The sequence below is a fragment of the Streptomyces piniterrae genome (assembly GCF_005048155.1).
Classification (GTDB): Bacteria; Actinomycetota; Actinomycetes; order Streptomycetales; family Streptomycetaceae; genus Streptomyces; species Streptomyces piniterrae.
Window position 1 is genome coordinate 283442 of sequence record NZ_SUMB01000006.1, and the last position, 57671, is coordinate 341112.

Genomic DNA, 57671 nt, shown 5'->3' on the forward strand with positions numbered 1-57671 from the left:
AGCTGGTCGCCAGCGAGCGGGCGCGGAAGGCCGGCGGCCGGATCGTGGCGCTGACCATGCCGATCCTCACCCCCATGAACATGTCGCTGGGCACCTTCTGCGCACTGAACCTCATCCCCGGCTGGGGCGAGATCCTCGGCCTGCCGGTGTCCGAGCGGATCGCCGCACTGAGGGACGCCGACGTACGGGCCGAGATGCTGCGACGCGCGAACAGCAAGGAGGCCGGGGTCTTCCGGCGGCTGACGAACTTCGCGCGGTATGTGATCGGGGATACCTACTCCGCGGCGAACGCGGGGCTTTCGGGCCGGGTGGTCCGGGACATCGCCGCCGAGCGCGGGCAGGACGCCTTCCACTGCCTGGTCGAGATCTGCGCCAACGACGAGCTGCGTACGGTGCTGTGGCCGATGCCCACCGACAACGACCCGGACAGCTGGGCACTGCGCCAGGAGACCTGGCAGCACGAGGACGTCCTGTTGGGCGGCTCGGACGCCGGCGCGCATCTGGACCGGATGTGCGGCGCGCCGTACACCACCCGCTTCATCGGGGACTGTCTGCGCGGGCGCCGGCTCGTCGGCCTGGAGCGGGCCGTACAGATGCTGACGGACGACCCGGCCCGGCTGTTCGGGCTGCGCGGGCGCGGCCGGATCGCCGAGGGCTACCACGCCGACCTGGTGCTCTTCGATCCGGAGCGGATCGACGCCGGGCCCGCGAAGCTGGTGCACGACCTGCCGGGGGACAGCCCACGGCTGGATTCGAAGGCGATCGGGATCGTGAGCGTACGGGTCAACGGGGTGGAGACGATCCGGGAGGACGCGGTGACCGGCGCGGTGCCGGGGACGGTGCTGCGGTCGGGGCGGGATACGGAGACGGTGAGCACGAGGTGAGGGCGAGTACGAGGTGAGGGGAAGTACGGGGTGAGAGGGCGTACAAGGTGAGAGGGAGCCGGGGGTGGGCGGTGTGAAGGTGGCCGGTGGCCAGGCGGGCGGTGGTCAAGTGGTGGGTGACGAGCGGCTGTTCATCGGTGGCGAGTGGGTGGAGCCGGACGGCGGACACTACGACGTCATCAACCCGGCGACCGAGGAGGTCGTCGGGCGGGCCCCGGAGGCGAGCCGGGCACAGGTGGAGTCGGCGGTGGACGCGGCACGCGAGGCGTTCGAGAGCTGGTCGCGCACTGCACCCGAGGAACGGGCCGGCATCCTGGACCGCGCGGCCGGGGTGATGCGCAGGGAGTTCGTCCGGTACGCGGAGCTGGCGCAGGCGGAGAGTGGCGCGACGACCGGTACCGCGCGCGGTATGCAGGTCGGGGTGTCCGTCGCCCGCTTCAAGCGGTACGCGCGCGGCGCGCTGGAGCCGGTGGAGACCGGGCTGCCGCCGCAGATCAACGAGGCGGGGCCGATAGGGAAGGCGGGCGTCCTCGGGGCGCTCGCGGTTCGCCGCCCGGTGGGCGTCGTCACCTGCATCACCTCGTACAACAACCCCTGGGCGAACCCGGCGGGCAAGATCGCGCCGGCGTTGGCGATGGGCAATACGGTCGTCGTCAAGCCGGCGCCGCAGGACCCGCTGTCGGTGTACCGGATGGCCGAGGCGCTGGCCGAGGCCGGGGTGCCGCCGGGCGTGGTCAATGTGGTCAGCGGCGCGCGGCCCGACGTCGGTGCGGCCGCGGTGGCGGCGGACGGCGTGGACATGGTCAGCTTCACCGGTTCCACGGCGGTCGGGCAGAAGATCGCCGAGGAGTGCGGCCGCGGGATGAAGCGGCAGCTGATGGAGCTGGGCGGCAAGGGCGCTGCGCTGGTCTTCGACGACGCGGATCCGGCGGCGGCGGTGGCCGGTATCGGCACCACCTTCTCCTTCTACAGCGGACAGATCTGCACCGCGCCGACCCGCGTACTGGCGCAGCGTGGCATCTACGAGCGGCTGGTGGAGGGCCTCGCCCGGTACGCGGCGCGGCTGACGGTCGGTGACCCGAGGGAGCCGGGCACGGTCGTCGGCCCGGTGATCTCCGCGGCGCACCGGGACCGTATCGAGTCGTATGTCGAGCTGGCGGCTAAGGAGGGCGCGCGGCTGGTCGCCGGGGGCGAGCGGCCGGAGACGGCGCGCGGCTTCTATGTGGCGCCGACGCTGTTCGCGGACTGCACGAACGAGATGCGGGCGGTGCGCGAGGAGATCTTCGGACCGGTGGTCGTGGTCGTTCCCTTCGACGACGAGGAGGAGGGCATCGCGCTGGCCAACGACAGCGACTACGGGCTGCTGGACTACGTCTGGTCCGGCGATGTGGCCCGCGCGTTCCGGGTCGCGGGACGGCTGCGGGCCGGCGGGGTCGGCGTCAACACGGTCGGCCGGAACATGGAGGCCCCGTTCGGCGGCTTCAAGCGCAGCGGGGTCGGGCGCGATGTGGGCTCGTACGCGCTGCATGCCTACAGCGAGTTGCAGGCGATCGTCTGGCCGGGGTGACGGGGTGACGGGGTGACGGGGCGGGGGAGTGCGGGGGCGAGGGGGCTCTGCGAAGCCCCTCGGCTCCCGTAGCCCGCCGCTCAGTCCCTCCCGTCCAGGAACACCGGATTCGTCAGCGCCGCCATCGGCCCCGGCAGTCCCGGCGTGGTCGCGGGGTGGCGGACCTCGGCGCGTATGTAGGCGGCGTGGTCGGGCGTCGTCTGCCAGCTGACGGTGCCCGTGCCGGACGGCGGCAGCGGCGTCGCATACACGGTGCCCTGGTCGGTGACGAAGGAGACCGCGCAGCCCGGGGCGCCGGAGACCGTCAGCCGGGCGGTGACCTGCGACGTACGCGCGACCGCGAGGCGCTCGCCGATGCCGGCGTGTTCGCCGCGTTCGCCGGTGACGGAGAAGGCGAGGTCGATCTTCGACGACTCGGCGATCCAGACCCGTCCTGCCCGGATGCCGTCCTGGATGGCGCGCCGGGAGAGGTCATCGGCCCATACGACGGTCTGCGGGTGGCCGACGACGTCCGGGTCGCGGTGGGCGTCGCTGTGGCCGACGGCCGGCAGCCAGGAGGCGCCGCCGCGGGCGTGCGCGACCAGGGTGTTGTCCCACTCGGCGAGGGTGACCTCGTCATCCGGGGTGTACGGCCCGTTCCAGACCTCCACCGCGTCGGCGTCGTTCAGCCCGAACTTCCAGTTGCAGCCGATGCAGGTGGCGTGCGGATGCGCCGGGATGACCAGGCCGCCGGCCCGCCGGATGGCACGCGCGTACTTGCCGAAGGCGTTGTCGCGGGCTCGGTAGCGCCAGTCGATGAAGACCCCCGGGTCGGTGCCCATCGCCACCACATGGCCGTTGCGCGTGGTGACCTCCTCGCCGGTGAGGACGAGCAGGTCATCGCCCCACAGGCCGTCCCAGGCGCGATGCGCGGACGTCGTGTTGTGCTCGGAGGTGGTGATGAAGTCCAGCCCGGCGGCACGGGCCAGCGCCGCGATCTCGGCGGGTGTCCGCTTGCCGTCGGAGTAGACGGAGTGCAGATGGTTGTCGCCGCGGTACCAGGCGCGGCCGCGGCCCCGGGCGCGCTCGGGCGGGTAGACGGGCGCCGGGGTGTGCCCCGGAGGGCCGTGGCGGAGGGTGATGGTGACCTCGTAGGTCAGGCCCTGCGGCGCGACGGTGTACGGGCCGAGGGCGATATGCCAGGTGCCGGCGTTGACGGGGCCGGGGAGGTAGCCGGGGGTGGCGTCGTCGGCGCGCAGGAAGAACTCCGTGCGGGCCCCGCCCGACCAGCCGCGGAAGCCCGCGCCGCCGAGCTCGGTGCCGCGCTCGTCGAAGATGCCGATGTCGCAGGCGTTGCCGGGGGTGCCCTGGGGGACGGCCGGCTTGTCGTAGCTGTAGGCGACGGCGATCTCCCGTACGCCGTGCGGAACTTCGACCGGCAGATAGACGAAGTCCGGTGCGCCCGTCGTGAGATGGCCGGTGACCTTGCGGGTCTGCTCGCCCCCGCCGGAGCCGCTCGGCGGACCTCCGGCCGGCTCCGGGCCGGAGCCCCCGGCTGCCGGTGCCGCGTCGGCGAAGCTCACAGCTCCGAGCGTAAGCGCGCCCGACGCGCCCGCGACCGCCGAAAGTCTCAGAACGTCGCGCCGGTCCATTTCTGCCCCCCAAGCATCGGATGGATGGCCTCCCGCAGTGCCGCCCGCACCGCGGTCCGCACTGCCGTCGGCCTGCCGTCAGCGGCGGATGGTCGGGTCGCCGCGTCATCAGCCCATGTCGCCATGTCGCCGGCGTATGTCGCCGTGGCATCGGCTCATGTCGCCGTGTGAAAACTGTTGTACGCGGGTGTGACGCGGAGGGAAAGGCCTGTGGATAACCGTCGGACGGTAGGGCAACATGCGGTCACCCACACGCCTGACGCGGAGGTGCCCAGCATGCGGATCGCGACCACGATCTTCCTGACCGACGAGACGATCCGGCCGGTCCGGCTCGCCCGTGAGCTGGAACAACGCGGGTTCGACGGGCTCTATCTCCCCGAGCACACACATATCCCGGCCAGCCGCGACACCCCGGCCCCCATGGGCGAGCCGCTGCCCCGCGAATACGGCCGCACCCTCGATCCGTTCGTCGCACTCGGCCAGGCCGCCGCCGTCACCGAACGGCTCGGCCTCGGCACCGGCATCACCCTCGTCGCCCAGCACGACCCGATCGGCCTCGCCAAGCAGATCGCGACGCTCGACCACCTCTCCGGCGGCCGCCTCACCTTCGGTGTCGGCTTCGGCTGGAACGTCGAGGAAGCCGCCGACCACGGGGTGGAATGGTCGACACGACGCGAGCTGACGCGTGACCGGGTGGCGCTGATGCGGGCCCTGTGGGCCGCGGAACCCACCGCCTACAAAGGCGAGTTCGCATCCGTACGTGCCTCCTACGCGTTCCCGAAGCCGGTGCACGGCGCGCCGCGCACCCTGATCGGCGGTGCCGCCGGGCCCAGGCTCTTCGGGCAGATCGCCGAGTACGCGGACGGCTGGCTGCCGATCGGCGGGCGAGGGCTGGCCGAGACCCTTCCGGTGCTGCGCCGGGCGTGGGCGGACGCCGGGCGTGCGGGCGAGCCGCTGGTGGTGCCGTACGCGGTGCGCCCGTCGCCCGGGAAACTGGCGCACTACCGGGAGCTGGGCCTCCCGGAGGTGGTGCTGCAACTGCCGGCGGCCGGGGAAGCGGAGGTGCTGCGGACGTTGGACGACTTCGCGCAGTACCTGTGACGCGGCGCGGCGTAGGACGAACGCCTAGGACCACCGACGTACGGCCATCCGGAGGGTTCGGTACCGCAGACCGATACGGGCCTCTCCGACCGGACGTAGCGTCGTAAGGGAAGGCTCCGTGGTTCCGTGGCCCCGTGGCTCGGCGGTTGCGTAGTTCCGCAGGTCCGCGGGCCATGCGAGCACCATCCGCAGATCAACGGTCCAAGGAGAACCCCCATGCCCCGACTCGACCACACGATCGTGCACAGCACCGACCGTTTCGCCTCCGCACGCTTCCTGGCCGGCCTTCTGGACGCGCCCGAGCCCAAGGCGTACGGCCCGTTCGCCGCGCTCAAGTTGGACAACGGCGTCACGCTCGACTTCGCGGACTTTGTCGGGGACCGGCGGGAATTCGCCCCCACGCACTACGCGTTCCTGGTGACGGAGGAGGAGTTCGACGCGATCCTGGCCCGTATCCAGGCGCGTGAGCTGCCGTACTGGGCGGACCCCCGGCACACCCGGCCGCAGGTGATCAACACCCAGGACGGCGGCCGCGGCCTGTATGTCGACGACCCCGACGGCCACAACATGGAGTTTCTGACCCGGACGTACTCCGACGAGCTGCTGGCCAGTCTGTAGCGCCGTCTCCGTGCCGCCGTCTCCGTACTGCCGTCTCCCTAGGGCCGTCCCGATCGCCGGGAACAGCACTCGCCGCCTGCGGAGGGAACCTCCGTCTCGCGTGATCAGGCGCACACCGGTCGTCGGTTCTCCGGCGGCGGCGCTGTCGGCGGGCGCTCGTATGCTCGGGGGATGACTTCCAGCGCGCAGGCACCTGACCAGGGAACCGACCGAGGCGCCGCCCGGGGGACCGGTGCCGCCGCCGGCCGCCCGGCGGGGCCGACGGCGAACGCGATGCGCCGGGCGCTGCGCCGCGCCCGCGACGGCGTGGCACTGGACGTCACCGAGGCCGCGGTGCTGCTCCAGGCCCGCGGCGAGGACCTCGTCGACCTGTGCGCGTCCGCGGCCCGGGTGCGGGACGCGGGCCTGGAAGCCGCCGGCCGCCCCGGGGTCATCACCTACTCCAAGAGCGTCTTCATTCCGCTCACCCGCCTGTGCCGCGACAAGTGCCACTACTGCACCTTCGCCACCGTCCCGGGCAAGCTGCGCCGCGCCGGCCACGGCATGTTCATGTCCCCGGACGAGGTCCTGGCCATCGCCCGCCGCGGCGCCGAAATGGGCTGCAAGGAAGCGCTGATCACCCTGGGGGACCGCCCCGAGGACCGCTGGCCCGAGGCACGCGAGTGGCTGGAGGCCGAGGGGTACGACGACACCATCGCGTACGTACGGGCGATGGCGATCCGCATCCTGGAGGAGACCGGGCTGCTGCCGCACCTCAACCCCGGCGCCATGACCTGGACGGACTTCCAGCGACTCAAGCCGGTCGCGCCGTCCATGGGCATGATGCTGGAGACCACGGCGGAGCGGCTGTGGAGCGAGCCCGGCGGCCCGCACTACGGCTCACCGGACAAGGAGCCCGCCGTGCGACTGCGCGTCCTGGAGGACGCCGGCCGCAGCTCGGTCCCGTTCACCAGCGGCCTGCTGATCGGCATCGGGGAGACATACGAGGAGCGCGCGGAGTCCTTGTTCGCGCTCCGCCGCATCTCCCGCGCCTACCACGGCATCCAGGAACTGATCATGCAGAACTTCCGCGCCAAACCGGACACCGCGATGCGCGGGATGCCGGACGCGGAACTGGACGAACTGGTCGCCACGGTCGCCGTCGCCCGGCACATCATGGGCCCCGCCGGCTGCCTCCAGGCGCCACCCAACCTGGTGGACGACGAGTACGCGCGGCTCATCGGGGCCGGCATCGACGACTGGGGCGGCGTCTCACCACTCACCCCCGACCACGTCAACCCCGAGCGCCCCTGGCCGCACATCGAGGAACTCGCCGAGCGCTCCGCCGCCGCCGGCTTCCGGCTCGAGGAACGCCTCGCCGTCTACCCGGAGTTCGTCCAGCGCGGCGAGCCCTGGCTGGACCCGCGCCTGCTGCCGCACGTCCGGGCCCTGGCCGACCCGGAGACCGGCCTCGCCCGTGCCGACGCGGTGGTGGCGGGCCACCCCTGGCAGGAGCCCGACGAGGGCTTCTCCCTGGAGTCCTCCGGCTCCGGCCGCACCGACCTCCACCGCACCATCGACACCGAGGGGCGCACGAGCGACCGCCGCGACGACTTCGACGAGGTCTACGGCGACTGGGAGGCGCTGCGCGAGGCCGCCGCCCCCGGGATGGTGCCGTCCCGCCTCGACGCCGACGTACGCCAGGCGCTGTCGCAGGCCGCCGACGACCCCACGAAACTCACCGACGACGAGGCGCTGGCCCTGCTGCACGCCGACGGCCCGGCCCTGGACGCGCTCTGCCGGATCGCCGACGACCTGCGCCGCGCCACCGTGGGCGACGACATCACCTACATCGTCACCAGGAACATCAACTTCACCAACGTCTGCTACACGGGCTGCCGTTTCTGCGCCTTCGCACAGCGCCGCACCGACGCCGACGCCTACACCCTCTCCCTCTCCCAGGTCGCCGACCGCGCCCAACAGGCGTGGGACGTGGGCGCGGTGGAGGTCTGCATGCAGGGCGGCATCCACCCCGACCTGCCCGGCACGGCCTATTTCGACATCGCACGCGCCGTCAAGGAACGCGTCCCGGGGATGCATGTGCACGCCTTCTCCCCCATGGAGGTCGTCAACGGCGCGACGCGTACGGGGCTGTCCATCCGCGAGTGGCTCACCGAGGCCAAGGCCGCCGGCCTGGACTCCATCCCCGGCACGGCCGCCGAGATCCTCGATGACGAGGTCCGCTGGGTCCTCACCAAGGGCAAGCTGCCCGCCGCCACCTGGGTCGAGGTCATCAAGACCGCCCATGAGCTGGGCATTCGCTCGTCCTCGACGATGATGTACGGCCATGTCGATCAGCCGCGGCACTGGCTCGGCCATCTTCGCCTGCTGGCGGAGATCCAGCGGTCCGCGCTGTCCAAGAACGTTGGCGGCTTCACCGAGTTCGTCACCCTCCCCTTCATCCACACCAACGCCCCCGTCTACCTCGCCGGCATCGCCCGCCCCGGCCCCACCACCCGCGACAACCGCGCGGTGACGGCCATGGCCCGGCTGCTGCTCCACCCGCACATCACCAACATCCAGACCAGTTGGGTCAAGCTCGGCGCCGACGGCGCGGCCGAGATGCTGCGCTCGGGCGCCAACGACCTGGGCGGCACCCTGATGGAGGAGACCATCTCCCGTATGGCGGGCTCCAGTTACGGCTCCTACCGCTCCGTCAAGGACCTGACCGCCATCGCGGAGGCCGCCGGACGCAGGGCCCGCCCCCGCACGACGACATACGGGCAGGTCACGGAGGAACGACTGTCGGCGGCGCTGGCCTCGGACGGCCATCTGCCGGAGCTGCTGCCGGTGGTGGAGTAGCGGGCGGCGCGTTGATGACCGGCGCCTTCGGGGCGGCGGGGGCGAGGCCCTGAAGGCGTGCCTGCTCCGACGTGCCTCGCTGACATGTCTCCTCCGACGTGCCTGCTCTGACGTATGTCCTCTGACGTGCGCTGAAAGTGTGCCTCCTCCGACCTGCGGCTCCGCTTAACATGTCCCGGTCAACGGCGGGGGGAACGGGGGAGAGCAGATGGCTTTCTTCACCCTCGCGGCCGAGGTGCGCCGCAACAGGTCGGTGCGCCCGGCTCGGAGCCACATCTGCAAAGGGACGTCATGCGCTTCCATCGAACACTTGCCATCGTCGGAACCGTTTTCGCCTTGGCGTCGGTTTCCGCATGCGGCGGTCTGCCCTCCGCGGGTTCGCCCGAGGACGCCGGGCGATTCCTCGTGTCGGCGCTCGGTTGCGGGAATGTCGACATCGCCACGCCCCAAGAGGTCCAGCAGGTGCAGTCCATGGGCATGAAGGGCGTCAACGGGGGCGGCGAATGCGAGCACCCGGAGGGCGACGACGGTGACCCCGACTTCCTCACCATCGAGGACATGGAGGCGTTCCAGACCGCCGTCAAGGCCGACGAGGACGAACAGGACGACCTCATGGTCGGCGACGACTTCGCCATCGACCCGAGCAGCGACGACCAGCGGCGGGCGCTCCTCAAGGCCGGGCTGATGTTCCTCAACTGCACCCCGAACTTCAAGGCACCGGAGGGCAGCACGACCGAGGACGGCGAGGTCGAGGGTTGCTTCACGACCGACTATTCGGAGGACCTCGACTGACGCCCGTCGACGGATCCGCGCGCACGCCATCTGCGTGAACGCCACCCGCGTGGATCCGTCTGCTCGCCCAGCGCCGGGGCAGGTTATCCACAGGCCCAAGCCGCCAACTCCGCCGAAGGCTAATCTGCTTGAGCAGGCGGAACGCCCCGGCAGGGAGCCGTGAGGGCCGCCGAGAGGGGGTGGAAACGGTGGATCGCGGCAGGCTTTCCCGGCAGGAGCTGATCCGGCTCCGCCGACGTGCGGGATTCGTGGGGCGGCGGGCCGAGATCGCCGCGTTCCGCGACAACCTCTCGCGGGTCGTGGAGGACCCGGCACACCAGTTCCTGTTCCATGTGCACGGACAAGCGGGCGTCGGCAAAACCTCCCTGGTCCGGCAGTTCGCCGAGGCGGCGCGCGAGCACGGCGCGCCGACCGCGTACGTCGACGAAGCGGTGCACGGTGTGCCGGAGGCCATGGCTGTCATCAGCGGCCAACTGGCCGCCCAGGGCCGCCCCTTGAAGGCCTTCGACAAGCTGCTCGCCACCTACCGGGAGCGCCGGCACGAGGTCGAGGCGGCGGCCGCGGCGGATGGTCCGGGCGACCCCGCCGACCCCCGGGGCCCGGCCCCCTCGCCCGGCAGCATGATCGCCGCCCAGGCCGGGCTCGCGGGCCTCGGAGTGCTGCTCCCCGGCGCCGGCGCCGTCACCGGAGCGCTGGACCCCGCCCATGTGGCGCGCGGCGCCGACCGGCTGCGCGGGCTCCTCAGCGCCCGGCTGCGCAACCACGACGACGTTCAGCTGGTGATGTCCCCGCTCCAGGCCCTGACCCCGGTGTTCGTCCGTGAGGTGAATGCCGCCGCGGACGAAGTGCCCTGGCTGGCGCTCTTCTTCGACACCTACGAGCGGACCGGGCCGTTGCTGGACATCTGGCTGCGCGATGTCCTCGTCAGCGACCGTTACGGGCCGCTGGCACCCAATGTGGTGGTGACCCTGGCCGGCCAGACCGCGCTGGACCGCCGCTGCTGGGCCGACTACCTGGACTGTGTGGCGGATCTGCCGCTGGACGCCTTCACCGAGACCGAGGCGCGGCAGTTGCTGGCCACCAGGGGAATCACCGATGAGCGCGTCGTCGAGGTGATCATGCGGCTGTCCGGCGGCCTGCCGGTGCTGGTCTCCACCCTCGCCGAGAACCGCCCGCAGGCCGTCGAAGAGGTGGACGACCCCAGCGACACCGCCGTCGAACGGTTCCTGAAATGGGAGACCGATCCGGTACGCCGAGAGGCGGCGCTGGCGGCCGCCCTGCCGCGCCATCTGGACGAGGACGTCTTCCGCGCCGCGGTCGACGCGTCCGCCGCCGAACACTACGGCTGGCTGTGCGGACTGCCGTTCGTCGCCGACCGCGCGGGACGCCGGCAGTACCACGAGGTGGTGCGCACGGCGATGCTGCGGCTCCAGCGGCGCAGATCACCACACACCTGGTCGGCCCGGCACCGTGACCTCGCCGAGGCGGCCCGGCAACGGCTCGGGGAGGCGGCTGCCGCGGGCCCCGACGGCGCTCGTTCCGCCGACCTGTGGACCGACGAACGACGGCTGGAACACCGGCTCCAGGAGATCTACCACTCCCTCTGCGCGGACCCCCGCCCGTCACTGGCCGAGGCGTTGTCCGACGTCCTGGACGCGGCCGACCGCGCCAGGCCCGCCGTCCGCAGAGTGGCCGAGACCATCCGGCAGGCCGGTGCGGACGCCGACGCGCCGGAGGTCGGCGACTGGGGCGACCGGCTCTCGGCCGCGCTCACCGAGGACGGCGGCGGCCTGACCGAGGTCCTCACCGCACTGCTCGCCCAACCCGGCCTCGACACGGCCCGACAGGCGCGCATCCACCGCGTACGTGGCCGCGAACACCGCCAGGCCGAAGCCTGGCCCCAGGCCTTCGCCGACTTCGACCGCTGCCTGGAACTGGAGCCGCGCAACGCCCGCGCGCTGATCGGCCGCGGCCTGACCCACCGCTACCTGCGGTCTTTCGAGCGGGCGGCGGAGGATTACACCCGCGCCCTGGAGATCGCCCCGGACTCGGTGGATGCCGCCTCCCAACTCGGCGAGGCCCACCGCCTCATGGGCAACTACGAACAGGCGCTGCCCGAATTCGACCGGGCCCTGGACCTCGATCCCGGCCACGCCTTCAGCATCGCCAGCCGCGCCGTCTGCCTGCGCCGCCTCGGCCGCCACGGGGAAGCGCTCGCGGGCCTGGAGCGCGCCATCGAGATCAACCCGGAGTACGCCTGGGCGATGGCCGAACGAGGCGCCGCCTACCGCGATATGGGGCGGCACGAACTCGCCCTGGCGGAGTTCGACCGGGCCCTGGCGGTCAACCCCGCTTATGTCTGGGCGCACGCCCGCCGAGGCATCACCCTGCGCGTCCTGGGCCGGTACGAGGAAGCCCTCGCCGCCCTTGGCCGCGCGGCCGAACTCCAGCCGGACAGCCCCTGGGTGTGGATGGAGCGGTGCCGCACCGCCATGGAGATGCGGCGCTACGACCAGGCCCTGGCGGAGGCCGACCGGGCCATTGCCGCCGATCCCGAGTACGCCTTCGCCCATACCGCCCGTGGCGAGATCCTGATCTCCCTGGGGCGGCAGGAGGAGGCGCTGGCCGCACTGGACCGTTCGCTCGTCCTCGCTCCCGCGGACGGCCTGGCGCGCGAGCAGCGCGGCCGGCTCCTGACGATCAGGGGACGCACCACGGACGCCCGTACGGAACTTTCCGCCGCGATCCGTCTCCTCCCGGACTCCCACAGCGCCGTGGCCACACGGGGGGAGATCAACCTCCGCACGGGCCGGCTGACGGAAGCCCTCGCGGACTTCGACCGGGCCCTCGATCTCGGAGCGGACCCCGGCCGCATGCTGACCCGGCGCGGCAAGGCGCATCTCCTACGAGGTGACGGGGACCGCGCCCTGGCCGACTTCGACCGTGCCCTCGGGGACGATCCGGCGGATGCCTGCCTGTTGGCTCTCAAGGCGGGCTGCCTGCGACGTGCGAGCGACCTCGACGCGGCACGTGACGCGCTCGATCGCGCAGGTCGGCAGGGCTCCGGCGACGGGGCCGCGGTCGGGCGGATCGTTCGGTACGAGGCGGCGATGCTGGTCAGCGCCCGCGCGGGCGTGCACGCGGCAGCGAGCGATTGGCGGGCGCTCCGGGCGGAGGCGGCCCGTGACGGGGAGGCTGCGGCCCGCCCCGTAAACGACCCCGACGAGCCGCTCGGGCCGCTCGAGCCGATAGGCGCGGCCGCTGTCGCCGTCGTCAGCCGGTGCGCGCTGGGCGACTGGTCGGGCGCAGCGGCGATGGCGGCGGAGCTGCTGGACGACGGTCCGTGGGAGGCCGTCGCCGACTCCGAGCTGGGGGTACGCGACCTCGTCCGGCTGCCGGGCGCGGACACCGAACGGCTGGCCGCGATACGGGACGGGCTGATACGCAGGATGGCGGCCTCGGCCGCAGACGGCACCGGCTGACAACCGCCCATACGCGCCTGCCGACCGCCCGACCGCCCTACCGCCCGACCGCGGCTCACTCCCCGCCGTGCTCCGTCTCGTGCTGCAGGATGCACTGCTGCCACTGGGACAGGGCCTCCTCGCGGTCGCCTCCGGTGTCCTGGGCGGCGACGATCAGCGCGTCGGCGGCCATGGCGGCCAGCCGTACGGCGATATGGCAGACGTCGCGCTGGGGGAGCGGCCGGAGGAGTTCCACCGCGCCGTCGCTGTCGCCGGAGAGCGCGGAGGCGACAACGGCCATGGTGGTGCGATCCCACTCGTACTCGGACATGGGGAGAGCATGCCCAGCGGACGGCCTCGCCAGTATCGAACGGGTGAGTGCGCCGGTGAGCCAGGGGAGGCGCGACGCCGGTGCCCGACCAGGGCGAGGCCGGGGACGGGGAACGGGCGCGGGGAACGGGGGCGAGGCCAAGGACTCGGGCACGGGCAAGGTCAGGGACAGGGGTGGGGGCGGAGGGGGAGGGGGAGGGGGGAGGGGGCCCACCGAAAAAGGAGTGGCGCCCCCTCAGCCGAGTCGCCGCACCGGGCTGCCCGCCAGGTACGCGGTGATGTTCTCGACGGCCTGCTGGAAGTAGCCCTCGTAGTTGCGGCGGGTGACATAGCCGAGGTGGGGGACTGCGAGGACGTTGGGGAGGGTGCGCAGCGGGTCGTCGGCGGGGAGCGGCTCGTGGTCGAAGACGTCCAGGCCGGCGCCGGCGATCCAGTTCTCGCGCAGCGCCTGGAGCAGCGCGGACCGATCGACGATGGCGGCGCGGGAGGTGTTGACGAGGTAGCCGGTGGGTCGCATCCGGCGGAGTTCCCCGGCGCCGATCAGACCGCGGGTGCGGTCGCCCAGGACGAGGTGCACGGAGACGAAGTCGCTGCTCTCCAGCAGTTCCTCCTTGGTGGCTGTCGCGCGCACGCCGACCTCGGCGGCGCGTTCGGCGGTCAGGTTCCGGCTCCAGGCGACGACGTCCATGCCGAAGGCCAGGCCGACCCGGGCGACCCGGGAACCGATCTTGCCCAGGCCCAGCAGCCCGAGCCGCCGGCCGTGCAGATCGGCGCCGAGGGTGCTCTGCCAGGGCCCGTTGGTACGCATCGCGGTGCTCTCGGGGGCGATGTTGCGGGCCAGGCCGAGAATCAGCGCCCAGGTCAGCTCGACCGGCGGTTCGGTGTTGCTGGCCGTACCGCAGACGGTGACGCCCTGCCGTGCGGCGGCTTCGAGGTCGATGGACGCATTGCGCATTCCGGAGGTGATCAGGAGTCGGAGGCGGGGCAGCCGGGCGAGCAGCGAGGCGGGAAACGGGGTGCGCTCGCGCATCGCGACGACGATCTCGCAGTCTCCGATCGCTTCGACGACCTCGTCCTCGGAGCGGAACGGCCGGTGCAGCGTACGGACGTCCACGGCTCCGGCGAGGGCCGACCAGTCGGCCATGGAGAGGGCGACGTCCTGGTAGTCGTCGAGTACGGCACAGCGCGGGGTCATCGTTGGTTCTCCCGAAGAGGTGACGAAGAGGTGAGGCGAGACAGGGCGGTGGGCCGGGGCGACCCCTCCCACCCGAACGGGACCGTCCGGACCGTACCGTTCAAAAGCCGCCTCATGGATGACTGTTCACAATACGATCCTGGCCTCAAGTCGATCATTCCCGGTCGATTACAGTGCCGCCAGGGGAGGCCGCAAGGCCCCGCGACGTTGTGAGTTTCGGGAGGTCGCGCAGTGAGCGAGCGCAGCGAGCGAGCCATGGAAGGGTGCGCGCCGCGCGAATGCGGGGCCGAGCGCAGCGAGGTTTCGGCATGAACGCGGCGGCAGGCGGCGCTGCTATCTGGGGCCGCGCCGAACAGCAGGACTTCCGCAGCCGGGTGCGTGGTTGCCTGCTCGGCGGCGCCATCGGCGACGCGCTCGGCGCGGGCATCGAGTTCGACTCGCTCGACGCGATCCGCGAGGAGCACGGCCAGGAAGGCGTGACGGACTTCGTGCCGGCCTTCGGGCGGCGCGGCGCGGTCACCGACGACACCCAGATGACGCTGTTCACGGTCGACGGGCTGATACGCGCCCAGGTGCGCCGCGACACCGGCGCCTGGCATCCGCCCACCGACGTCCACCGCGCCTATCTGCGCTGGGCCGCCACCCAGCGCGACTGGGGCCCGGACGAGCGCAAGAAGGACGACGGCTGGCTCGCCCGCGAGGAGTGGCTCTACGCCAGGCGGGCACCCGCCCGTGCCTGCCTGACCGGCCTCGGCGACGAGGTGATGGGCACCCTCGAAAAGCCCAAGAACCCCGACTCGAAGGGCTGCGGCGCCGTGATGCGCTCCGCGCCGTTCGGCCTGCTCGTCGGCTGGGAGCCGCAGCTGGTCTTCCAGCTGGCCGTCGAGTGCGCGGCACAGACGCACGGCCATCCCACCGGCTATCTGGCCGCCGGCGCCTTCGCGATCATCAGCCATTCGCTGGCCCGCGGCGAGGACCTCGACGGGGGCGTCCAGAAGGCCCTGGCGCATCTGGCCACCCGCCCCGACCACGAGGAGACCACGGACGCCCTCAAGCGCGCGCTCGGCGCCGTACGGCAGGGCATGCCGACGCCCGCCCGGGTGGAGTCGCTGGGGGAGGGCTGGACGGCCGAGGAGGCGCTGTCGATCGGCGTGTACTGCGCGCTGGTCGCCGAGGACATCCGGCACGGGCTGCTGCTCGCCGTCAACCACGGCGGCGACAGCGACTCGACCGGCGCCATCTGCGGCAACCTGCTGGGCACGCAGCACGGCGAGACGGCGCTGCCGCCGGACTGGCTGGTCGAACTGGAGGGCCGGGACACGATCTTGCAGCTGGCCGACGACTTCGCCCTCGAAATGACGCAGGGGCCCGCGCTGCACGGCCCCGGGGGATCGGCGCCGGGCTGGCTCGCGCGCTATCCGAGGGCGTAAGGCCTTGTCGGAGGGCGTAGGGCCTGTCCGAGGGCGTAGGGCCGTTCCGAGGCGGCAGTGGAGCGGGCTGCGGCACGGTCACGCACCCGGCGTGCCGGCAGGCGTCTCGTCCACGATCACGCACCCGGCGGCCAGCACCCGGCTCGGCCGCAGCCCGAACGTGGCGTGAAACGCGCTGCTGAGATGGGACGGGCTGGAGAAGCCCGCCGCCGCGGCCGCGTCGGTCAGCGTGCCGTAGTCCAGGAACGCCCGCCCGGCGCGCAGCATCCGCGCCCACATCCGGAAGCGACGGAAGCTGGTACCGGTCTGCTCCCGGAAGAGATGCAGGAAACGGGACCTGGACAAACCCGCCACGGCAGCGAACTCGGCCGCCCCGTACGGGAGTTGAGGTTCCCGTAGAAGCTTCCGTACGGCGGCCCGGATGCGCGGATCGAGGTCCGGGCCCTCGGCTCTCTCCGGTGCCGTGCAGAGCCGTACGAGGTCCTTCTCCTCGGCGGCGGAGATCGTGACCGGCTCCTCGCCCGCCCCCAGGGCCTGCCCGCAGGCGCGTTCCGCGGCCGAGCCGGGCTCGAAGTAGCAGAAGGTCATCCAGCCGCCGTGCGCCTCGATCCGGTGCGGCACCCGGGCGCGTATCAGCGCACTGCGCGCCCTACGACGCGCACCGTCCGCCGTCTCCAGGGTGAACTCCTTGTCGTTGCCGACGGCGAGAACGGCGACCGAGCCGGAGTGCAGGTCGAGTTCGAGGGAGGGGCCGCTGTAGACGGCACGCCCCGGCCACAGACTGAGCCGGGCCGGCGGCCCCGGGTCACACACGGGTGAGTCCGGGCAGCACGTTGGTGAAAGCGCGTCGTCGGTCATGCCCGGCATCCTCCCCGACATGACAACCACGACGAGCGCGCTGAACTCAACAAGCGCGACGAACTCGACAAGCGCGCTGAACATGACGAGCGCGCTGAATCTGCCCAGCACCCTCACCACGGCCACCACAGCCACCACCGCCGCCCTGGCCCTCTTCTTCCTCGGCATGGGCCTGTACGGGCTGGCGGCGCCCACCGCCCTTGTCCGGCCGTTCGGCATCGGGCTGGGCGGCGCGGCGGCCCGTACCGAAGTGCGGGCCGTGTACGGCGGGTTCGGCGTCGCGATGGCCGCGCTGCTCGGCTGGGCCGCGGCCGGTCCGACGGACGCGCTGCGCCGTGGCGCGGTGCTCGCCGTCGCGGTCGCACTGCTCGGGATGGCCGGCGGCCGGCTCGCGGCGCGTCTCGTCGAGCCGCCGGGCTCCTGGTATCCCTCCTGGTTCTACTTCTGGGCGGAGCTGACCGGCGGCGGCCTGCTGCTGGCCACCACGGTGTGAACGCACCCCCCGCGTCCCTACCCCTACCCCTCCTTCGCCGCCCCCTCCTCCCCAGGAACCGCCACCGGGACCGCCACCGCCCCCGCCCCATCGCCGCCGGAGTTGATCCGCGCCAGCAGCGCATCCCGTTCCTCCGTGGCCTCCGGCTTGATCAGTCCGACCAGCACGAACAGCACCAGCGAGGTCGCGACCGGCGCCACGATCTGGACCTGCAACTGCAACCCGCCCCGCCCGGCGTCCGGCAGCCCGTAGTTGGTCAGCCAGAACGCGAACAGCCCGGCCGCCCAGGACGTCAGGGCCGCCGTCGGGCCGGACCTGCGGAACACCGGCAGCATCCCGAGCAGGAAGGGAATGGAGATCGGCCCGACGAGCCCGGCCACCCATTTGATGACGACGGTGATGATGTCCTTGAACGTGGGCGAGTCGACCTGCGTCGCGATCGCCATCGACAGCGCGAGGAACGCCACCGTCGACAGCCGAGCCGCCAACAGCCCCGCCCGATGGGACCAGTTGCGCGCCTTCTCGCCCAGCTTGGGCAGCGCGGGCGCGATGTCGCGGGTGAAGACCGCGGAGATGGCGTTGGCGTCCGACGAGCACATGGCCATCGTGTGCGAGAAGAAGCCGACGACGACCAACCCCAGCAGACCGTGCGGCAGCAGGCGTTCGGTCAGCAGCGCATACGCGTCGGAGGCATCCGGCTTCTCCGCTTCGACCAGCAGCGGAGCCACCCACATCGGGAAGAAGAGGACCAGCGGCCAGACGAACCACAGCGCCGCCGAGAGCCGTGCGGAGCGCCTGGCCTGCCGGGCGTCGCGGGTGGCCATGTACCGCTGGGCCTGGTTCCACATGCCGCCGCTGTACTCGAAGGTCTTGATGAAGAGATAGGCGAGCAGGAACGTGAGGGTGTACGGGCCGACGGTCGGCCGGGTGTGAGTGTCCGGCAGCTTGTCCCATACGGTCCACAGCGCGCTGACGCCGCCCAGTTCGCCCATGACGGTGACCAGCATCGCGACGCCGGCCAGCAGTTGGATGACGAACTGCCCCAGCTCGGTGAGCGCGTCCGCCCACAGGCCGCCGACCGTGCAGTAGATGCCGGTGATCACACCGGTGATGAGGATGCCCTGGTTGAGGGACATCCCGGTGAACACGGACAACAGGGTCGCGATCGCGGCCCATTTGGCACCCACGTCCACGATCTTGAGCAGTACGCCGGACCAGGCGAGCGCCTGCTGCGTCGGCAGGTTGTAGCGGCTCTTGAGGTACTCCAGCGGCGAGGCGACGCCGAGCCGCGACCGCAGTCGGTTGAGCCGGCCCGCGAACAGCCGGGCGCCGATGGCGATACCGATGGCGATGGGGAAGGACCAGGTGACGTAGGAGGTGATGCCGTACTGATAGGCGATGCCGGCGTAGCCGGTGAACATCACCGCGCTGTAGCCGGACATGTGGTGGGAGATGCCGGACAGCCACCACGGCATCTTGCCGCCCGCGGTGAAGAAGTCGCCGACGTCGTCCACGCGCTTGTGCGACCACACGCCGATCGCGACCATCACACCGAAGTAGCCGATGAGCACTGCCCAGTCGAGACTGTTCATGCCCCCTCCAGGGGTCCGCCTTGTGAACGTGGAGCACTTCGCCGTGACGTCCTGTGGGGCGGTGTCCCCATGCGGGAGTAAGGGGACTTCAGGGATTGAACCGTCCAACGAACAGGCCGGTCAAGGCCGTCGACGGTCAGGTATATGAACAGCAATCAGGAAAGCGAACATTTTTGCCGTCTCTTGACTCCGGTAAGCGTTGTCTCCGCCATGTCGCCGAACCCACGATGAGCGGACACTTCGCCGGGCGCCGGATGCCCGGACGTATACGTGCCAAGGCACCTGGAAAACGCGCCTGAACGCACGGCCGCACCGGAGCGGGGTCCGGTGCGGCCGGTCAAAGGAGGTGGAGAGCGAGGGCAGCGGCAGACGGGCGGACGGGCGTACGCGCCGACGACCACCCAATTCGCCGCCCAATTCGCCACCGGTCTCAGTGCGAGCCGAGCGCCGTCCCCAGCCGGGCCAGCCCCTCGCGGATCTCCGCGGGGGAGTGCGTCACGAACGACAGGCGGACGGCCGTGGCATCCGGCGGCCCGGCGAAGAACGGCGCCCCGGGAACGTACGCGACGTCATGCCGCACCACCTCGGGCAGCAGCGCCGTCGCGTCGTACCCCTCGGGCAGCGTCGCCCACACGAACATGCCGCCCGACGGACGGTTCCACCGCGAGCCCTCGGGGAGCGCCGTGGCCAGCCCGTCCACCAGCGCGTTCCGTCGCTCCCGGTACGCGCCGCGCACTCGATCGAGATGCGCGTTCAGATCCGCGACCGCCAAGTACCGTGCCGCCGCTGCCTGGTCGACGGTCGAGGTGTGCAGATCGGCGGCCTGCTTGGCGATGACACAGGCGCGCCGCAGCGCGGCCGGCGCGCGCAGCGAGCCCAGCCGCAGACCGGGCGCCATCACCTTGGAGAACGAACCGAGCAGTGCCGTACGGTCCTCGGCCCCGGGGAAGGAGGCGATCCACGGCACCGGCTCTCCCTCGAAGCGCAGTTCGCCGTACGGGTCGTCCTCGGCGATCCACAGCCCGCGCCGGGCGGCGATCTTGGCGACCGCGGCCCGGCGCTCCGCGGACAGCGTCCGCCCGGTGGGGTTCTGGAACGTCGGCACGACGTACAGCAGCTTGGGCCGCTCGCGTGCCGCGATCTCGTCCAACGCGGCCGGGTCCAGGCCCTCGTCGTCGGTCGGCACCGGCACCACCCGGGCACCGGCGAGCGAGAATATCTGGAGCGCCGCGAGGTAGCAGGGGTCCTCGACCAGCACCACATCACCGGGCTCCAGCAGCGCGGTGGCCAGCAGCGACAGGCCCTGCTGGGAGCCGGTGGTCACCAGCAGATCGTCGGCGGCGGTGGGCAGTCCACGCGCCGTGCTGCGTGCCGCGACGGCCGCGCGCAGCGCCGGATCGCCCTCACTGGTCGAGTACTGCAGTGCCCGCCGCGGCGCCTCCGTCAGCACATGCTGGAAGGCGGCGGCCATTCCCGCCGCGTCGAACAGCTCGGGCGCGGGGAGCCCGCCGGCGAACGAGATGACCTGCGGGCGGGCGGTGAGCGCCAGGATGTCGCGTACGGGCGAACTGCCGGTACGCGCCGCGCGGGCGGCGAGCGGGGGCACCGGGGCGGTGGTGTCGGCAAAGGTCGCGTGCGGCATGGCGGCTCCAATCGCTCAGAGTCTGCGTTAACTGTCGTTAGTTGCAGAGGGCATGGAGCGTAGGACGCCTGCGGTCATGTCCGCAGAGTTGCCCACATCGTGGCGCGCGTCGAGCGTCCGGTCCCCGGCGCAGCGCAAGGCCGAGCCCCCTCGGCCGGGACGGCGATCCAGTCGAGAGGGCTCGTATCTGCGGTGCGGTCACCCGGACCGCGGTGGGTTGCGGTTCTGGTCAGGCCAGGTCGTACGCACCCTCGGAGACATCCGACACGAAGCTGCTCCAGGAGGAGTTGTCGAACGTCAGGCGCGGACCGTCGGGGTCTTTGGAGTCGCGCACCGCGATGGCTGCGGTGGTGGGCACCGCGATCTCCACACAGGCGCCGTTGCCACCGGAGTACGAGGACTTGGTCCACGAGAATGCGGAATTGGGCTGAATGGCCATGTTCACTCCGACTCACTCTGAGTTGCTGCGGATTCGGTAATGCTGACGCTAGTCGCCAACATCACTGGCCACAGTGGTCGTTCACCCTTCCGAATGGCGTATTTCTTGATCCCTTTTCAAGGAGCCGGGGCCTGGTGTATCGTGCGGTCCCTTTCTCCGGAATCCCTGATTCCGCCCTCCGAAGCGCATTCTCCGGCCCATTACCGCGCCCATTTGGAAACTCCGGACTTCTCAGCCCATTGCGTCCGCGTGCCGCTTCGACGCGGCGGCGATGAACTCCCGGCTCTGGTCCGCATTCAGCGCCTGGGCGCGCAAATGCTCGTACATGATCGTGTACTTGTGCACATCGTTGGTTTTCTCCAGATACAGATCACTGGTGACGCCCTCGATGTAGACCACACTCGAATCGGAGGCGTCGTCGAATTCCAGGATGGAAAACGTCCCCGACATCCCCGCATGCGCCCCGGTGTCATACGGCAGCACCTGCACCGTCACATGCGGCAGATGACTCATCTCGACGAGATGGTCCAGCTGCTCGCGCATGATCAGATGGCTGCCGACCACCCGCCGCAGCGCGGCCTCGTCCATCACGACCCACAGCCGCAGCGGACGCTTGCTGTCGTTGACACGCTCCTGGCGGCGCATCCGCACCTGGATGCGCTTCTCCAGCGGCTCGGGCGCCAGCTCCGGAACGGTGCCGGGGATGACCGCCTCGGCATAGCTGGGCGTCTGCAGCAGACCGGGCACCAGCAGGGACTCGTACACCCGGAGCGAGGCCGCCTCGGTCTCCAGCCCGATGTAGACGCTGTACGGGATGTCGCCGAAGGCGTGCCACCAGCCTTGCTGGCGCGAATCCTTGGCCATCTGCATCAGTGAATCGACTATGCGGTGATCGTCGACCTCGTAGACGCCGCACAGATCGCGGACATCGCGCTGGCTGATGCTGCGGCGGCCGTTCTCCAGCCGGCTGATCTTCGACTGCGAGACGAGCAGTCGCTCGGCCACCTCTTCCGCCGTCATGCCTTTGAGCTCGCGGAGCCTGCGCAGCTCCTGGCCCAACCGGCGTCGCCTGACGGTGGGATTGACATTGGACGCCACGGGACGTGCACCTCCGGCTCCGTACTGCTGTCTTTTCCTGTCCAGCAGGGTGCCACCCCAGGTCGACGCCGCGCAGTCAAACGCACACAGAAGGCGAGCGAGCATACGCGCGGGGTGGCGGGCCGGCCGTCGTCCAGAACGGCCGGCCGACCACCCCGCGCTTTCCTGCTGCGGCTCCCGAACGGGAATGTGGGGTCGGTGGTGCGATCAAGCGGTATGCCCGAGCGGTCCGATTCAGGCAGCGTCCTGCCGCGGTCCGGTCGAATTCGTCCCGGTCCGCTCAGAGTCTGTCCAGGGCCCGCCCAAGGCCTGCCCTAAACGTGCGGTCAATGCGCACTCGCACACGCGCACGCACCGGTGTGCGTGTGCGAGTGCGACTGCTGACCCGCGGTGCGGCGCCATACGTCAGCGGGCTCCGACGCGGGCCATGCTGCCGTGGCCGTGCCGCGACTGGACCGGCACGCCGGCCGTGTCCGCCGTGGCCCGCGCCGCCGACTGCCGGACGCCCGGGCCGCTGCCCGGTCCACCCGCGGCCTGCGCCCGTCGGGGCTGCGCCGCGACACCGTTCTGCACATCCATGACGGCGTGCGCGACCAGCCCGCCCATCGGGTCGTGCCGGATCAGATCCCGGAGACGGGAGCGCGATGACCGCCCCTCGTTCCCTGGGTAGAGGTGCTTGCCGAGACCGACCGCATGGGCCAGCGCGGCGAGCGCCGCGGTCCGCGGGTCCGGCGGTACGCCGGTGCGGATCGCGTTGTCGAGCCGGGCCCTGATTTCCCGGCTGATGGCCGTCTCCGTCGCCTGGTAGCGCGTCGTCGGCAGCACCCCGCACATCTGACCCTCGACGGCATGGACCATGCCGCACCGTTCCAGATGCGTGAGATACGTCTGGCGCAGCCCCAGCCGGGGCCCGCCGATCCAGTGGACCGCGCGCACCGGACTGCCGCGTCGGCGCAGCAGTTCGAGCGCGGAGTCCAGAGTCGGATCTCCTGTCGGCCGTGCCATCACCACGGCGATACGATCCCCGTCTGGGGCTATCCGTCCTGCCAGAGCCAGCTCTACTAGCTGTGCCCCGGCCAGGCCGAGGTCGAGCGACTGCGGCTGCGCTGTGGTGCCCGTGGTCGGGTCCAAAGCGAGCAGCAGAAGCTCCTCCGGAATTGTTCTGCGGCTCCTGCCCATCCATGCCTCCCCGCGTGGATGAATGACAGGGTGACCCCTCTCACATTCATCTGTCGAGGGTGCGTGGGGGTTTCGATATGGAACCGGTAGGTATGTCGTTCTCGTCTTGGACGTCGGCGACACCTTCCGTGGGGCGTGGAGCGTCGGGGTTCGCGTGGCGGCGAGATGGCGTTACGCGTACACAGGACACTTGGGAACACTGGGCCAGGCAGCAGTGCGACGTATGAAGGAGACATCGGTGGCGGGCGAGTCCCCCGACAAGTCGGACAAGAAGCAGTCGTCGGGGGAGACGGCGGGGAGCGAACGTGATCCGCGCCTGACCGTCTTCCGTGAAAAGCCGGATCCGGCGGAGCCGGAGGGGGCGGAGAAGTCGGGGGAGCCCGGCGGGTCGGGGAAGCCCGAGAAGTCGGCGAAGTCGTCGAAGTCGGAGGGGGCGGCCGAGGAGGCCGTCTCGGACGGCGGGGGCGACGCCGAGGCCGAGGCCGCGGTCGACGCCGGGGCTGATGGCGCGGCCGAGAAGGAGCCTGAGGCGCCGCAGGAGGCCGCGGCGGACGGCGAGGGCGCCGGGAGTGACTCCGGGGGCGGTGACGACCGTCTGCGGGCCGCTGTGGCCGCGTGGGTGGAGCGTACGGACGAGGCGGAGGGTGCCGAGGGCGCGGATGCCGCTGCGGAGGCGGATGCGGAAGCTGAAGCGGAAGCTGAGCCGGACGTCGAGTCGGATGCGAAGGCGGCCGTGAAGGCGGCTGAGAAGCCGGGCGTGGAGGCCGAGGCCGAGGCCGAGGTCGTCGAGCCCGCGGACAAGATCGACGACGACAAGATCGACGACGCGGGCGACGAGGACGGCCAGGGCGACGGTGCGGCGGGCGCCGGCGATGAGCCGGAGGCCGAGCCCGAGCGTGAGCCTGCATCCGAGTCGGAGTCCGAGTCGGAGCGTGAGTCCAAGCCTGCGTCCGAGGCGAAGGCCGAGTCGAAGCCGGCGCTCGCGTCCCGGCCCGTCGATCAGCCGACCGCCGTGTTCAAGACGGCGGGTCCGAAGGGCGACGGCAAGGGCGACGGCAAGGGCGGCGACGACGCCAAGGCCGACGAGCCGCCGGTCGACAACGCGACCCGCGCCTTTGCCATCGCGAACCTGAAGGGGAAGCTCCCGGCTGAGCCGCCCGTCGACCAGCCCACCACCGCCTTCAAGATCACCCCGCCCGGCGAGGGCAAGGGCAAGGGCAAGGCGAAGGACAAGGACGACGCCGGCGAAAAGGCCGACGCGGGCAAGAGCGGCGACAAGGCCGCCAAGAGCGACCCCAAGAACAACGACGTCAAGAACAGCGACCCCCAGAACGACGCCGGCAAGGGTGCCGACGCCGGCAAGGGTGGCAAGGCCGCGCCCGAGCGGGACGCCGAGCGGACCAGTCAGTTCGTGGCGCTGAAGTCGGCCGACGACGGCGCGGCGGCGAAGTCGCTCGGCAAGACGGCGAGCAAGACGCCGCTGCCCGCCCCGACCCCCGTCCCCAGGCCCGACAAGGCACCCCGGACGCCGCTCCCGGCGGAGTCCGGCAAGCCCGCCGCACCCGCAAAGCCCGACACCCCGTCGGCCCGCACCGGGGCCACCGCGGCCGCCGGAACCACCGCACCGGACCGGCCCCAGGCACAGCCCCGGCCCGAGCCCGACGCGCTGCCCGAGTCCGAGCGGACCCGACAGGAGCCGCTGCCGCCGCTCGACCTGTTGGCGAAGCTCACCAACACCCCGCCGCCGCCCGAGACCCCGCTGCGGACCGTCGTACGCCGGTTCAAGATCTGGACGCCGCTGGCGGTGCTGCTGGCGATCATCTTCGTGATCGTCCAGGCGGTGCGCCCGCTGCCCGCCCCGGAGCTCGCCGTCGGCTCCTCGACCGCGTTCACCTTCGAGGGCGGCAAGCTCTCCGTGCCGTGGCCCGACCAGGGGCAGTCCGCGGCGGAGGTGGTCGGCGTCGGCAGCCTGGGCACGTCCGGCAAGGCGAAGCCGGTACCGACCGCGAGCGTCGCCAAGGTGATGACCGCGTATGTGATCCTGCGCGACCACCCGCTCAAGAAGGGCGAGAAGGGCGACACGATCACGATCGATGCGCAGGCGGAGGCGGACTCGAAGAAGAAGGACGAGTCGCGGGTCCCGCTCACCAAGGGGCAGAAGTTCACCCAGTACCAGATGCTCCAGATGCTGATGATCCCGTCCGGCAACAACGCCGCGCGTCAGCTGGCCCGTTGGGATACCGGTGGATCGGAGCCGGCGTTCGTGAAGAAGATGAACGCCGCGGCCAAGAAGCTGGGGATGACCAACACGAAGTACACGGGCGCCAGCGGCTTCGAGCCGACGACGGTGAGCACCGCCGTCGATCAGCTCAAGCTCGCCGAAGAGGTGATGAAGAACGACGCCTTCCGCGAGATCGTCACCACCGAGAACGTCCAGATCCAGGGCCTGCCGCAGAAGATCTACAACAACAACAGCCTGCTCACGAACATGCCGGGCGTGGTGCGCGGCATCAAGACCGGTTCGAGCACGCCGGCCGGCGGCGCGTTCATGTGGGCCGCCTACCGCACGGTCGGTGGCAAGGACCAGCTGCTGCTCGGCGTGACGATGGATCAGCACACCAGCAGCACGGACCCCAACGCCCATCTCGCGCTGGCCCTGGAGAACACCTCGAAGGTGATCACGGCGGCCAAGGACGCGCTGGCCTCCGCCACCGTGGTGAAGAAGGGCCAGGTCGTCGGCTACGTCGATGACGGGCTCGGCGGTCAGACGCCGGTCGTCGCGACCAAGAACCTGTCGGCGGTCGGCTGGCCCGGTATGAAGGCGGCCTTCTCCATCAGCGACGGCGGCAAGGCCGTGCCGCACGAGGCGAAGGCCGGTACCAAGGTCGGCGTGCTGACGGTCGGCGAGGGCGAGAGCGCACAGAAGGTGCCGGTCGCGCTTCAGAAGGACCTGGCGGAGCCGACGTTCGGCGCCAAGCTGACCCGCATCGGGTGAGCGACGGGCTCCGGGCCGGCCCGCTCACCGGCCCGGAGCCCCGTCCGTCCGTCCCGCCCAGCCAAACCCGCTGCTCCTACTCGTTCCGCCCCGCTAGCCCCGCTCCCGTTCGTCCCCCCCGTTGGTGTGTCCCTACGTGACCGCGACCGGAGTCCGTCATCGACGTAGCGCAAGCGCAGAAGACGACGACCGCACCCCCCGTAACCACCCGTGAGAGGTGGGTGGTGCGGAGCGCGGTGGTGCTGGTGCCCTCGACACTGATGCTGTTACTGGGGGCGTGGGGCATTCGCCGGCAGGGCGCCGTCTGGCGGGACGAGGCCGTCACGCTCGACATGGCGCACCGTGCCCTGGCGGACCTGTGGCCGACGCTGATGCATGTCGATGTCGTCCACGGCCTGTATTACGCGCTGATGCACTGCTGGTTCGTCGTCTACGACGCCTCGCCCTGCGGCGTACTCGGCGATGTGATCGGCCTGCGGCTGCCGTCGGTGGCCGCCATGACGGCCGCCGCGGCGGGGATCGCCCTCCTGGGGCAGCGGCTGGCAGGCCGGCGGGCGGGGCTGTTCGCGGGCGTCACCTTCGCGCTGATCCCTGTGGTGCAGCAGTACGCGCAGGAGGGGCGCTCCTACGCGATGGTCTGCGCGCTGGTCGTCTGGTCGACGTATCTGCTGGTGGTGGCCGCCGCCCGGCCGCGCAGGAAGCTGTGGGCCGGGTACACGGCGCTGATGCTGTCCGCCTGCCTGCTGCACGAGTTCGCCGCGCTGGCGCTGCCCGCACACGGCGCCGCGGTGATCCTGGCGCGACTGCCGCGCCCCGTCCGCCGCTCCTGGGCCCTGGCCTCCGTCGGTGTCCTCGCCGGGCTCGCCCCGCTTGCGGTGTTCAGCACCCGGCAGTCGGCGCAGATCGGCTGGCTCATGTGGCCGGACCCCATCCAACTGCTCACGTTCGCGGTGCTGGCGGTGCTGGGTGTCGTCTGCGCCCGCGTCCCGGTGCTCCCGCACGCCCTGAGCGCGGGCGAGGCTCCGCCGTCCGGCCCGATCGGCCTGCGCGCCCTCGGCGTCCCCCTGCTGCTTCTGCCCACCCTCCTCCTCTTCCTCCTCTCGTACGCCGAGCCCGCCTACGTCGACCGCTATGTGCTGTATTACGTCGCCGGATTCGCGCTGCTCGCGGGCGCGGCGCTGGGCCGCCTGCTGCGGCCGGTCGGCGAACGCGGCCAGACCCGTGGCCGGCGGCTGCGGCGGACGGCGGCGCTGGTGCTGGTCGTCGCGGCGCTGCTGCCCGTCAATGTGCATCTGCGCAGCCCGGACAGCCGTGTCGACGACGCCACCGCGGTCGCCCAGGCCGTGGGTGAGGTGGCCGAAGCCGGTGACGGACTGCTGTTCATGCCGTCCCGGCGCCGCATCTGGATGGCGGCGCATCCGCAGGAGTTCCGCGGCCTGGCCGATCTCGCGCTGGCCAGGAGTCCGCTGGAGTCGCACTCCCTGTACGGCACCGAGCGGTCCGGCGATGCGATCCGGGACCGGATGCTCACCGCCCGCCGGATCATCGTCGCCGGCGACCCGGAGGACCAGCCGACCGACGCCAACGACCAGGAAATCGCCAAACACGCCACCCTGTGGGACTCGTTCCAGCTCTGCACAGAACGAGAGGCCCGCGGCGCCCGGATCACGGTGTACGCACGGCCGGGGGAGTGCGGGGGCCCGATTCTGCCGTGAGTCACGGGGGTGTTCGATCCTGCTGTGGGGCGCGGGAGTGCTCGACCAGGCTCTGGGCCGCGGCAGCGCTCGACCCGGCTGTGGGGCGCGGCAGTGCTCGACCCGGCTGTGGGGCGGGGGAATGAGCGATCCCGCAGCGGGTCGCGGGAATATCGCACAGCGCACCCGCGTTGTGGACCCGCAGGGGGCCCTCGCGTCCCCTAGGGGAAGTGTTCGAACGACCCTTAAGGGTCCGGCCTATGGGAGGGCCGGACGGACGTACGAGTCGCGCCGGCCCTCGGCCTCGGGGCGCAGGAACCGGCGGTCGGCCTCCGGGACGCCGTCGTACGGGCCCGCCGCGCGCAGCACCACGTCCAGGACCGCGTCCGGGTCCGCCGCGTAACTATGCGCGAACCACGGCATGTTGGCCTCCACCACGGCCCAGCGGCCGTCGTCCAGCCGCCCCACATCGACCGCCGCCGCACGGGGCAGCGGCGCGAGCGCGAGCAGGCGGGCGGCGAAGGCGTGGACGTCCGGCGCGTGCGGGTCGTCGGCGAGCGGCATGGGGTCCAGACGTCCGTGGACGGCGTACCGGGTGGCGGTGGCGAGCGCGCCGTCGAGGAGGAACAGCCGGTACTCGGCGGCGAAGGAGACGACGTCCGAGACGAGTACGGGCGAGCCGTGGCTGTCGCGCGGCAGGTGCGCACCGCTCTCGTACACCCCCGGCGGGAAGGACTTGTCGCTCGGCGGCTTGGCGAAGAACGGCCCGGGACGCCGTATCGCCTCCGCGTGCGTCAGCAACTCGACGCTGCGGAGGGTGAGTTGGACGGGAAGCCGGGCAAGCCAGTCGTCCGGCGGCTCCAGCAGGCCCAGGCGCAGCGGCCCGGCGATCCGGTCGGCGGTGCGCGGCCCGCCGTACCAGTGGACCGCCCGTCCGGACAGCGCCCGTACGGTGTCAGGGCCGGTCAGCACCGCCGTCTCCAGGCCGCGCCGGGCGGCGGCCCCGGTCAGCAGCGTGGCGGTGCTGGTGCGCTGCGCCGAGATCAGCAGGACGGGGGCGGGGTGGCCGCCGTCCGGGTTCTGTGACGGCGTTACAGGGCCAGGTGGTGCCGTCACGGCTGCGGCGGATGGAAGCTGTGGACGAGCTCGATACGGCCGACGATATGCCGGTTGAACTCCTCCAACTCCTCGGCGGGCACCCAGAGTTCGAGGATCGTCCGGCCGCCTGCCTGGCGCACCGGGTAGCGGTCGAGGAAGTCCGCTTCGACCTCGAAGCGGGTGACATGGCCGATGCCGGAGGCCGGCACATTCCAGTCGCGGGCGATCCGTATCGCGTAGTCCTCGTTGAGTACCGGATAGAAGATCGGCTGGTCGGGCAGGCGCGGCGGCCAGGCGCGCCAGCCGGACGCCGCGACGAGCGCGAGCTCCTCGGGGCCGGTGGGGCGCCAGAGGGTACGGGATGAGGGGCTGCCCTGCTCCAGCGGAGTCGAGAGCTTGGGGGAGGGGGTGCTCTCGTCGCGCGGCGTCTCGATCATGACCGTACGGTACGGGGGCGCGCGGGGCGGGGGCACGGGGATATCTGGGGCGGGAACCAGGGGCTGCGCGGCCGGGGCCGGACGCACCGTGACCACACCTCGCCGGATGGGCGGACGATGCTGGCGCTTCGATCGGACACCCGGCGAGGGCCATGTCGACGCCTGCCGCTTTCAGCGAGGGGATATGAGACCGCAGGCATTTCGCTCAACCGGCCGGGGGCCTCGCTCGTCACGGATCCGTGTCACGGACCGAGTCACGAGCCCGATCGCTGACCACTCCGAAGACGCTCAGTGGGCCTTGTAGCGGGTGGCGAGTGCGTGGAACGCCTGCTTCGGTTCCCACGGCATGTCGGGGTAGGCGCGCTTGCCGGCGGGATAGCCGCTGTGCTCGTCCAGGACTTTGACGATGCCGTAGGAGGCGAGGTCCTCGTCCGGTCCGGATGTCCGGTGGGGTGTGCTGAAGCCGGCGAAGCTGAACCAGAAGACGGAATCTATGCCCTCCCCCTCGAAGACGGTCATGAGATCGTCGAGGTAGCAGACCTGCTCGCCCTCGTCGCGCACCAGGCCGGGTTTGAGGGTGACGCCGTCGGCCTCCCTCGCCATGTACCAGCCGGCGCCGCCGTGCTCTCCCGCTCCCCGGTAGGTGCAGCAGCCGGCCTCCATGATGGCGACGGGCTTGCCGTGGCCGCATTCCTTGCGCAGGTCGGTGCGGTAGGTGGCCGCATTGCGCAGGCTACGGAAGGCGTCCAGGCCGACGATGTCGAACGGGGCCCAGTCGACGCCGTCCAGAGGGCAGGAGGCGTAGCTCACGCGGCCGCCGAAGAGGGGCCGCACGGCGTCGACGGCCTCCCCCAGGAAGGTGTTGACCTTGTCTGGGATGCCCTGGAGCGCGGCTTCGCGGCCGGGGCCCGCCAGGACCGGAATGCGCTCGTTCAGTGTGTCCCCGGGCAGGTATCCGCGGGCGAACACGCTGAGTTCGCAGCCGGTGACGAGGACGACCTCGGCGCCGTCGCGCCGCAGTCGCTCCGCCCGCTCGGCGCAGTCGGTGAGCAGCGGCAGCATCTCGGCGTTCGACAGCTCGCAGGGAAACGGCGAGAACCAGATCTCCAGGCCTGCCTCCGCCGCGTACCGCGCCGTGGTCTCGATGCGGTCCGGATCGCCCCCGGTGATACGGACGGCGGTGCAGTGCAGGTCCTCCGCGACGACGCGCATGTCCCGTTCGACGTCCCGAACGTCGAAGACGGGGCGCGATGTGTCGCCGTTGGGAAGGGTGCCGGTGTCGTAATGGATGCCCTTGCCGCGCAACATGACGAATGCCTCCGGTGGGATGACTGTGTCTGCCGTACGGCGTCATCGTCCAAGTTGTCGTTGCGTCAACGTCAAGGCTGCACTGTGGCTGGCCTGTCGCCGAGCCGAGGAGCCGACTGAGGCGGTCGGGGCGGCTGAGCGCCTGTCGCTCCTAGTGGCCCTGGTGTCCCTGGCGCCGGCGGTGGACGGCCACGGCCGCACCCGCGGCGCCCAGCGCTCCGGCGCCGCCGATGAGCCCGGCCTTGGGCAGATGACCGGCCTTCTCGGCCAGGCCGGCCAGTCCGTTCTCCGGCAGCATGATCGACGTCCGACCACCCGTGGGGCCGGTCGAGTCGGCGGCGAAGGCGGCGCCCGCGGGAAGCAGCAGGACGGCCAGCACGCCGGTCGCGACGGTGGCGGTACGGATCACGGAGCGACGCTGGGCGCGCATGGGTTCTCCTCTGGCGGACTGTGCGGCGTACTGCCTGACGGTCTGTCGGCCGAACTCTTCGGTCGAACTTTTCGGGTCAACGTGTTGGGCGAACGTGTCGGACGAGCGGGTCGGGCGAACCGCCTGACGGGCCATCTGACGAAGAGAACGCTACGGAGCGTCCTTAACGGCGATCCATCCGTTGTGTAACAGTCGGCAAGATCTCTGCGGTCAGTCGTGTGACGAAACGGGGGCGCGCGGCACGCACTCCCACACCGGCCTTGAGTAACTTGATCCCGTTGTGTCCGAATATGTGCGCAACGTGTCGGCGCAGCGTGTGCACTACGTGTCGACGACTGTGTGCCCAGCGTGTCGGTGCAACCTGTCGGTGCAACGTCCGGGCGCAACGGGTTCCGGTGGCGACGGGAGGCGAGTATGCGGCGGTGGCGGGCCCGGGCGGCGCTGGCCTCCCTCGGTACGTCGGCCGCGCTCGTGCTCATGGCCGGGTGCGCCGGCCTGGAGGGGCTGGACAACGAGGGGCGGGCGCGGGATGTGAAGGCGCCGCTCCCGCTGTGGCCGGACTATTCGCCCGCCCCGCTCGGCCGCGACGAGAACCCGGCCGTCCTCGCACCCGTCCCGGGCGTCCCGCGTATCCCCAGCGGCGATATGGCGGATGCGGACGCGTCCGCCGTCCTCGATGCGAGCGTGGAGGCGGAGGGCCGCACCCCACCCGACCCGAAGGCCGTACGCCGCCCCGTCCTGCATGACCTCACCGACGACGGCAAGCCCGACCTGATCACCGTCGTCGACCTCGATCCCCGCAACAGCGAGCTGCGGGTGTTCAGCGTCCGGGACCAGGTGGTGACCCGGATTCTGGCGCTGCGCGGGGTGCTGGCCGGCGTCGAGCTGGCGGCCGGGCATCTCGCCATCCGCGAGCCCACCAAGGACCAGCGCTATGTGAGCGTCACCGACTACGTGTGGGACGGCGACTCGATGGGCCTGTGGGACCTCACCCTCGACGAGGCCCGCAAGCCGCCGTACCCGTCGGGCGCGGCGTCGCCGTCGGCTGCGACCGCCACGCCACTCGGCGGCTCCCCGCCACCCGGACTCTCTCCCGGACGCCAGCCGTCTCCCGGACTCTCTCAGCCTCCCGAACACCAGCCCTCTCTTGGACACCAGCCGTCTCCCGGTCTCTCACCGCCTCGCGGAGGCGGCTCGTGAGGCGCCCCGCGGTCTCGCTCCGCTGGAAGTTCGCGCTGACCGTGACGGCGGTGTGCTGTGCCGTCGCCGCCGTCCTCGGCGTGCTCGTCCACAACGCGGTGGCGCGGCAGACCGTCGGCCACGTTCGCGAGCATGTCCGCACGGACCTCGACACCGCGCTGGACCTCTTCGAGTACGGCACCTCGCGTGCGGACATCAACTCCATCCTCGATCCGCCCGAACTCCCCAAGCCCCTAAGTGAATTGGTGCGTTCCGGTGAACGCGGCACGATGGTCGGGACGTACCGGGGGCAGGTCGTCATGTGGGCGGCGGCACCTGCGGACAGCCGGGTGCTGGCCGTCTGGACTTCGTACGGCGGCACCCGGCGCTCCCTGGAGATGCTCGATACGGCCATCCTCGGGTCGGCCGTGCTCGCCGCCACCGCCGTCGCCTTCGCCGGTCTCTTCCTCGCCCAGCGCATCAGCCGCCGGCTGGGCACCACCGCGGCCGTCGCCCGCCGGATCACCGCCGGCGATCTGGACGCCAGGGTCGGCGACGAGCCCGGCCGGAAGCCCCGCGGTCCGGTGGGCCAGGACGAGGTGGCGGCGGTCGCCGCGGCCCTGGACTCGGTGGCCGGTTCCCTGCAGAGCCGCCTCCAGGCCGAACAGCGCTTCACCGCCGATGTCGCCCATGAACTGCGTACCCCGCTCACCGGCATCCTCGCCTCGGCCGATCTCCTCCCGGAGGGCCGCCCGAAGGAGATGATCAACGACCGGCTGCGGGCGTTGCACCGGCTGACCGAGGACCTGCTGGAGATCTCCCGGCTGGATTCCGGCGCCGAGCATGCCGACCTGGACTCGTACGAACTCGGCGGGCTGGTCGAACGTTCCGTACGCGCCACCGGGCTCGACACCGAGGTACGCATCGCCACCGACCCGGCCACCGGCAGGGCCGCCGACACGATCGTCGAGACGGACCGGCGCCGCCTCGACCGCATCATCGCCAACCTCGTCATCAACGCGCACCGGCATGGAGCGCCGCCGGTCGTGGTCACCGTGCACGCGCCACGGCGCGGCGCCCCGACGGTCGAGGTACGCGACCACGGTCCGGGCTATCCGGACGAGCTGCTGCACCACGGCCCGCAGCGCTTTCGCACCGACGCCCCCGGCCGCGGCAAGGGCCACGGCCTGGGCCTGACCATCGCGGTCGGCCAGGCCGCCGTCCTCGGCATCGACCTGCGCTTCGACAACGCCCCCGACGGCGGCGCCCGGACAATCCTTCAGCTGCCGGACCAGCCGCCGAGGCACAGATCCACCGCTCATCGCTGACCGCCCCCCCGTCACGTCTGACGCTTATTCCTGACTACCAGTCACCTAGAGCCACCGGTCACACAGGTTCACCAGCCGCCCAGGTCCACCAGTCACCTCGGAGCGCCGGTCACCCTGACTGCCTCTCGCCCTGATTGCCCGTCACCCATCCCCTTCACCAATCGATGTCATCCGGGGGCTCCGGTGCGTAGCCCTCGTCTGCGTAGCCCGCGTCGTCCGGCGGCTCCACCGCCCTCGGCGCACCGAGGCCCACCGGGGCCCCCGCGCCGACGTCCGCACGAGCCCCCGCACCGCCATCCCCGCCGACTGTCGTTCCCGTGCTCCCGTTTCCCCCGATCCCCGCGTCTCCCCCGTCTCCCGCGTCCCCTTCGCGGCCTGCCAGTACGTCCAGAATCTGCTGCCCGTACTTGGCGAGCTTGTTCTCGCCGACCCCGTTGACCGAACCCAGCGCCGCCGTGGACGCCGGCCGGGCGGTGGCGATCTCCCGCAGCGTCGCGTCATGGAAGATCACATACGCGGGGACGCCCTGCTCCTTGGCCGTACGGCCGCGCCAGGCCCGCAGCGCCTCGAATACCGGAAGCGCTTCCTCGGGCAGGTCCACCGGCGCGCGCTTGCCCTTCGCCGTCCGCGTCGCCTTCGCTGCCTTTGCCTTCTCCGGCTCCCGCCGCATCGGCACCTCGCGCCGGCCGCGCAACACCTCGCCGCTCGCCTCGGTGAGCACCAACGTGCCGTAGTCACCCTCGACGGCCAGCAGCCCCTGCGCGAGCAACTGCCGTACAACGCCCCGCCATTCGGCCTCCCGCAGATCCTCCCCGATCCCGAAGACGCTCAGCCCGTCATGATCGAACTGGATGACCTTGGCGGTCTTGCGTCCCATCAGAATGTCGATGATCTGCCCCGCCCCGAACTTCTGCCTGCGCTCGCGCTGCAGCCGCACGATCGTCGACAGCAGCTTCTGCGCGGGCACCGTGCCGTCCCAGGTCTGCGGCGGGGTGAGGCAGGTGTCGCAGTTGCCGCACGCCTTGCCTTCCTGACCGAAGTACGCCAGCAGCCGCACCCGACGGCACTGCACCGTCTCGCACAGCGCCAGCATCGCGTCGAGATGCGCGGCCAGCCGCCGCCGGTGCGCGTCGTCGCCCTCGGACCCGTCGATCATCTTCCGCTGCTGCACCACATCCTGCAGCCCGTACGCCAGCCAGGCCGTCGACGGCTGTCCGTCCCGCCCGGCGCGCCCCGTCTCCTGGTAGTACCCCTCCACCGACTTCGGCAGATCCAGATGCGCCACGAACCGCACATCCGGCTTGTCGATCCCCATCCCGAACGCGATCGTGGCGACCATGACCATGCCGTCCTCGCGCAGGAACCGGGCCTGGTGCTGGGCACGCGTACGGGCATCGAGCCCGGCGTGATACGGCAGCGCGTCGATCCCGTTCTGCACCAGGAACTGGGCGGTCTTCTCCACCGAGGCCCGCGAGAGGCAGTACACGATCCCCGCGTCACCGGCGTGCTCCCCGCGCAGCAGCTCCAGCAACTGCTTCTTCGGCTCGTTCTTCGCCGCGATCCGGTACTGGATGTTGGGCCGGTCGAAACTCGCCACGAAGTGCCGGGCGTCCGCCATCCGCAGCCGGGAGGTGATCTCACCGTGCGTGGCCTCCGTCGCGGTGGCGGTCAGCGCGATCCGCGGCACCTCGGGCCAGCGCTCGTGCAGCATCGACAGCGCCAGGTAGTCCGGGCGGAAATCGTGTCCCCACTGCGCGACACAGTGCGCCTCGTCGATCGCGAAGAGCGAGATCTTGCCCCGGTCCAGCAGGTTCAGCGTCTGCTCCACACGGAGCCGCTCCGGCGCCAGATACAGCAGATCCAGCTCCCCGGAGAGGAACTCGGCCTCCACCAGCCGCCGCTCCTCGAAGTCCTGCGTGGAGTTGAGGAATCCGGCCCGCACGCCCAGCGCCCGCAACGCGTCGACCTGGTCCTGCATCAGCGCGATGAGCGGCGAGATCACGATCCCCACGCCGCTCCGCACCAGTGCGGGAATCTGATAGCAGAGGGACTTGCCGCCACCGGTCGGCATCAGGACGACCGCGTCCCCGCCCCCTATGACGTGCTCGATGATCTCCTGCTGACTGCCGCGGAACGCGTCGTAGCCGAACACCCGGCGCAGCACATGCACCGCCTCGCTGGTGCCCGCCCCACCCCCTTCGACACCCGACCCCGATCCCGCGCCCGTGGGGGCATCCGAGCCGGTCAGGCCATCCATGCCGACCGGGGCATCCATGCCGGTCGGGGCCTCCGCACCCGTCCCCACTCCCGGATCCCTACGCGTTCCCGGATCCATCTGCGTCTCCACGCCCACTTCCACGTCCGCCGCCTCAGCCATCCCTGAAGCGTACGAGCTACCGCACGCTCGCCGCGCGGCCTGTGGATAACTCCCCGCACACAGGGACGACGACCGGATCCCGACCGACAGGCTCAAACCCGCCGGCGCCGCAGTAAGGCCGCCCGGACCTTCCACACGTTCGGCACCAGCCACACAAACGGCCCCGGACAAAAAGCCCGAGGCCGACTGGTCCGCCACCCGGGGATACTGCGGGCCGGCGGGTTACTGCATGGTGCCCCCGGCAGGATTCGAACCTGCGACACCCGCTTTAGGAGAAAGCGGGGAAAGATTCCGAGCCTTCGGGAGACTTTCCGAGTCTCGGCGAGTGTCATTCGTTAGGGGCCTGACGTGCACTTTCCTGTTTTACAGAGTCTCGGCGAGAATCACCGAGGGGGTTTTGTGGACTCTATGTGGACTCTCGGGGGCAGAAGGCCTTGAGCATTCGAACAGGCTCCTGCGGCGGCACCATCACCTTCAGCACCTGGGCCGCAACGTCCTCCGGCGAGTGCTGATAGATCCACGTCACCTTGGACCCGCGATCATGACCCATGACCGTCTGGGGTCCTCCTCGTCGATGCCGAGTTCCTTGAGCCACGTCGCGAAGACGTGCCGTAGAGCGTGCACCCGCGGCCACCACTCGTCCCGGCCTGTCGCCGGATTGGTCACCTTCCGGGCGGGCCCGGCGTCCTGGATCGCCGGAACCCACGTGCGCCGGAAGTTATGCCGCGTCAGCACCCCGCCCTGGGGCCCCGGAAGACGAGTTCTTCGGGGTGCAGGTCGCGGCCGTCGCTGATGGGGGACCCGGTGTCCTTCGGTCTCCATCGGGCCAGCATCGTCTTCACGGCCTCGATGGCCTCTGGGAGGAGCAGCACCGTGCGGAAGCCCGCGACGGACTTCGGTGCAGCTTGCGGAAGAGCGTCCCCGGTCCTCGCTGAGCACAGCACATCCTTCACCTTGAGGTGCTTAGTCTCTTGGCCGATGTCAGCCCACCGCAGGCCAGTTGCCTCGCCCACCGGAGTCCGGTGTGTTCCAGGAACACGAGGATCGGCCGGTAGTACATAGGCGTGTGCTCACGGGCGAGCGCGCACAGCTCCCGCGTCGGCGTGCTTCGCCGACGAGTCGGGCAAGGCGCTCCAGTCGCGGAAAGCCCGGGCCTGGTGCCGGCCCGGTCACACGCCTCGCGTCATCTCGCTCGCCGGTCTGGTCCGACGCAAGCGTGGTCACGGCCCCCCTCGCCGGGGGGCGCGGGCCGCCATCCAGAACAGGTTCAGCTGCGTGGGGAATAGCACTGCAGGGCAGGCTGCGCTAGGAGCAGTTATCCCCGGGCAGGGAACATCACCTGGGGGCAGGAGGAGGGGGATGCTGGGCCGTCGGCTGAGGGGAGTCTGCGAGGTCTCTGTCCGTCGCCTGGATGACGGCGTTGAACAGCCAGAGCAGGCGGTAGGCCCGGGCGGCACCGAGGATCAGGACACCTTCCACCGCCCAGTGGACGCCCCCAGGGTCGGTCTCGGTAGTGTCGAGGGCGGTTGCGAGCAGGCAGACGCCGGAGATGAGCAGGGTGGCCGATAGGACGCTCACCCAGTTCCGCCGGAACTGTGAGGCCAGGTGGGGTGCGGTGCGCAGGACCCGCATCCGGCGGCCGGTGGCGGAAGCGTACTGAGCAATAGCGGCAGTGACGAAGCTGCCAACTAGTGCGACGACGGTGGCACCGGTGGTGTAGATCGTCAAGCGTTGTTCGCGGCCAGGTGCACCGAGGATGTCGCCGCGTTCGGTTAGTACGACCAACAGACCGTGCCCGGCGAGGACGACAGCAGTCAGCAGCCAGTCCGCCGCCGGTCGTGACCGCCAGCCGTTCAGAAGTCTGCGTAGCGTTTCCAATAGCCTCGGCATTCCCGTCCCTCCCCCGCGCGCCCACCAGGGCTTTCGCCCCAGCTGCCCTCCAGGCTAGAGGTCGGCACTGACAGCGGCCCGCAGCACCCTTTCGTTCTCGTGGGAGACGCGCTCCAGCTTGTTCAGGGCCACCTGGAGGTCGATGGCGTGGCCGTCGCTGGAGGAGAACGGCACGACGCACTTAGCGGTGATGCGTTCGCTGACGAAGTCGATCTTCTCGTCGTCGGCCTCGCTGTGCCACGCCTCCATACGGGCCCGCGCGGCGGCGGTGTCGACGGCGTCGGAGTTGTCCAGCCAGTCCTCGATGTCGCCCGCGAGCACCCGCGTCGAGCCGAGGAGTTGGTTGTGGCCGCGGGCGCGGCGGCGCGGCGAGAGGGCGCCGGGTTTCTTTGGCACCTCCAGGGTCAGGGTGATCACCATGTCCGGGTTGTCCTCGTGCAGGCGGCTCAGAGCGGTGCCGAGGTCGGAGCTGGCGCGCAGAGCAGTAGGGCTGTCGGGCGGCTCGGGGGCGATCCGTACGGTCAGCTTCTCGATGGCCGCTGCGTGCGCAAGCTTCTCCCGGGAACGCGCGTTGACCACTGGCCGCAACTCGATGTTGCGCGTCTCGGGGGCAGCGACGTGCATGTCGTTCAGCCAGCGCTTCAGGGCCTGGGCGCGTGGGGCCGAGATGCCGCCGGCCATGGTGGCGACGACGTTGCCGAAGGGCGGGAAGTACACCGTGGTGACGTCCACCAGCTCCTTGTCGGCGGCCAGTTGGAGGTGGCTGAGAGTGCCGTCGACGTGGTCGATGAGCTGCGGTACATCTTGGCGGACTTTGGCGAGGAGCAGGTGCGGGGTGGTCTGGTGGGGGTCGACGGCGCCGATCAGGATCTCGTCGCCCGTGCGTACGGTGCGCTGTGCGGGTGGCTGGGTGCACAGGCGGCGGATGTGTGCTCCCCAGTCGCGCAGCGGGAGGCGGGATGTGGCAGGGGCTTCGGCATCGGCGATCTCGTAGAAGTGGACGACTCTGTCCTTGTTGCGTGCGGCCATGCCTATGCTCCCCGTGGTGATCTTGGACGCCGTCGGTCGGCCAGCGTATCGAGAGTGCTGGCGCACGCCGAAACGATCAGGCCAGGCCGGGTGAGTACGGCCCCGGCCTGGCCTGGCCTGTGACCCTACTCTTCCTCGAACTTGGGCTGCAGTTTCAGGGTGTTGGCGTTTTCGGTGAGGGTGCGCACCTTGTCGGCGGGGAAGCCGCCAGGTACGGTCGCCTGGATCTCGACCGTGATCTCGACATCGGCCCCGATGGCTTCGAGGTGCTGGAGTATCTCGAAGGCGTATTTGGTGGCGTGCTTGCTGTACTGCTCGGTGTCGAGCCGGGCGTGGGCATAGAAGCGGGTCGGGACGCGGGGCAGCGGGGTCGGGGCCGGAGCGCCGGGGCCGGGACGCGGCGACTCCGTCGGGCCGCCAGAGCCCTGCCGTGTTTCGTCGTCCTGGTCCTGGGTGGCTGGTTCGTGGTGGCGGGCCGCCGCAGCCAGGTCGGCCTCTTCCTGCGCTACGGCGATATCGGCCCGCACTAGCAGGGTGCTGTCGGTGATCTGGCCGAAGGAGACTCCCCGGCAGGGCAAGACGAGGCCCTGATAGCGGCCGGTGGCTGGGTCATGGCCGGTGGCGAGGGCGAAACCGTCGCTCTCCCAGGTGATGTGGTTCAGGACGTCCTCGATGCCCTGGTCGAGGACGCTGCGGTCGCGTAGCCGGTTCATGTAGGGGTACTTGGTGTGCAGCTCCCACAGGCGGCCGACGGAGATGTGGCCGTCGCGGTCCCACTCCTGGGCCAGCGCGTCCTTGATCCGCTGGTGGAGGACGGCGGGGGCCTGCTGGAGGTAGAGCATGCCCTGGCGCTTGAGACGTTCGCCGACCTGGAGGGCGGCGTCGTCGATGGTGGACAGGTCCACCTTGAAGTCGACCCACTCGATCTTGGCGCCGGGGATCTGCTCGGGGACGAGGACCCACCGGTAGGCCTTGCCGAGACGGAGGCTGACCGTTTCGTCGGCCTTCTCCATGCGGGATCTGGCCTGGGTCCGCTGACTGTCAGTCAGGTCGAGCTGGAGGTGCTGCTGGAGCACTTGCTTCCAGCCCAGGTACTCGCGGACAGCCTCGGCGACCTCCTCGATCTCCTTGCGGTCGGGGGCGAGGAAGATGAGGGCGTTGCGGTGCTGCCGGGTGCTGGAACGGTGCTGGTTGAGTGCCTCCTGGGCGAAGTGCAAGGCCTCGGTGTCGGGCACGCCCTTAGCGTTGCGGTGGGCGAAGCGGGGGTGCACCAGAACCAGGCGAGCGCCGTCGTTGTCCGCGATGTCACTCGCAGGCAGGGGCGCAGCGTGGACAGCGGTGAAGAACTGGCCACGCACGCTCTGCACCGGGCTGAGCCGGCGCACCACGTCCGCCCACACCTTGTCGGGGTCGTCGAGGAGCTTATCCGCCGCCTCCTTGGCGGTGCGGGTGATGTTGGCGTGGATGTCGTACCAGTGACGTTCGCCGTCGCCGTAGAGATAGGTGGAACGGTCGGCGAGGGCGTTGAGCGCGGTGCGGAAGTTGCCGAGGGGTTCGCCGGGGATCGCCATGCCGAGCCGGATGTGCGCCTCGGACAGGCCCTTGCGGGCAGCGTGCACGCGTGGTGCGGAGCCCATGAAGACGGTGCGGGCGACGCGTCGGCTCATGCCGCGCTGCCCGAGGACGGGCTTCTCGGCGTCCACGGCGGCCGGGGTGGAGTCGGGTCCGTCGACGTCAGCGTCGATGATCGGCTTCCAGCTGTCCTCCAGGTAGTACGTCAGCTCCTGGTTGACACGGGTGTCGTGTATCGGCACGTCGCCGGGCATGATCATGGGGCTCTGGTTCTGGTCCCGCCACAGAGCATGGATGACGGTGCTCATCAGCCGCAGCACGCCCCGGGTGCGCTGGAACTTGGGGAGCGTGGACCAGTCCTCGTAGAACCGGGCGAACAGCTCCGGGTGGATGGGGTACGTCGACTTGATCCGCCGCTCGTAATCCATGGTGTCGCAGCCAGCTGGGAACTCGCGCTTCTCGGTGCCGTAGAACTGCGTGTAGAGCCGCGCCACCTTGTTTATCTCCGCCTGGACATTGGCGGTGGGGGTCTGAAAGAGACGGCGGCGCACGATCTCGAAGGATTCGTCGGAGCTCGCGGGCCGCCATGTGTCGGCCTTGCGGTGGACGACGTTCTGCAGCCGCTCCAGAGCGGTGCGGTTGTTCTCCCCGCCGATGTCGTATTGGTCGGCGGCGCTGATCTCTCCGGTCACGGAGGCCGGGATGGAGACCAGCAACTGGGCCCCGTCAACGGAAGCGACCGCCTCGGTGAGGGACTGCGCGAAGGAGAAGTGCGACTCGAAGGATCCGGCCGGCAGATTGTCGGTGCCAAGCAGCGGACCCGCATACTGCACCCATTCGTCGATGAGAATGACGCAGGGAGCGTAGGCGGCGATCAGGTCCTGCAGCAGGGCGGTGCCGGGGCTGGTGCTGGTGCGGTCGGCCTCGGCGATGATGTCGTACGCCTGCTTGCCGCCAAGCCCCCAGGCAAGCTGGCCCCACATGGTGTTGACTGTGGTGCCATCGGGCTTGACGTCGGCCTGTCCGATGCCCAGTTCGTTGCCGACCAGCACGGCCCGGTGCACCAGCCCGCCGGGCAGCCCGCCGCCGGGCGCGGTGGCGATGAGCTCTTGGAGATCCTGCGGCAGCCGGTTCACCTGCAGGCCCGGCGCATACAGGTGGTACAGCGCCATCATCGAGTGGGTCTTGCCGCCACCGAAGTTCGTCTGGAGGTTAATGATGGGGGCGGCGTTCGTGTCGCCGCTGATACGGCGCAGTGACTTGGAGAGCAGTTCTTGGAGACCCTCGGTGAGATACGTCCGCTGGAAGAACTCTTCCGGTTCCGTGTACTCGGCGGCACCCTCCCCGCGCGCCACCCGCCACAGGTCGGCGGCGAATTCGGAGGCGTTGAAGTCGCCGCGTGCCACGTCCGGGTGCGGGGTGAGCACATCGCGCCAAGGCCGTAGCCCCTCGGCGGCCACGCTCGGCACCGCGCGCGCCCGGCGGGCCGCCTTCTTCGTCTCTTCCTCCGTCACCTGCCGGTGCAGCGCCTGCCGGGACTCGCGGACCTGGTCGACGAGAGTGGCGTCCGCGTGCACGGCCCGCAGTAGCCGCTCCCCCGTGTCCAAGGCACGCAGGGCGTCGTCCGCGGAGAACGACCCGTTATGCGCCCACCGATTGCGTACGTCGTTCAGCTCGCTGGCGAACCCACGGGCACTGCCCGGCAGCAGATGCCGGAAGTAGCTGCTCCAGTACCGCTGGAGGAGATTCAGCAAGAACTGCGGGTCCTGCCTGCCGATCTGCCTCCCCTGCCCCCTGGCCTCGCTCTCCGCGTCCTCGAACCAGCTGTCGCCCTGCCGCCTGACCATCTCCCGTTCCAAGAAGGGCAACAGCCCCTCCGCGAGGGTGTTGATCATGTGGTTGACGCGGTCTCGGTTGTTCACCGCCATGGTGCGGGTGTCCTGCCTTTCCGGGCCTGTACGGGATGAGGATGTCAGTATCTGCGGGAGGGCTCGGCGTTCAGAAGAGCGGCTGGTGCTGGGGCTTGCGCGGGCCGCGCCTTTCGGCCGCGCGGGCCTCGGTCTGGAGGTCGGACCAGGCACTGGCCAAGTTGTTGAACCGCTGCCCGCTCTCCGACCAACGGCGCCGGTCACAGATGCTGTAGAGGAGGTGAGCGAGATCGCGGATGGCATCCTCGTCGAACTCCCCACGCTGACGGATCCCGGCGAGCAGCTCACCGGCTGGTCCTACACCGGACTGCGCACCCTTGCCCTCAAGGACACGGGACAGGTGCATGGCCGCCTCCCACACGGAGATACGGGCATCGGTTTCCGGGGCGTAGGACTCCGGCAGGTCGGCCGGGGCGACGAGCCACACCTTGCTGTCACCGGACTGTGTGATGTGGGCGTCCTGGAGTCCCTTCACGGATACGTTGTACGCCTTCGCGAGCGTCTCCGCGTCCCCGAAGGCGCCCTTGTCCCACTGGAACTGCTCGAACCAGCGGATCGCCCACCGGGTGTCCTGGTCGAACTCGCCCTCCTGCTCGTTCAGTACGTCGGCGAGTACGTCGTTGATTAGCCCGAGCGCGGTACGTACGCGCATAGGGGAGCCGTCGGGTTCGGTGACCTTGGAGTACCGGGAGAACACCGCGATGCCGGGGCCGATCGCGGACTGGGGGAGGTCGACGGGGGCGAGGTTGCCCTCCTGCAACTTCCGAAGCTTGTCAGGGAGTTCATTGCGCAGGGCACGGAGGAAGCCTCGGCGGTCGGTGGAGCCGGCGGTGGCATGGCGGGGGCGGCAGGCCAAGACTACAGAGGAGGCGAGGGCATTGGAGCCGATGTCGCGGGAACGGCCGGCTCTCTCGGTACGGACCGGCCACGTGCCGGTGACTGACCAGCCGGCCTCGATGAGCCCGCTGAGTAGGGTCTCCCAACCGGTCGAGGCCGTGCCGTCCTCGGCGTCTGTCTCCGCCTGCTTGAACGCGTAGTACACGGTCAGCGGGTAGTCCGGGTGGTGTCCCTCACGCATGTGCGTGAAGGTCTCGACGAAGCCTCGTTCGAAGTGTCGCTCGGCGGCCTCCGAGCTTCCGTTGTGGCGGTAGGGAGAGGCGACGAGCTCGGACTCCTTCGGAGTCAAGATCGTTCCCATGATCTCGGAGTAGACATCGCCGAGAGAACGACGGAGCCAGACGTAGAAGAAGTCGGATAGGTCGGCGTAGGGGACGTTGTCGTAGTAGGGGGGGTCGGTGTTGATGACGTAGTTGTCGTAAGGGCGGGTGGTGGCGTCGGCCTGCGCTACACAGCCAGCGTTGATTGTCGGCAACGCGTCGATCACTCGCCCGGCAGTAGCCACAGAAACTTGCAGGTCACCAGCAGCATCAGCAAAGGGGCTGACCTCCACGAAGTCCCATGCCATGGGGATGGCCTGACGTGAAAAGAGATTCCGAGCTTGGTCGCGGCCGTTGGACCAGGTGACGATGGAGTTGTTCAGGTCCGCTGTCCTGCTGGACGCCAACGCGAGGTACAGCGCGACCGCCTTCCCATACTCGGCTGCCTCAGCCTGTTTCATGCCCGCGTCCCTTGCATCGTGCTCGACCTTTTCGCGGGCCTCGCTGACCAGGTTGCTGAAGGTGGTCAGAGCAAGCAACTGCCGGTCAGTGAAGAGGGAAGCGTAAGTCTCAAGCCCGTAAAGAGGTGGCGAGAACGACCGAGGATTAACCGGCAACCTCTCCTGCAGTACGTTCGCCACTCCGCCAACGGCCGCTGCCCCCTCGTGCTCCTCCGTTGCCTGCAGATAGATCCGCTGCTTCTTCCCCTCCGCCACCGTAGCCAGCAATCGCGCCCCCATCCGGCCAGCCACGCCTTCGGCCTTGATATACGCCTCGGTGGTCAGGTTCCCGCAGACCAGGCACGTGAACTTGGCCCCCCGCCCCTGCTTCGGCGGGTCGGGGGGCCCTTCAGGCCCATCGTGGATCTCGAACCGGATATCCCGGCCCTCAACCACGGGCTTGATCCATCGCGGCCTGTTTTTCTTCTTGGACAGCCACCAGGTGGTCACCAACGGCATCTCCACCCCACAAGCCGGGTCAGAACAAGTCACGGTCCGCGCCCAAAGCCAAGCAATGACCGGCGCCTCACTCCCGTCTTCCCGCTTGGCCTTTGGATAGTGAGAGCCGATCTTCGCGTACGCCTGCTCCCGCACCCACTTCCCGTACTGCCGCACATCCTCCGCGAGCCCGCTCGCCCCCCGCCAGCTCCCCTCGTGACGCAGCTCAGCAGTCGGAGACACCGGCTTGCGCCCCGCCCACTTCGGCGGGATCTCGATCAGTGCCTTGTTGATGACGACCGGGACGGGGTTCAAGTCACTCGCATGAGCCTGGAGCCCCAGCCGATTGGCCTCCAGCGGAATCGTGCCGCCCCCCGCGAACGGGTCGAGCACAGGCGGAAGAGGACCATCGCCATGCGACTCGGCGATCTTTTCCCGGACCTTGCGCATGATCCGCTCATCGCGCGCGGCCTCCCAGGGAACCATCTCCTCGATGAGGTCGAACAGCTCCTGCCGCGCGGCCTTCTGCTCCTCCTCCCGCGGATACAGGTCGGGCCGCGCGGACGGATCGTCGACGAGCTGGGCAAAGAGCATCGCGCGGGCAGCTGTCAACGGCCGGCGGGCCCACCACATGTGCAGGGTCGACGGATGCCCGTGCCGGATGGATTTCTCCCGCGCGGACTCCCGGTTGATCACCTCCAACGGGAGGGACACCTCGATGAGCTTGGTGCGGCGCTCCGGAGCCGAGGCCGTGTCTTCGGTTGCACCGCTCACTGCGGGGTTCCTCCCTTGTTCCAGGCGTCCTGCCAGGACAGCAGGAGCCCTTCGGTCTTCAGATCGCCGAAGTCGGTGTCGGCGAAGGCGTCGGTGAGGTATCGGATCTCGTCGTGTTCCGGGCCACGCGGGCTGACGGAGACCAGGGCAAGACGGTGGTGTTCGCCCCGGTTCTTGGCGACGAGGACCTCGTTGCGGCTGACATAGAAGTGTTCCGCTCCCTCCCGGCGGCCCTTGACCTCGATGTGCACGAGGTGACCGTCAAGACTAAGCGATCGGACGTCGTAGCCGGGATTGTTGTGGGCCATCTCCTCGGGGACGCGGCCCAGGCGGCGCTCGGCGCCGAGGACGGCGGCGACGGCACGGTGGTCGGTCTCGTAGCCGTCGGCTGCGAGCAGGGCGTCCAGTACGGCCCTCTCCGCCGGGGTCTCGGCGGGGCCGAGGTGCCGGACCAGCCAGCCGACCGGGACGACGAGCGCGCACCCGGCGACGACGGGCGGCCGGGCCTGGAGAGCCTGGTCCCTGTCGAGCGCTGTGAGGCGCTGCTCACGGCGCTGTTCGAGATCTTCGGCCCAGGAGCGGGCGATCTCGGGGCGGTGGCGGACCTTCTTGCCTTCGGCCTGATCAAGTTCGAGTTTCCCGGCCTGGGCGTACCAGAAGCTGATCTCCTGGCGCAGGCGCTGCTCGACCTGGGCGCGGGTGCGCTCAATGACGGGCAGGAGGCGGTCCCTGGTGCGGGTGAGGTGCTGGGGTACCGCCTCCCGCACAGCCCATTCCATGGCGCGGGCGGGGCCGCCGTCGCGCAGCCAGTCCTCCTTGAGCAGGATCGTAGCCGCCTCGGCCTCCCGCGGGGTGGGCGGGCGATAGTCGAGATAGGGCGCGGGGCCGGCGTCGTGGGCCGCGCCGTCTGGGTGGAGTTCCACGAACGCAAAGGAACGGTCGACCGAGCGGCCGTGCCCGTCAACGACATCCTGGACCAGCGCCGTCAGCAGTCGGGGGCGGGGGCCCGTATCGGAGGCGTCAATGAGGACCGTGCCCCGGGTGAGCAGGTCGCCGTGGCGGTGGACCGTCTCCTCCAGTACGGCGTCGAAGAGCGGGTGCCCGGGGGCGATCAGGTCGGCGCGGGCGGCGCCGGGGAGAGTCACGCGGTCGCGGTCGAAGCACACCCGCTCATAGCGGCGCTGCACGACTCCGCCGAGGCCGTGCCCGAAGCGGCCTGTGTCGCGTAGCACGGCGGGGATGTGGGTGATCTCGTACCGGCCGTTCTCCCTGGCCTTGAGATGGCCGCCGAGGCGGTCGAAGGCGTCGCGGAAGAAGGCCCGTACGTAGTGCGGGTGCAGCCGCTTGGCCTGGGCCTCCTCCATCCGCAGCCGGACCTCTTGGACGTCTTCCAGGCCCATCATGTGGGCGTCGAGCGCCAATCCCTTGATCAGCTCGACGGCACGTTCGCCGACCCGGGCGTCAATGACCTGGTCGAGGCGGCTCTTGACCTTGGGCTGATCGCCGTAGCGGATGGCCTGGAGGAGCAGGCCGCGCAGGGGTTCGCCCTCGAAGAGTTCGCCCAGGACGTTGTAGACCTTGCCCTCGTACGCCTTCGACTGCTGGTCGATCTTGTCGAGGAGCCGTTGGAAGACCTGGCCCTCGCGGGTGTCGGCAGCGACCAGGTTCCACAGGTGGCAGACCTCGGTCTGGCCGATGCGGTGGATGCGGCCGAAGCGCTGCTCGATGCGGTTGGGGTTCCACGGCAGGTCGTAGTTGACCATGAGGTGCGCACGCTGGAGGTTCAGGCCCTCGCCGGCGGCGTCGGTGGCAACGAGGACTCGGACCTCGGGGTCCTGGTTGAAGGCGTCCCGGATGTCCCTGCGGTGCGGGCGCGGGGTGCCACCGTGGATGGCCACGACCGCCTCCGGGCGGCCGATCAGGTTCCGGATACGGCGGCACAGGTAGTCGAGGGTGTCGCGGTGCTCGGTGAAGACGATCAGCTTGCGCGGGAGCCCTTTCTCGTCCCGGAGCAGCGGATCGTCCTGAAGGAGACCCGACAGCTCCCGCCATTTGCGGTCGTCACCGGAGGCCAGTACCCGCCCGGCGAGCCGCTCCAGCTCGCACAGCGCGGCGATCTCCAGCTCCAGCTCCTTCACTGTGCGGGCGGCGGTCGCGGCGTCGACGACCTGTTCCTCCAGCTCCTCCAGCTCACCGCCGGTCAGGTCGTCCAACTCGTCTTCGACGGGGACTGACGGGACGGGCGCGGGGGCTCCGGCGGGGGGCAAGGGGGGCTCGGAGAGCATCTCCTGGCGACGGGCCTGGAGCCTCAGCCGCCTGCGCTCCAGGGAACGGTGGATCGCCGCCGGACTGGAGGCAAGGCGGCGCTGGAGGACGGTGAGCGCGAAACCGACCTGGTTGCCGCGCCTGCCGTCCAGCCGCTCTGCCCGGTTCATCTCCTGGCGGACGTACTCGGTGACCTGCTCGTATAGCTCCTGCTCGGTGGGCGAGAGGGCGTAGGGAACTGTGTAGGCGCGGCGCTCGGGGAAGAGCCTCTTGCCGTCGAAGGTGAGCAGGTCCTCCTTGATCATGCGGCGCATCAGCCCGGAGACGTCATGCCGATGGATGCCCGCCCGGTACCGGCCGCTGAACCGGTCACTGTCCAGCAGTGTCATGAACAGCTGGAAGTCCTCCTCCTTGCCCGCGTGCGGGGTGGCGGTCATCAGCAGCATGTGCCGGGTGAGCCGGCCGAGGAGGCGGCCCAGCTCGTAGCGCTTGGTGGTCTTCAGCTCCGTACCGAAGTAACTGGCGCTCATCCGGTGTGCCTCGTCGACGACGACTAGATCCCAGCCGCTCTCTCCGAGTAGCCGCTGCAGGTCCTCGGAACGGGCCAGGGCATCCATGCGCGCGATGAGCCTCGGATGCCGGTCGAAGACGTTCCCGTCGATCGTGGCGTCGGTCAGCTGCCGGGTGAGCAGGGTGAAGTCCAGTCCGAACTTCTCCAGCAGCTCGTCCTGCCACTGCTCGACCAGCCCGCCGGGCGTGACGATCAGGCAGCGCTCCAGGTCGCCGCGGAGCGCCAGCTCCTTGATGTAGAGCCCGGCCATGATCGTCTTACCGGCGCCGGGGTCGTCGGCGAGGAGGAAACGCAGTGGGGTGCGCGGCAGCAGCTCGTTGTAGACGGCCTGGATCTGGTGGGGCAGCGGGTCGAGGAGGCTGGTGGACACGGCGAGCATGGCATCACCGCGCGCCGCCATCCGGATCCGCAGCGCCTCGGCCGCCAGCCGGAACAGCCCGGGGTCCGCGTCGAAGCCGCCGCCTGCCGCTATGGGTGCCGCCTCGGCCAGCCGGTCGACGTCGTCCTCGTAGAGGATCCGCTCCTCCACGATGCCGTCGGGACGGCGGTACGTTACCTGCGCAGCCGTCGGACCGAACATCCGCACAGCGACGACCGTGACGACACTTTCGGTGACGATGCCTGACACGGCATGCCCTGCCGCCAGATCGCCGAGGCGGAGCCGGCTCCGCTTAGGCATCTTTTGCTTTCCCCTCGGTTCCGCTGGCGAAGGTGGCCCTTCCTTGGCGTCAATGATGCCGTACCGAAAACGAGGGGCTCACGGGGTGACGGGTGACCCGGTGGCCACACAGCTTGGCCATGTCGTCGACATCCGAGGTCGCATGGCGCTGCTGCCATGGGGCAGCCTGAGCCAACGGCTGCGTCGATGGCGTACTTGTGACCGTGCAGTTCACCATCTCCATGCCAAGCGGACGCACCTCCGCGAGCAGAGCCACCACCGTCTCATCATCGCCGAGCCGCTTGGACAGCCCCTCGCCGTCGTGGGCGAGCGTTCCCTCGTGAATCGGCTTGCGGCGGGCCACCGTTCCCCAGCGAGCACATCGTCGATAACCTGCCGCGCCTGCTGCCCGCCCGCTGGGGAAGACCGTGCCCACCGTGAGCACCGGCGCGCGCCGCCATCACTGGCCTCCGCAGGAGTTTGTCAGCACCATCGTGCTGACACCGCAGAACGGAAAACCGGCATAAAAAGACCCCTCCAGCCATGTTCCCGTAGGTCGGAGTGAAGTGCGCGTAGATGCGACCCCGGAGCCGCGTACGTCCAGGCGTGCGTGCGAGCGACAAGCGTGTCGCCGCCGTCGGCCGGACCTAGCGATTTCGGGCGGTGGGGCAGTGCCGCGGAGCCCCGGCCAGACCTGGAAACCGAGAGCGAGTCTCAGCCGGGCGAGGGTGCCGAGGTCGGGCAGCACCCTGCCGCTGATAGCGCGACTGGTGGTGGAGTGCGTGATCCCCGTTGCCTCGGCCAGGGCCGTAGGTGCTGCCTGTCGAAGTTTAGGGCCCGCTCAAGATTGCGGGACAATCCCCGACCGTAGTGTCCACTGGCTGTATGTACTCAGCTGGCTGTCTGTACTCAGCCCCAAGCGGCGAGAAGCTCTTCGGGAGTGAGGTTGGTGACCCCTGTTGCTGTGCAGCCGTTGCGGGCGACTGCGAGGAGAGGGGTGCCGTCGTCGGCGCCGGGAAGTTGTGAGCGGTGGGTGATGAGGCGGGAGCGGCCGCGGTGGTCGAAGGGCTTGTTCTCCAGCCACTTGATGGATCCCACGAAGGTGATCTTCTTAGCGACGGGGGCGCGGTCGGCCCCGATGAGGTCGATCTCCGGATCGTTGGTGCGGGTCCAGTAGCCGCCGATCACTTGGGTGTTCTCGGGGAGTCGGTCGTCGCTCAGGCGTCATAGGGCTTCCCGGATGACGGGCTCGATGGCGCGCCCGCGCCAGGAGGTCCAGCTCATGCGGATGGTGTCGAGAACGCGATCGCCGCGGCCGCGTTCGACGGCGGGGATGCCGGGGCCGATGAAGGAGAGCCAGAAGCGTAGGTAGGGGTCGTCGATGCGGTATCGGGTCTCGCGGCTTGGTTTGGTAGACAGGGGAAGCTCCGCAGCGACCATGCGGCGCGTGGTGAGTAGTTCCAGGGAGCGCTTCACCGAGCCCGGGTGGAGGCCGCCGGCGGCCCGACCGATGAGAGTGAAAGTGCGTTCGCCGTGGCCGATGGCCCCGAGGACGGTGCGGGCTTGTGCTTCGGTGGGGAACTCGGTGGCCAGGGTGTGTTCGCCGCTGACGAGCAGCGCGGATGTGGGGCGGGCGAGGGCTTGTTCGAGGTAGTCCCATGGTCCGGCGCCGTGGGGCCATTCCTCCAGGACCAGGGGGAGACCGCCGGTGATGAGGGTGGGCGTCGAAGGCGTCAGCCGCGGTGAGGTCGAGCATGGTCGCGACGTCGCGAGGGTTGAGCGGAGGAACCACCATCTCGGTGCCGCGCTGTTAGAAGGGGCGTCCGTAGGTATTGGGCTGTTCCATCATGGCGACGTCCGAGCCGATGAGAATCAGCAGGACCGGCAGCTTGGTCAGGGTCCGGTCGAAGGCCTTTTGCAGGGCTCCCTCAAAGCTGGGGTCCTCACGTACGAGGTAGGGCATCTCGTCCAGTACCACGGCGCTGGGGGTATCGGTGGGGGCTGTGGCGAGCAGGTGCAGCGCCGCGTCCCAGCTCTGCGAGAAAAGCGGTCGGCGTCGGGCAGGGCGGAGGTGGCCAGTTCGGCGGCGAAGCCCGCCAGGTCCTCGTCGCGGGAGCCGCCGATGGCGGTGAAGAAGACGTGCGGGATCTCTGCCTGTTCCAGGAACTCTTCCACTAGGCGGGATTTGCCGACCCGTCGGCGCCCGCGGATCAGGATGGCGTCCTGTCGCCAAGTCCGTGGCTTGTTCGATTTTGGAGCTGGTGGTCCGGCTTCATGATCGTGTGGGGATGTGGACTCGGTGCAGGGTTCGATGGCGAAAATGGCCCCCCGTTCGAACAAACGAGGGGCCATATTCATGCTCTGACCTGCGGTGCAGTCAGTGCCCCCGGCAGGATTCGAACCTGCGACACCCGCTTTAGGAGAGCGGTGCTCTATCCCCTGAGCTACGGAGGCGGGGATCTGTCGGGAGTGTCTGAAATTATCTGGGCGGTGCCAGATGGCATCAGGGCTGATTCCCGTGCATCCAGGATGCGGGACCGCGGTCTCGCACCCGGGACAGTGTAGCGGGTGGCCTCCCTCGGAGGGTGGTGATCCCTCCAGGCGCGGCTGGGCCGGGTGGAGTGGCGGGGCGGCTGGTCGTCGTGGGCCGGGGGGCGGCCCTGGTGGTGGTGGGGGGGCGGGACGGGAGGGATTTCGCCTCGGCGGCCTGGCGGAATTCTTTTGTTCGTGTGCCGGATGCTGTTTGCGGGCGGGGTTTTTTCTGATGTGCGGTGGTGGTGGGGTGGCGTTTTTCGGCCTTGGTGTGGATGGCGTGGCAGGGGTCCGTGCTGGACGGGTCGGGGGCGGCCGGGTGTCGCGGGTCGCGCGCTTCGCCGTGAGTATGTGTGTATGTGTGTGGGGGGGCGGGACGGAATTCCCGGGAAATGGAACCGTAATCGGAATTCCGCTTGAGGCGGGGTCGAAGTGGGCTGGACCAGGGTGGGAGTTCCCGTTTTCTTGTGGCTGAATGATTCCTGGAAAGTCGCCGAATGGGGGGAAGGGCTCGGATGGACCGGGACATACGCAAGGTGGACGACGTACTCAGGCTCCTGGACGGCCTGTTCGCGCCGGAGGCCGATGGCTCGACGGCCGACGCCGCCGCCTGGTGGGACGATGTGTACGCGGACCGCTCCAGGGCGGTGCCGTTCTTCGTGCCGAAGCCGGACGAGAACCTGGTTTCGTACGTCGAGCGCGGACTGATCACCACGGGGCGCGCCCTCGATCTGGGGTGCGGACTGGGGCGCAATGCCGTGTACCTCGCCTCGCAGGGATTCGAGGTGGACGCGGTCGACATCTCTGCGGCGGCCATCGCCTGGGCCGAGGACCGCGCCCGCGAGGCGGGGGCCAAGGTCCGCTTCCACTGCGGGGACGCCTTGGCGCCGGCCGGGAGCGAACTCGATGGCCCCTACGACCTGATCTACGACTCCAGCTGCTTCCACCACATGCCGCCGCACCGCCGCATCAGCTACCTCGGCTTCCTCGACCGCGTCCTCGCCCCCGGCGGCCATCTCGCACTGACCTGTTTCGCGGCCGGGGGGATGGGGTCCGAGCTCAGCGATACCGACTTCTACCGCCGGACCGGCCTCCGAGGCGGCCTCTTCCACGGCGGCCTCGCCTACGCGCCGGAGTCCCTGCGCTGGATCTTCTCCGACCTCACCGAGATCGAGCTGCGCCGCATGCGCCACGAACTGCCGGAGTCACCCCGCTTTGGTGAGCCCTTCCTCTGGACGGCTCTGTTCCGACGGGACCAGCCGTAGGGATAGAGATACGGATAGGGATACGGGGGGCGATAGGGAGGCGGGTCGGGCGGTTGGGTGGGTCGTCGCCGGGACGATGCGTCCGGAACGGGCCTGCGCCCGCCGAGTTGGAGGCTCGACGGGCGGGGCGAGTTCGACGTTCAGAGGTTGGGCGTTCAGAGGTAGGACGTTCAGAGTGCGGTCATGTGCGTGATGGCCGTGAAGGCCACGCCGTTGTCCTGGTGGGCGTTGACTCGGATCGGCTGGTGGGGGGCGGAGGACGGGGCGCTGTCGGTGATTGCCTCGGCCTCTATCCAGCACGGGGAGTCGAACTCGACATAGCGGTTGAAGGAGATGTCCATCGACGTGGGGATGAGGGGACCCCACGTCGGCTGGAGGGCGAGGCCCGCCTGTCGTACGGATTCCAGGAGCACCATGCCCGGGACGTGGTCCACGGGATGGTCGAAGAGCACGGGGTGTGCGGTGTCGGCGCGCAGTTGCCAGCGGTGGGGTTCCTGAGTGGGTGTCAGAACGACGTCCTGATCCCGGTGGCGGCCGACGGCTCTTCGTGCGACGGGATCCGGTGGCTGCGGCGCGCTGGTGAACGCCTCCTCGATGTCGGCCCGGCCCGCGCGCAGGCGCCGGTAGACGGCGGGTGAGTGGCATCCGAAGCGGGTGCTGACCGTGGCGAGCGGCAAGCCGTCGCGTACCGCCTCGATGTGCATGGTCATCAGGGTGGGCAGGGACCGGTAGAACCGGATGTCCGAGCACGTCACATGCAGTTCGATCTCGGCCGGGGTGCGCTCTGTGCGCAGTACCTCGGGGTCGACCGTGTAGTGGAAGTGGGACCAGCTGAGCTGGTGGCCGAAGGGAACGTCGTACGCGACGTGGGTGAGCAGCGGGAACGTCTGGCGAACTGTCTCGCACAGCATCAGCGGATCGTGAACTCCGTGCTCGGAGCCGTAGAAGCTGTGGCTGCGCGGCCATTGGGCGGTGACGGTGAAGGAGTGGGATCCCGTTTTGCTCCAGTCGGTCAGAAACACTTCCGACAGAGCCGCCCGATGCACATATTCCTTGGCGACCGTCCTGGTCAGGGTCGGTCGTACAACTTCAGGGCGTTCGGTGGTGACGAGCATGCCTTATCCCCCTGAGGCGTGCGTATGTGGAGCCCCCGGCCTACCGGTCGAAGGCGTCGATCGGTAAAATACAAGGTGTTCGTTTTTTTTGTCGAGAGGGATCGAGGCGGCCTGGTGGGAGAGCCGAAGCAGGAACGGGCGGTGAAGACGCGGGAAGTGATCCTGCACGCGGCCGCGGAGATCTTCGACGAATGCGGCTACAGCGGGGCCAGCATCAGCAAGATCATGGCGCGCGCCAATGTGACGCAGGGCGGCATGTACTTCCACTTCAAGTCGAAGAAGGGCCTGGCCCAGGCGGTTCTGGCGCACCAGCAGGAGTTCGTGCACTTTCCCGGCGGGACCGCCGGTCTCCAGCGGCTGATCGATCTCAACTTCTTCCTCGCCCACGAGCTGAAGAACAACGTGCTGTTCCGCGCGAGCGTCCGACTCGCCGTCGAGCAGGGCGAGTTCGGGATGCGGGACGACACGGCCTACCAGGAGTGGGTGGAGCAGTTCCACGCGCACCTGTGCGTGGCGCGCGAACAGGGCGAGCTGCTGCCCGAGGTCAGTGAGCGCGAGTTCGCCAATGTGCTGGTGGGTGCCTACAGCGGCACGCAGATCTTCTCCAATGTGTCGAGCGGGCGGGAGGACCTGCCGGATCGGCTCGCCGCTCTGTGGCGCTATCTGCTCCCGGGCATCGCCACCCCGCAGGCCAGGGCGCGGCTGCGGATGCCCGCGAACGCGCGCGGGCTGGCCGCGTGAGGCCCATACGTGTGGTGCTGACCGGCGCCACCGGGTTCATCGGATCGGCGGTGTTCGATGAACTCGCCCGGTATCGGGACGGGTTGGGGGAAAGGCCGGGCGGTGGACGTCCGCGTGTCCAGGTCCGTGTGGTGGGGCGGCGCGCGCCGGAGGACGTCGCGGCTCGGGCGGACGAGTGGGTGTCCGCGGACCTGGCTCGGCCGGACACCGTACGCGGGGTCTGTGCGGACGCGGATGTGCTGCTGCACATGGCCGCGCTGGTCGGTTCCGACGAGGCGCAGTGCGAGGCGGTCAACGTCCGGGGGACCGCGGCCCTGATGGACGAGGCCGTCCGCTCGGGCGTCGGCCGGATCGTGCATCTGTCGACGGCGGCGGTCTACGGTCCTGGCCCGCACTGGGGGATCGCGGTGAACGAGGTCGTGCCGGCTCCGGTCTCCGCCGCGAGCCGCACCCGGCTCGCCGGCGAGGAGCACGCCCTGGCGGCCGGGGCGGCCGTCCTGCGCCCGGGGCTGGTGCTGGGGCGGGGGGACCGCTGGGTCGTACCGCTGCTGGCCGAACTCCTTGACGTGGTACCGGCGTTGTGGGACGGCGGGCGGGGGCGGCTGTCCGTCGTCGCGGTGGACGACCTCGCCCGGCTCGTCGTGCGTCTCGGGCTCGTCGCCGCACCCTACGGCGGGCCGGGGGTCTGGCACGCGAGCCACCCCGACCCGGTGAGCACCGGTGAGCTGCTGCGCACGCTCGCCCGTCACCGGGTCCTGCCGCCGCCGCCGAGTGCGCTGCCCTGGGACGAGTGCGTCAGACTGCTGCGCGCGGCGCACACGACGGCGAGCGAACGTCAATTCGCGCTTCTCGCACGTGATCACTGGTACGAGAGTCACGAGGTCTGGTGCGTCGCGGACTGTTCGCCGGGGCCGGGACCGCTGGTGCGGCTGGCCGACGCCGCCCCGTGGTACCGCTCCGCGCTCGCCGCCCGGACGGCGGGCTGACAGAAACCGACGCTCCGTCAGCTCCCTTCGGGTTCAAGGGGGCAGGGTGCCTTGCGTCTGCCGGCCGGACCGTCGGCGGACACTCCCGCGAGCGCCAGCCGCCAGACCCGGTTGAGCTGGGCGACCGCGCTCTCGAACGCCACCTCAGAGCCGATCCGGCTGCGCAGGTAGGCCTCGGAGCCGCTGGTCAGATACTCGACGAGGGTGATGACGTCGGAGAGCGGGGCGTCCTCGCGAAGTTGGCCGTTTTCCTGCGCACGGTCGAGGAGTTTGCGCACGGTCGGCAGCCATACGTCCGACCAGGAACCCATACCGGGGTGGTCGCGGCCCAGGCGGATGGTGGAGCGGACCGACGGCTCCTGCTCCATCAGCCGGGCCAGTTCGAGGGTGAGGTCGACGACCCTGCCCAGCGCGGGCAGGGGGTCTGTGGCCAGGTTCTCCAGCGCGGCCAGTGTGACCGATCTGCCCTGCTCCCGTACCGCGTCGGCCAGTTCGCGCTTGGAGGGGAAGTGGAAGGTGACAGCCCCGATGGACATGCCGGCCGCCGCGCTGATGCGGGCCAGTGACGTGCCGTCGTAGCCGGCCCGGTCGAATTCCAGGGCCGCCGCTTTGACCAGGGCTTCGCGCGTGCGCAAGGCCCTTTCCTGTTTCACCACGCTGTCTCCTGAATGGGGCTCTCGGCCGCCGGGCGCACGAGGGGCCCGGCGGCCGATCGTGGGCGCACGGCCCGACCGTCCCGCAGTGGGTTGATGATCACGTAAGGAGCCCTGATTGTGGGCCTCTTCCCGCCCTCGGCGAGCCGGAGTTGCTCAAGGTGTCCGGGAGTCTCCGCACGGGCGGTGAGGCGCCCGCTGCCTCCGCCCGTGGTGCCGCGCCGGTCACCTTGCGTCAGTGCCCGATCGCGCCGGGGCGGTGCTGAGTCCCGGTGGCGGCGGGCGGCGAAAACCGACTTGGCGAAGTGCATGCGACAACTCCCGTCAGTCACAAAAAAACAGGGCGTTCGTTATTGTATTGGGCAGCTGCAACAAGCCGACCAGGGGGGAACGCGCCATGGGTAGACAGGCTTTGACACACTCGAGCACCTCGGTGCCGGTCTTCGCGGAGAGGATCTTCGAGTGTCTGCCGCGAGCCGATCAGCGACGCTGGGCCCAGGCGTATGTGCAGGGCCTGCTCACCACCCCGGGCAAGAAGTCGGTCCGCCGGCTCGCCGAGGCGGTCTCGGACTCGCCCGCCGCATCCCAGTCACTGCACCAGTTGGTCAACGCCAGCCCCTGGGACTGGAATCCGGTCCGCGCGGAGCTGAGCAGATGGGGCGCACAGCAGGAGACCCCGCTGGCATGGGTGATCGACCAGGCGGTGCTGCGCAAGCGGGGAGAGCACTCGTGCGGAGTGCACCGCCGATTCCTTCCCTCCACGGGGCGGTCGGTCACCTGCCAGCTGGGGGTCGGTGTCTTCCTCGCCTCGCGCAGGGCGGCCGTGCCGGTCGACTGGCGCCTGCTGCTGCCCGGTTCGTGGAGCAAGGACCCGGAGCGCCGGCAGCGCGCCCGCATCCCCACCGAGCTGCGCACCCGCACTGTGCAGCAGCACGCCCTCGACCTGGTCGACTTCCTCGCCGACACCACCCGGACGGCACCGCCGCCGGTCGTCTGTGACCTCGACCCGGTCACCGAGACCGGCGCCGGCACCCTGGTGTACGGACTCGTCCGGCGCGAGCGCGACTTCGTGATATCCGTCCCCGACGACCTCCAGGTCATGGCCGGCCGGGACCTGCTGGTGCAGCTGCCCCGGTGCGGCGACGCCAACGGTCCGGTCCGCACCGCCCGCAGCCACTTCGAGAGCGACGAGGACGCGCTGATCCACCGGGAGACGGTGGCCCCTCAGGACGGCCGCTGCCGTCCCACGACGGTGATGTCCAGCGTCGTGCGCCTGCCCGAGCAGGGCCCCGCCGACGCCCGGACGCACCGCACCTACCGGCTCTTCGCGGCCCTGCCCGACGGCGGGGGCCGCCCGGCCCGGATCTGGCTGACCAGCCTCACGCACACGCGGATGGAGTCGGTGCTCGCACTGGTCCGGTTGCTGCCACGCGCGGGGGACGCGGTGCGCGAGATGACGGACGGCTTCGGACTGCTCGACTTCGAGGGCCGCTCCTACCCGGGCTGGCACCACTACATGACGCTGGTGTCCGCGGCCTACGCGTACAGCCGGTTCGGTTCGCGTGCCGCGGCGGCCGGAGAACGTCTCCTCGCCGCTGCC

42 protein-coding genes, 2 tRNA genes and 1 pseudogene (2 of these 45 running past the window's edge) are annotated in these 57671 nt (G+C 70.2%); 18 read left to right on the forward strand and 27 right to left on the reverse strand.

What is annotated here, in order from left to right:
- A protein-coding gene (locus tag FCH28_RS19815; protein ID WP_136741385.1) for an N-acyl-D-amino-acid deacylase family protein crosses the window boundary here: on the forward strand, window positions 1-884 show its 3' portion. It extends 856 nt beyond the left edge of the window; 884 of the gene's 1740 nt are visible here — the last part of the coding sequence; its start codon lies off the left edge, out of view; the stop codon is at window positions 882-884.
- A gap of 112 nt (window positions 885-996) precedes the next feature.
- Window positions 997-2451: an aldehyde dehydrogenase family protein gene (locus FCH28_RS19820; RefSeq protein WP_136741510.1), complete on the forward strand. Its 1455-nt coding sequence runs from the start codon at window positions 997-999 to the stop codon at window positions 2449-2451.
- 80 nt (window positions 2452-2531) lie between these two features.
- Here the strand turns inward: FCH28_RS19820 and FCH28_RS19825 are convergent, their stop codons facing one another.
- Window positions 2532-4082, reverse strand: a complete 1551-nt coding sequence (locus FCH28_RS19825; protein WP_187363873.1) for a CehA/McbA family metallohydrolase — start codon at window positions 4080-4082, stop codon at window positions 2532-2534.
- Between the two features lie 24 nt (window positions 4083-4106).
- On the opposite strand from FCH28_RS19825, the gene FCH28_RS38180 reads away from it, so the two are divergent.
- From FCH28_RS38180 to FCH28_RS19850, 6 genes are all read left to right on the forward strand, one after another.
- Window positions 4107-4253 carry a hypothetical protein gene (locus tag FCH28_RS38180; RefSeq protein WP_169314206.1) on the forward strand — a complete coding sequence of 49 codons (147 nt, stop codon included), beginning with the start codon at window positions 4107-4109 and terminating at the stop codon, window positions 4251-4253.
- Between the two features lie 105 nt (window positions 4254-4358).
- Window positions 4359-5183, forward strand: a complete 825-nt coding sequence (locus FCH28_RS19830) for a TIGR03619 family F420-dependent LLM class oxidoreductase (protein WP_136741387.1) — start codon at window positions 4359-4361, stop codon at window positions 5181-5183.
- Between the two features lie 216 nt (window positions 5184-5399).
- A complete protein-coding gene (locus tag FCH28_RS19835; RefSeq protein ID WP_136741388.1) occupies window positions 5400-5801 on the forward strand; it encodes a VOC family protein in 402 nt (133 codons plus the stop codon).
- A gap of 171 nt (window positions 5802-5972) precedes the next feature.
- Window positions 5973-8642 carry a bifunctional FO biosynthesis protein CofGH gene (locus FCH28_RS19840; protein ID WP_136741389.1) on the forward strand — a complete coding sequence of 890 codons (2670 nt, stop codon included), beginning with the start codon at window positions 5973-5975 and terminating at the stop codon, window positions 8640-8642.
- Between the two features lie 336 nt (window positions 8643-8978).
- Window positions 8979-9434, forward strand: a complete 456-nt coding sequence (locus FCH28_RS19845; RefSeq protein ID WP_136741390.1) for a hypothetical protein — start codon at window positions 8979-8981, stop codon at window positions 9432-9434.
- 188 nt (window positions 9435-9622) lie between these two features.
- Window positions 9623-12916: an ATP-binding protein gene (locus FCH28_RS19850; RefSeq protein WP_136741391.1), complete on the forward strand. Its 3294-nt coding sequence runs from the start codon at window positions 9623-9625 to the stop codon at window positions 12914-12916.
- Between the two features lie 55 nt (window positions 12917-12971).
- Here the strand turns inward: FCH28_RS19850 and FCH28_RS19855 are convergent, their stop codons facing one another.
- Window positions 12972-13226, reverse strand: coding sequence for a hypothetical protein (locus FCH28_RS19855; protein WP_136741392.1), 255 nt, complete (start codon window positions 13224-13226; stop codon window positions 12972-12974).
- A gap of 234 nt (window positions 13227-13460) precedes the next feature.
- Entirely contained in the window at window positions 13461-14420 is a 960-nt protein-coding gene (locus FCH28_RS19860; protein WP_136741393.1) for a D-2-hydroxyacid dehydrogenase family protein, read from the reverse strand.
- 308 nt (window positions 14421-14728) lie between these two features.
- On the opposite strand from FCH28_RS19860, the gene FCH28_RS19865 reads away from it, so the two are divergent.
- Complete coding sequence (locus tag FCH28_RS19865; RefSeq protein ID WP_136741394.1) at window positions 14729-15850, forward strand: ADP-ribosylglycohydrolase family protein; 1122 nt, start codon at window positions 14729-14731, stop codon at window positions 15848-15850.
- Window positions 15851-15928: 78 nt separating this feature from the next.
- Here FCH28_RS19865 and FCH28_RS19870 read toward each other — a convergent pair whose 3' ends face one another.
- Complete coding sequence (locus FCH28_RS19870) at window positions 15929-16708, reverse strand: AraC family transcriptional regulator (RefSeq protein WP_136741395.1); 780 nt, start codon at window positions 16706-16708, stop codon at window positions 15929-15931.
- Window positions 16709-16727: 19 nt separating this feature from the next.
- Here FCH28_RS19870 and FCH28_RS19875 point away from each other — a divergent pair, with 19 nt between their 5' ends.
- Entirely contained in the window at window positions 16728-17201 is a 474-nt protein-coding gene (locus FCH28_RS19875) for a DUF4345 family protein (RefSeq protein ID WP_246103021.1), read from the forward strand.
- Between the two features lie 23 nt (window positions 17202-17224).
- Here FCH28_RS19875 and FCH28_RS19880 read toward each other — a convergent pair whose 3' ends face one another.
- From FCH28_RS19880 to FCH28_RS19900, 5 genes are all read right to left on the reverse strand, one after another.
- Complete coding sequence (locus FCH28_RS19880) at window positions 17225-18793, reverse strand: sodium:solute symporter family protein (protein WP_136741396.1); 1569 nt, start codon at window positions 18791-18793, stop codon at window positions 17225-17227.
- A 430-nt stretch (window positions 18794-19223) separates the two neighbouring features.
- Complete coding sequence (locus FCH28_RS19885; protein ID WP_136741397.1) at window positions 19224-20435, reverse strand: aminotransferase-like domain-containing protein; 1212 nt, start codon at window positions 20433-20435, stop codon at window positions 19224-19226.
- 229 nt (window positions 20436-20664) lie between these two features.
- Entirely contained in the window at window positions 20665-20874 is a 210-nt protein-coding gene (locus tag FCH28_RS19890) for a DUF397 domain-containing protein (RefSeq protein WP_136741398.1), read from the reverse strand.
- Between the two features lie 231 nt (window positions 20875-21105).
- Window positions 21106-21972, reverse strand: coding sequence for a helix-turn-helix domain-containing protein (locus FCH28_RS19895; protein ID WP_136741399.1), 867 nt, complete (start codon window positions 21970-21972; stop codon window positions 21106-21108).
- Between the two features lie 405 nt (window positions 21973-22377).
- The gene (locus tag FCH28_RS19900; protein ID WP_136741400.1) at window positions 22378-23151 is read right to left on the reverse strand and encodes a GOLPH3/VPS74 family protein; all 774 of its coding nucleotides are present in this window, start codon (window positions 23149-23151) and stop codon (window positions 22378-22380) included.
- Between the two features lie 238 nt (window positions 23152-23389).
- Between FCH28_RS19900 and FCH28_RS19905 the strand changes: the two genes are divergently transcribed.
- Together FCH28_RS19905 and FCH28_RS19910 are read left to right on the forward strand one after the other, a co-directional pair.
- Window positions 23390-26146, forward strand: coding sequence for a D-alanyl-D-alanine carboxypeptidase family protein (locus tag FCH28_RS19905; protein WP_136741512.1), 2757 nt, complete (start codon window positions 23390-23392; stop codon window positions 26144-26146).
- 245 nt (window positions 26147-26391) lie between these two features.
- On the forward strand, window positions 26392-27861 hold the full coding sequence (locus FCH28_RS19910; protein ID WP_246103022.1) for a glycosyltransferase family 39 protein: 1470 nt from the start codon (window positions 26392-26394) through the stop codon (window positions 27859-27861).
- A gap of 237 nt (window positions 27862-28098) precedes the next feature.
- Here the strand turns inward: FCH28_RS19910 and FCH28_RS19915 are convergent, their stop codons facing one another.
- From FCH28_RS19915 to FCH28_RS19930, 4 genes are all read right to left on the reverse strand, one after another.
- The gene (locus FCH28_RS19915; protein WP_136741401.1) at window positions 28099-28956 is read right to left on the reverse strand and encodes an ATP-grasp domain-containing protein; all 858 of its coding nucleotides are present in this window, start codon (window positions 28954-28956) and stop codon (window positions 28099-28101) included.
- A complete protein-coding gene (locus FCH28_RS19920) occupies window positions 28953-29375 on the reverse strand; it encodes an ADP-ribosylation/crystallin J1 (RefSeq protein ID WP_246103024.1) in 423 nt (140 codons plus the stop codon). Before FCH28_RS19920 ends, FCH28_RS19915 begins: the two co-directional genes overlap by 4 nt.
- A gap of 288 nt (window positions 29376-29663) precedes the next feature.
- Window positions 29664-30683, reverse strand: a complete 1020-nt coding sequence (locus FCH28_RS19925) for a glycoside hydrolase family 113 protein (RefSeq protein WP_136741402.1) — start codon at window positions 30681-30683, stop codon at window positions 29664-29666.
- A gap of 151 nt (window positions 30684-30834) precedes the next feature.
- A complete protein-coding gene (locus FCH28_RS19930) occupies window positions 30835-31113 on the reverse strand; it encodes a hypothetical protein (RefSeq protein ID WP_136741403.1) in 279 nt (92 codons plus the stop codon).
- 414 nt (window positions 31114-31527) lie between these two features.
- On the opposite strand from FCH28_RS19930, the gene FCH28_RS19935 reads away from it, so the two are divergent.
- Complete coding sequence (locus FCH28_RS19935; RefSeq protein WP_246103025.1) at window positions 31528-32313, forward strand: hypothetical protein; 786 nt, start codon at window positions 31528-31530, stop codon at window positions 32311-32313.
- Window positions 32310-33620 (forward strand): sensor histidine kinase, encoded by a 1311-nt coding sequence (locus FCH28_RS19940; RefSeq protein WP_136741404.1) that lies wholly within the window; start codon window positions 32310-32312, stop codon window positions 33618-33620. Before FCH28_RS19935 ends, FCH28_RS19940 begins: the two co-directional genes overlap by 4 nt.
- Before the next feature lie 154 nt (window positions 33621-33774).
- On the opposite strand, the gene recQ is transcribed toward FCH28_RS19940, so the two are convergent.
- From recQ to FCH28_RS19985, 12 genes and pseudogenes are all read right to left on the reverse strand, one after another.
- Window positions 33775-35877, reverse strand: coding sequence for a DNA helicase RecQ (gene recQ / locus FCH28_RS19945; protein WP_246103041.1), 2103 nt, complete (start codon window positions 35875-35877; stop codon window positions 33775-33777).
- Between the two features lie 350 nt (window positions 35878-36227).
- Window positions 36228-36320, reverse strand: a tRNA-Ser gene (locus tag FCH28_RS38185).
- Between the two features lie 1012 nt (window positions 36321-37332).
- Window positions 37333-37887 carry a hypothetical protein gene (locus tag FCH28_RS19950; RefSeq protein WP_246103027.1) on the reverse strand — a complete coding sequence of 185 codons (555 nt, stop codon included), beginning with the start codon at window positions 37885-37887 and terminating at the stop codon, window positions 37333-37335.
- Between the two features lie 54 nt (window positions 37888-37941).
- Window positions 37942-38916 (reverse strand): hypothetical protein, encoded by a 975-nt coding sequence (locus FCH28_RS19955; protein WP_136741405.1) that lies wholly within the window; start codon window positions 38914-38916, stop codon window positions 37942-37944.
- Between the two features lie 125 nt (window positions 38917-39041).
- Window positions 39042-42416: a DUF499 domain-containing protein gene (locus FCH28_RS19960; RefSeq protein WP_136741406.1), complete on the reverse strand. Its 3375-nt coding sequence runs from the start codon at window positions 42414-42416 to the stop codon at window positions 39042-39044.
- 70 nt (window positions 42417-42486) lie between these two features.
- Complete coding sequence (locus tag FCH28_RS19965; RefSeq protein WP_136741407.1) at window positions 42487-45285, reverse strand: DUF1156 domain-containing protein; 2799 nt, start codon at window positions 45283-45285, stop codon at window positions 42487-42489.
- Window positions 45282-48800 (reverse strand): helicase-related protein, encoded by a 3519-nt coding sequence (locus FCH28_RS19970; RefSeq protein ID WP_136741408.1) that lies wholly within the window; start codon window positions 48798-48800, stop codon window positions 45282-45284. The genes FCH28_RS19965 and FCH28_RS19970 overlap by 4 nt, the downstream gene beginning before the upstream one ends.
- A 49-nt stretch (window positions 48801-48849) precedes the next feature.
- Window positions 48850-49143 (reverse strand): annotated as a pseudogene (locus tag FCH28_RS19975) (hypothetical protein).
- A 545-nt stretch (window positions 49144-49688) separates the two neighbouring features.
- On the reverse strand, window positions 49689-49967 hold the full coding sequence (locus FCH28_RS38535; RefSeq protein WP_246103029.1) for a hypothetical protein: 279 nt from the start codon (window positions 49965-49967) through the stop codon (window positions 49689-49691).
- 36 nt (window positions 49968-50003) lie between these two features.
- Window positions 50004-50255 (reverse strand): hypothetical protein, encoded by a 252-nt coding sequence (locus FCH28_RS38540; RefSeq protein ID WP_187363874.1) that lies wholly within the window; start codon window positions 50253-50255, stop codon window positions 50004-50006.
- Between the two features lie 334 nt (window positions 50256-50589).
- The gene (locus FCH28_RS38545; protein WP_187363875.1) at window positions 50590-50757 is read right to left on the reverse strand and encodes a hypothetical protein; all 168 of its coding nucleotides are present in this window, start codon (window positions 50755-50757) and stop codon (window positions 50590-50592) included.
- A gap of 403 nt (window positions 50758-51160) precedes the next feature.
- A tRNA-Arg gene (locus FCH28_RS19985) sits at window positions 51161-51233 on the reverse strand.
- Window positions 51234-51826: 593 nt separating this feature from the next.
- Here FCH28_RS19985 and FCH28_RS19990 point away from each other — a divergent pair.
- The gene (locus FCH28_RS19990; protein ID WP_136741409.1) at window positions 51827-52576 is read left to right on the forward strand and encodes a class I SAM-dependent methyltransferase; all 750 of its coding nucleotides are present in this window, start codon (window positions 51827-51829) and stop codon (window positions 52574-52576) included.
- 170 nt (window positions 52577-52746) lie between these two features.
- Here FCH28_RS19990 and FCH28_RS19995 read toward each other — a convergent pair whose 3' ends face one another.
- Window positions 52747-53691: a ScbA/BarX family gamma-butyrolactone biosynthesis protein gene (locus tag FCH28_RS19995; RefSeq protein ID WP_187363876.1), complete on the reverse strand. Its 945-nt coding sequence runs from the start codon at window positions 53689-53691 to the stop codon at window positions 52747-52749.
- A 141-nt stretch (window positions 53692-53832) separates the two neighbouring features.
- Here FCH28_RS19995 and FCH28_RS20000 point away from each other — a divergent pair, with 141 nt between their 5' ends.
- Window positions 53833-54432, forward strand: a complete 600-nt coding sequence (locus tag FCH28_RS20000; protein ID WP_425471967.1) for a ScbR family autoregulator-binding transcription factor — start codon at window positions 53833-53835, stop codon at window positions 54430-54432.
- Window positions 54429-55418 carry an NAD-dependent epimerase/dehydratase family protein gene (locus tag FCH28_RS20005; protein ID WP_136741411.1) on the forward strand — a complete coding sequence of 330 codons (990 nt, stop codon included), beginning with the start codon at window positions 54429-54431 and terminating at the stop codon, window positions 55416-55418. The genes FCH28_RS20000 and FCH28_RS20005 overlap by 4 nt, the downstream gene beginning before the upstream one ends.
- 17 nt (window positions 55419-55435) lie before the next feature.
- Here the strand turns inward: FCH28_RS20005 and FCH28_RS20010 are convergent, their stop codons facing one another.
- Window positions 55436-56053, reverse strand: coding sequence for a TetR/AcrR family transcriptional regulator (locus tag FCH28_RS20010; RefSeq protein WP_187363877.1), 618 nt, complete (start codon window positions 56051-56053; stop codon window positions 55436-55438).
- Window positions 56054-56468: 415 nt separating this feature from the next.
- Between FCH28_RS20010 and FCH28_RS20015 the strand changes: the two genes are divergently transcribed.
- Window positions 56469-57671, forward strand: partial view of an IS701 family transposase gene (locus FCH28_RS20015; RefSeq protein WP_136741412.1) — the 5' portion only. The gene runs 3 nt beyond the window's last position; only the first 1203 of its 1206 coding nucleotides appear in the window; the start codon lies at window positions 56469-56471; its stop codon lies beyond the right edge, outside the window.

Excerpts from the sequence above, each read along its gene's own strand:
- FCH28_RS19890 (WP_136741398.1), bottom strand. The coding sequence starts at position 20,874 with ATGGCCATTCAGCCCAATTCCGCATTCTCGTGGACCAAGTCCTCGTAC.
- FCH28_RS19955 (WP_136741405.1), bottom strand. The coding sequence starts at position 38,916 with ATGGCCGCACGCAACAAGGACAGAGTCGTCCACTTCTACGAGATCGCC.
- FCH28_RS19970 (WP_136741408.1), bottom strand. The coding sequence starts at position 48,800 with ATGCCTAAGCGGAGCCGGCTCCGCCTCGGCGATCTGGCGGCAGGGCAT.
- FCH28_RS19920 (WP_246103024.1), bottom strand. The coding sequence starts at position 29,375 with ATGATCGAGACGCCGCGCGACGAGAGCACCCCCTCCCCCAAGCTCTCG.
- FCH28_RS19935 (WP_246103025.1), top strand. The coding sequence starts at position 31,528 with ATGCGGCGGTGGCGGGCCCGGGCGGCGCTGGCCTCCCTCGGTACGTCG.
- FCH28_RS19925 (WP_136741402.1), bottom strand. The coding sequence starts at position 30,683 with ATGTTGCGCGGCAAGGGCATCCATTACGACACCGGCACCCTTCCCAAC.
- FCH28_RS19830 (WP_136741387.1), top strand. The coding sequence starts at position 4,359 with ATGCGGATCGCGACCACGATCTTCCTGACCGACGAGACGATCCGGCCG.
- FCH28_RS19995 (WP_187363876.1), bottom strand. The coding sequence starts at position 53,691 with ATGCTCGTCACCACCGAACGCCCTGAAGTTGTACGACCGACCCTGACC.
- FCH28_RS19900 (WP_136741400.1), bottom strand. The coding sequence starts at position 23,151 with ATGGGCAGGAGCCGCAGAACAATTCCGGAGGAGCTTCTGCTGCTCGCT.
- FCH28_RS19870 (WP_136741395.1), bottom strand. The coding sequence starts at position 16,708 with ATGACCGACGACGCGCTTTCACCAACGTGCTGCCCGGACTCACCCGTG.
- FCH28_RS19855 (WP_136741392.1), bottom strand. The coding sequence starts at position 13,226 with ATGTCCGAGTACGAGTGGGATCGCACCACCATGGCCGTTGTCGCCTCC.
- FCH28_RS19990 (WP_136741409.1), top strand. The coding sequence starts at position 51,827 with ATGGACCGGGACATACGCAAGGTGGACGACGTACTCAGGCTCCTGGAC.
- FCH28_RS19960 (WP_136741406.1), bottom strand. The coding sequence starts at position 42,416 with ATGGCGGTGAACAACCGAGACCGCGTCAACCACATGATCAACACCCTC.
- FCH28_RS19885 (WP_136741397.1), bottom strand. The coding sequence starts at position 20,435 with ATGCCGCACGCGACCTTTGCCGACACCACCGCCCCGGTGCCCCCGCTC.
- FCH28_RS19880 (WP_136741396.1), bottom strand. The coding sequence starts at position 18,793 with ATGAACAGTCTCGACTGGGCAGTGCTCATCGGCTACTTCGGTGTGATG.
- FCH28_RS19835 (WP_136741388.1), top strand. The coding sequence starts at position 5,400 with ATGCCCCGACTCGACCACACGATCGTGCACAGCACCGACCGTTTCGCC.
- FCH28_RS19825 (WP_187363873.1), bottom strand. The coding sequence starts at position 4,082 with ATGGACCGGCGCGACGTTCTGAGACTTTCGGCGGTCGCGGGCGCGTCG.
- FCH28_RS19950 (WP_246103027.1), bottom strand. The coding sequence starts at position 37,887 with ATGCCGAGGCTATTGGAAACGCTACGCAGACTTCTGAACGGCTGGCGG.
- FCH28_RS38180 (WP_169314206.1), top strand. The coding sequence starts at position 4,107 with ATGGCCTCCCGCAGTGCCGCCCGCACCGCGGTCCGCACTGCCGTCGGC.
- FCH28_RS19930 (WP_136741403.1), bottom strand. The coding sequence starts at position 31,113 with ATGCGCGCCCAGCGTCGCTCCGTGATCCGTACCGCCACCGTCGCGACC.
- recQ (WP_246103041.1), bottom strand. The coding sequence starts at position 35,877 with ATGGATGGCCTGACCGGCTCGGATGCCCCCACGGGCGCGGGATCGGGG.
- FCH28_RS19865 (WP_136741394.1), top strand. The coding sequence starts at position 14,729 with ATGAACGCGGCGGCAGGCGGCGCTGCTATCTGGGGCCGCGCCGAACAG.
- FCH28_RS19875 (WP_246103021.1), top strand. The coding sequence starts at position 16,728 with ATGACAACCACGACGAGCGCGCTGAACTCAACAAGCGCGACGAACTCG.
- FCH28_RS19840 (WP_136741389.1), top strand. The coding sequence starts at position 5,973 with ATGACTTCCAGCGCGCAGGCACCTGACCAGGGAACCGACCGAGGCGCC.
- FCH28_RS19860 (WP_136741393.1), bottom strand. The coding sequence starts at position 14,420 with ATGACCCCGCGCTGTGCCGTACTCGACGACTACCAGGACGTCGCCCTC.